Origin of the sequence: Clostridium sp. CF012 (genome assembly GCF_018861755.1) — a bacterium.
Taxonomy (GTDB): Bacteria; Bacillota; Clostridia; order Clostridiales; family Clostridiaceae; genus Clostridium_AD.
Genome location: NZ_JAHLEF010000024.1, coordinates 1 through 57,671 on the forward strand (window position 1 = coordinate 1; position 57,671 = coordinate 57,671).

The following is a 57,671-nucleotide window of genomic DNA, read 5'->3' on the forward strand; positions in this document are numbered from 1 at the left end:
ACAATCTGGCGCTCTACCAACTGAACTACGCCCACCATATGGTGTGTCTTAAGGGATTCGAACCCCCGGCCCACGCCTTAGAAGGGCGTTGCTCTATCCAACTGAGCTAAAAACACACGTATAATTTAATATGCACAAGCATACTTGGAGCGGGTAGAGGGAATCGAACCCTCGTAATTAGCTTGGAAGGCTAACACTCTACCATTGAGTTATACCCGCATATTATTGTTTCATTGTTTAAGGCTCTACCATTAAATCACAACCGAATATTATTGTTTAATTGTTAATGGTCGGGGTGACAGGGATTGAACCTGCGACCTCATGGTCCCAAACCACGCGCGCTCCCAGCTGCGCTACACCCCGACATTATTAAAAAAATGGTGCGACACCAGGGAATCGAACCCTGGACACCCTGATTAAGAGTCAGGTGCTCTACCAACTGAGCTAGTGACGCATATTTGGTGTGTCTTAAGGGATTCGAACCCCCGGCCCACGCCTTAGAAGGGCGTTGCTCTATCCAACTGAGCTAAAAACACATGTAAAATTATTAAATGCTTAGGCATATATTATATGCCTAAGCATATTTGGAGCGGGAGACGAGATTCGAACTCGCGACGTTCACCTTGGCAAGGTGACGCTCTACCACTGAGCCACCCCCGCATATGTTTTTCTACTAAAAATTCAATAGTAATGGTGCAGGTGAAGGGACTTGAACCCCCACGCCGTAAAGCGCTAGATCCTAAGTCTAGTGCGTCTGCCATTCCGCCACACCTGCTTATTATTACTATTTTGGTGGCTTACCGGGGAATCGAACCCCGGACACCATGATTAAAAGTCATGTGCTCTACCAACTGAGCTAGTAAACCATATTGGCTGGGAGGGCAGGATTTGAACCTACGAATGCCACAGTCAAAGTGTGGTGCCTTACCGCTTGGCGACATCCCAACAATAAATGGGGTGAACGATGGGACTCGAACCCACGACAACCAGAATCACAATCTGGCGCTCTACCAACTGAACTACGCCCACCATATGGTGTGTCTTAAGGGATTCGAACCCCCGGCCCACGCCTTAGAAGGGCGTTGCTCTATCCAACTGAGCTAAAGACACACGTATAATTTAATATGCATAAGCATACTTGGAGCGGGTAGAGGGAATCGAACCCTCGTAATTAGCTTGGAAGGCTAACACTCTACCATTGAGTTATACCCGCATATTATTGTTTAATACTTTACCATTAAATCACAGTCAAATATTATTGTTTAATTGTTAATGGTCGGGGTGACAGGGATTGAACCTGCGACCTCATGGTCCCAAACCACGCGCGCTCCCAGCTGCGCTACACCCCGATATACATCAATATCCTATAAAACTGTTAAATGTGCTAAATTCACTCATAAAACACAAATTTTCAAATCTAATGTTTTTTTCTGACGACATGGATTATTTTACACCATATACATTAATACGTCAATACCTTTTTAAACTTTTCCTCTTGAATGTTCTAATAAATTTTCCCAAAGCATTTTTTTTTATTTTAACACATAATTAAATACTAGCAAAAAACTAGAATCTTATCAAATTTGGTCCTATGGATTCTTCCATTATATCTATAATAGCGAAGCTTGGGGATCCATCTCTTGGCTCTGAGGCACTGCCAGGATTTATATACCATACTCCTTCTTCAAAATCTATTTTTGCAATGTGTGTATGCCCATATAAAACTATGTCAGCCCCTGTTTCTATGGCCTTATATCTTAATTTTAGCAAACCCTCTTTTACATTATATCTATGCCCATGAGTTAAAAAAATCCTTTTCCCGCAAATATCTTCCACCCTATCATAAGGTGTACTTGTAGAAAAATCGCAATTGCCTTTGACATTAATTATTCTCCCCTTAAAATACTTCTCAATAATTAATATATCATCTACATTATCACCTAAATGAATCATCATGTCCAATGCCTTTATTTTGCCTGCTAGCTGCTCTATGCAGCTAGCATTCCTATGTGTATCACTTATAACACCTATACGCATTTAAAATCACCCTCTTCATTAGTATTGCCTATATTAACTTTTCAAGCTCACTCTTTAATTTATCTAATGCCCTTCCCCTATGACTAATAGAATTTTTTTCCTCAGTGCTCATCTGTGCAAAAGTTTTGTTGAATTCCTTAACAAAAAATAGTGGGTCATATCCAAAACCTTCTTCCCCTCTAAATTCAGCTGTAACTATTCCCTCTACTTCCCCTTGCACTTTTATTATTTCATCCTCATTCACTATAAGCACCATTGCGCAAATGAATTTAGCTTTCCTTTGCTCCTCGCTTTCACCCTCTAAAAGATATAATAATTTTTCGTTATTTGCTTTACTATTTCCATGTTCACCCGCAAACCTAGCTGAAAAAACCCCTGGATCTCCATTTAATGATTGTACTGATAATCCTGAGTCATCCGCAAGCACCATTTCTCTATTTGATATTTTATAAATTTCGGTAGCCTTTATTTCTGCATTATCCATGAAGGTACTTCCTGTTTCCTCAACCTCAATATTAAGATTGGCTTCTTTAAGTGACAACACTTCAAAAGGAAATTGTGATAACATTTCCTTAATCTCTTTAATTTTATGTTCATTATTGCTAGCAACTATTAATTTTTTCATTCTTGTCCTCCTCATCTTTCTCTAATTAGTAATAATTATATACTAAATAATTCGTCTCTTGTAGGTGGCAAAACGTCCTTTTCAATTTCATCTATTACTAGTATACCTCTAGACTCAGTTATGTTTCCTATTACTGTAGCTGGTATTCCCTTACTAATTAGTTCCTCTGCTAGTTTTTCCCCACGAGTCGCAGTTATTAACATGCTTCCTGAAGATATAAATTTCAAAGGGTCAATATTTAATCTTTTGCAGATTTTAATTGTAATATCACTAATTGGCATTTTATGATTATATACCTTAAAGCCTAAATTACTAGCCTCAGCTACCTCCCACAAGGCTCCGAGCACTCCACCCTCTGTTATATCATGCATTGAATTAACGCCAAACCCTCCTGCTATACGGCCTTCCTTAACCACGCTAATACTATTAACATAATCTTTTGCTATTTGTATTTCCTTATGGGTTAAAACATCTGATACCCTATCTAAATAATCATTTACTATAATTGATGTTCCTTCCATACACAATAGTTTAGTGACAACAATTTCATCGCCTAGCTTTGCCCCTGAAGTTGCCACGGCGCCGCCTGCTTTTCCTTTTCCTATTGCGGTGCAGGATACTACTATTCTATTCACCGCTTCTGTAACCTCAGTGTGACCACCTAATATTTCCACGTTCATTTTTTTTGTTTCTTCATCAATTTCACTCATAATGTTTTTTATATCTTCTAGGGTGGATGTTGGAGGTACAAGAATTGTAACCAAAATACCTACGGGCTCAACTCCACAAGAAGCTATGTCGTTACAGTTTATATTAACTGCCAATTTACCTATATTTTTATCTGCTCCTGTTATTGGGTCTGTAGAAACGATGCACTCATATTCACCAAAATTTATGACACTGCAATCTTCTCCTATTCCACTTCTAATTCTTACATCATCCCGAACAACACTTTTATTGTTGTCTATTATTTGTTTTAAATCATCCCAATTTAGTTTTCCAACTTTCATATAAATTCTTCCTTTCTAATTTTATAAAAGTAGCACATTTTTACAACCTTAATCATATTATCTATATAAGGACTAATTTATGGTGGTGGTATTTTGAAATTTATAGGACCCTTTTTAAGAATCAATACATTAAACAAAAATAACATAAAAAATCAATTCTTCTACTTATCAAAAGAATCTTTAAAAGATATAGTTTTCGACTCCAAATGCGGGATATATATTCCCGCACGCGACTTAAAATCTAAATCTTTTTCTAAGATTGATATTAACACAATTAATTTAAATTCTCCACTTTTATGTATTTACAAAAAAGCAGATGCTAAATTAAAATCGCAAGATGGTACGTTAATTTGGAATGAAAACAAGGTAAAAAAAGAAATAACTATTAGTAGCAATGCGTTCATGACCTTATCTCTATTAGAACTTTCTGACTATTATAGTAGCTTTAAGAGCATTGATGATTCTAAATATGCTTTAAGCTCTCTGTACCTCAAGCTATGCAAGGAACAGTTAGAATTCTATGCTTCTTATCTTCGAAACAAGGATGGTCTCTTTGTTGATAAAGTGGATTTAACTGATCCTATGAATCAAGAATTTAATTTTGAAAATAAAAATGATAAATTCAAATTCTCTGATCAAGCACTCATGATGGCTGCTTACTACAAGTATTGTTCTTATGATACAGAAAAACATGAACATGAATATGAAAAATTCGCTCTGGATATCCTTGATATGTTTATTCAATATAAAGAGGAGATTTATAATGTTTCTTTTGAGGAGCTCAATAAGATATGCTTTGCTTTAAACGTATTTTACAAATACTCAGGCCTCCAAAAATGCGAAAATTTATTACTAGATTTTTCAGACTTGCTTATTGAACAATATAATAGTAAGCCATCGGCAATTATCAATGCTAAATTGGACTATTCCTGTATGCTTTTTATAAATTGTACCCTTTTATATAATAAAACTTTATTACACAAATTTAAAGCTACTAGTGATGATTTATATGAAAAGCTTACAAATTTATATGAAAGTGATAAAGGACTTTTATTAAAGGAAAATAATGATAAGGAGATAAGCTACAATTGCGATGAGCTCCTACTATATATGTATAGCCTAATCACATATTCTGATTTTAATAATATGGAAGATGATAATTCCCTGCTTCAAGATATTTTTAAACATCAAATAATAGACTCTGGTATAGTTTTAAGTTGGCCCGATGCTCCTTCCTTAGATAGTACGGAGCATTACAGAAATTTTTCATTGAAATCAGAAGATTTGCTCCAAGAAGAAGATTTTAGAATGTCTACTATAGGAACACCTGAAAGTAATGAGTTAGCTTCTATCTTCATTAAAAGCGTGGTATATAATAGGCGAAAAGATACCTTTAAACAATCTAAATCATCTTTTGATAGTAACAAAAATATGTTTATATTTTTCTTGACAATATTTTTCCGAAATCAATAATATTATGATATAGTAATTTTTTCTTATATTATGCTATAACAAAAAGTATATATTGCTGGAATGCTTTCACTTCGCAATATATACTTTTGTTAGCAAAATCTAAGAAAAATCCTAGTTCCTAATTAAAATAGAAATTTGTGAAAAATATAAAAACACAGCCTAAAATTATTATAATTTTAGGCTGTGTTTTTATATTAAAGTTGTTAATTCACTTTTTACTACTTTTACACCAGCATATAGCGCATGGCAAACAAATAATAATTCCAATTATTAAAAAGGAATAGTGATACGCATTTAACATCCAAAAAAATTCATCCATATTATATTGGCCATCCCCATTTGGAAGAAAATACATTGATGTTAACTTATGAGACATAATAGCGGAAAATAAAATTATTAAAATCCCAATAACAAACTGAAATATCTTTAAATCTTGCTTTTTATTAATTGTCTCGTCTTTAATTTCAGGTTGCTCAATTAGTTGATCTCCACAATCACTACAAACTGTATATCCTTCTCTGTATTCAATTTTACATTTGGGGCATATTAGCATATTTAATCTCCTTAAATTAATATTGAATAAAAGGATTTCTAATCATAACCTCCATTTGCTGGGTGTAACTTCTTATATTCTTCTTTGTTTATTATTATCTCTTCAATTTTCTTAAATAGTTCTCTCAATTGCATAGCCTCTTTAGTTTTAGACACATTTTCATCTTTCCAATAGATATTTTTTTCTTTGCCATATCTAAATATATGCTATTCATTTCTTCATTGGATAATATTAAATTTGTAGTTATTGATGGGTCTATTACCATATCTTTAGTATATTCTCTCTTAATAGTATTTAATCCATTTTTAGAATTTACCCCATAATTAAAAACAAAATTAAAATCCTTTGGTTTTACATCAGGCAATCCATTTTTAGTACTTGTTGAATTACATCCAAAAAATGAAAACAAGATTAAAAATAAGCATAGGAAGATTAGTTTCTTAAACAAATTTACTATAATTCCCTCCCCTTTTGGTATTACTTATATACGAAATAGAATTGCCAGAGTTATAAAATAAAGTAAATAACTATACTGTAGAACAAAGTTAAAGAGTTTTTCTCCCTAGTATAATCTTTTATTAATAGGTATATTTGTATGGAAAATCAAATTCAGAAAATCATTTGCAGTATTAATAAGTATAAGTTTTTCTTATATTATGCTAACAAAAATATAGGTTGTGTAGAATGCATTTGAACGTGCCTAAGTAATTCTTAATTTATTTTAATTGTAGATGCATAAAGAAAAATATGTGTTTGAGCGTCAGCGAGTTCATATTTTTTAGCAGATACATTTAAAATAAATTTTAGAATTACTTAGGCACGTGAAAGCATTCCAACAACCTATATTTTTGTTATAGAATAATATAAGAAAAACCTCTTAGACCCTAATTGAAATTATTTTGCCACAGTAATATCCTCTTTATAAGCATTATCAAATACTAAATTCCCACCTTTAGTAGTATAAATATCTTTAACATTTTCTTTTTTACAAATAACTGTATTAACTATGAATACAGGTATACAAGGCAAATCTTTTGCTAATATTTCTTGAGCTTGGTTATAAAGTTTTATTTTATTTGTATTATTCTTCTCAGAGACCGCACTTTCGATGATTTTATCATATTCTAAATTCTTGTAACCATAAATGTTATATCTTGAACTTGATGTCCATCTTGAAAAAAATTTATAGACATCACCATGTTCCTCATCAATTTTTGAGAATAATATATTATAATCCCGTTGCTTTAAGACTTTATTAAGATCATCTTTATCATAGCCTTTGCAAACTACCTTTACATCAAAATAATCCTTATCATCGAAATGGCCTTTAATATTTTTAGCTATTTCATCTAAGTTTTCTTTAATGTTTTTAGCTATTTCCCTTACTATCCTATCATCAAGATTTTTATTTTCATATACTATAATCAACTCTGGTTTCTTTTCATAGTTGTTGGTTTTTAAGTATTTCTTTAAATATTTTGTACCTTTATCCTTACTCGCAAACACATCGAAAATCAGTTTACTAGTATCCTCATTAACTGTGCTAGAAGTTGTATAATTTATTGCTGGAACCGCCAAATCTTTTGATATACTTTGTATAATAAACTCCTTAGATATTATTGAACTAATTGCATTTCTAAAATTGTTGTCTTGTACTAGACCATTAGTATTCGAATTAAAAGTTAAATAATACATACTCTTTGTAGGAACAGCTATAGTTTTCTTTTCCATGCTAAGAGTGTTTCCTTCGCTTATTGGTGGACTTACAAATACATCAATTTTTGAGGTATCACTAACCTCAGTAGTTTCAAAGTCTGCTAGTGTTTTTTCTTCATCCTTTATGGTTGTAAACAATATTTCCTTGCTAACAATTTCATTAGCCCTCCAATACTTTTCATTCTTTAATAGTGATATTTCTCCATCTTTATTTATCCCTTTTATAATAAATGGACCGCTATATTTGATATCATAGTAGCTATCTTGCCAGTTTCTCTTATTCATACTAGTTTCCCTTAAGGTGAAAACTGGATTACTAAGAATATTTTTAAAGTATTCATTTGGGCTATTTAGCCTTATCTCTAAAGTTAAATCATCCTTATCTACAATAGCGACTTTATCAAAGGTTACTTTTCCCATTCTAAAATCCTTGGCTCCATATATACAATATAATTGTTCTGCAAAAACATTTTTCTCTTCCAATAAAATATCGTGAAAAAGCCTTACAAAATCTCTAGCTTTTATCTCCTCTCCATCACTAAAATGCATATTATCTCTTAACTTAAATGTATACCCTATTTTATCCTTTGAAATTTCAAAACTTTCTGCCATAGCAGGTACTATTTGTCCATATTTATCTTCTCTTACTAACCCTTCAAACAAAGCTAGTAACAAATCCTTTTCTCTCACATTATCACTGTTTAGCATTAACAAATCTGAAGGCAATCCTCCCAAGTTATAAACTAAATATTTTCTAGAAGTTGTAGGCTTTACTTTCTTCTCAACACATCCACTAGTTAACATCATCATAAAAATCAATATTATACATAATATTTTTTTCATAATTCACCTCCAATAAGGTCTTCTTAGAAGTATTAACCTTTCATCTATGAAGTAATCAAATTTACAATAAAAATATTGACTACTCCCTAAATTCATAAGTTTCATACTTTCTTATTGTGTTAGCTTTTTGCACTATAATTATGATATAATATTTATATGTTTACATAATTTACTTATTTAAAAGGTATATAGGGGGAATTTTTATGCTAATCTTAACTATTCAAATAATTGCTATATGCGCCATGTTAACCTTTATGTTTATTGGAATATGGGGTTTTATTTTATTAATTAAAATATATGGCCAGTTAAGATATAAAAATTATTTAATGGAGAAACTTATACAAACCACCTCTAAATTATCTTTAACCTATGGAAACATAGCGCATCCTAAAGAGGATGTTAAAATTGAAGATACTATTAAATCCACTGAAAAAGAAACATTGGAATCCTAACATAAAAAAGACGTCATATGGCGTCTTTTTCTTTATCCGCAACTAAAGCTAATGCTTGTTTTGTGGGGATCATATCTAAACCGGCAAAACCGAGATAATATAACCACCGACAATTAAGCTTATAAGATTTGCGATAAAAACATAAATTAAGATACGGCTCTTTTTATGCTCCTCAATGAAAATGGGAAACGCAATCATTTCAGCCGCAAATACAAAAACCTCTCCTATAATTAAGCTGAAAATCAAATAGCTTGGCATTAGCGAAGCTCTGCTATTCAAAAAAATATTCAATACACCCTGCGTAACAAGGTTTATTGCAAGAAACACAACCCAACTTCTCTTTTGTCTAAATCTAAAGATCAAAAAAATAATACCTTCAAGCAAAAGCGTAAGCAGTAAACGTATTGACACCAAGAGCACCGAGCGAAATGGATATTTCCCGGGCGTAAACTTCCTATTGGATACGTCCAAGGTAAACACGTTATTATACCCCTGCAAGGGTTCACCAAGCGTACATTCAAAGCTCTCCCCCTTTGTGGTGACCTTGAATGTATACACACCACTGGCCTGCATATCTCTCGAATAAAAAGCATAATATCCTTCCCATGCAACCCGTCGAACCCTCGCTTTTGGTTGGTTTTCATTGGATACTAATACAATTGAAAGGTCATCTGGCGGATTGTTAATGAGTATAACCAATGATGGCGGTTCCGCAGAATTTGCCGAGGCTTTTGTAGGAATGATTGAAATCATCACCATACATAACACCATAACCAATAGCAAGCGTTTACCAGTCTTGTTCATATTATAACCCCCTACTAAATAATCTTTATTTATATTATTTTAGAATTGTGTACAGCATATAATATACTAATTATAACATAAATTTTAAATATTAGAATTTAAATACAGCTTATTTAATTATGTGCACATAAAAAATATCATGTGATTTTTTTACGAAATCACATGATATTTAATGTATTTTTTTCTATTTTAACATATTTACTAATTCCTCTTCAGATATAACTGCAATTCCGAGTTTTTGAGCTTTTGTAAGCTTACTTCCAGCATTCTCTCCTGCTAATACGTAACTGGTTTTACTTGAAACAGAACCCGATACTTTTCCTCCATGATTCTCTATCATCACTGTAGCTTCCTCTCGCCCCATAGAAGTCAGTGTTCCAGTTACAACGAAGGTTAATCCGTCAAACAGACTACCGACCTTACTCGCTCCCTCTACAGCCATATTAACGCCATACTCTTTTAATCTATCTATTATTTCTCGATTTTTATTATCTTCGAAAAATTTCAGTATACACAAGGCACTTATTTCACCTATATCCGAAACGTTTTGCAAATCTTCTAAAGACGTATTTTTCAAATCTTCAATAGATTTGTAATGCTTCATTATACTTTTTGCTGCTACCTTTCCAATATTAGGGATCCCGAGGCCTGTAAGCAGTCTTTGTGCTTCATTACTCTTTGACTTGTCTATAGCTTCTAGTAACTTATCTGTATTCTTTTCTTTTCCTATTATCCCTTGCTCAATTAGTTCCTCGCGATAGTTAAATAACGAATATATATCCGCAATATCTTTGATATACTCCATACGAATAAGTTCCTTAATATACGCCGTGCCAAACCCTTTTATATCCATAGCATTCCGACCAACAAAATTAATAATGTGTCTTTCTAATTGCGCCAAACAATTAGGATTTATACATTTGATGTCAGCAGTATCTTTTTCACGTACAGTAGGTGCTGCACATACCGGACAAATGCTAGGAAGCTTAAATCTATTTAATTCGCCAGTGCGTTTTTCTTTCACTACCGACTTAATCTTTGGGATAATCTCTCCTGATTTGTATACAACAATTACATCTCCGATCCTTATATCTAAATCATCGATAAAATCTTGGTTGTGCAGGATTGCTCTAGATACAGACGTTCCGCATAAACGAATGGGCTCAAATATTGCTGTAGGAGTAATTCTACCGGTTCTTCCTACTGATACTTCAATATCGATTAACTTTGTTTCTTTTTCTTCTGGAGGAAATTTATAAGCTATAGCCCATTTCGGAACCTTTGAAGTATTTCCAAGCTCTTTTCTAGCCTCCAAATTATTAATTTTAATAACAACTCCGTCTATATCGTATCCTAGGCTGCCTCTTCCTTCTCCGATAGCCTGGATAGCATTCCACACCTCATCGGCTGTCTTACATTTCACATAATTCTCAATGACTTTTATCCCTTGCTTTTTTAACCATTCATAGCTTTCCGTATGTGTTTCAAATTCAATTCCTTTGATATCTTGAACGTTAAAAACAAATAGAGATAATTCTCTTTCCTTTGTTATTTTACTATCTAACTGTCTGAGTGTTCCTGCAGCGCAGTTCCTTGGATTTGCAAATATCTTTTTTTCGAGTAGCTCTTGCTTCTCATTAACCTTGTCAAAGGCAGCACTTGACATATATACTTCACCACGAAGCTCTAGGTATGGAACTGAATCTTTAAGTTTCCGTACAACATCCTTAATTACTTTAGCATTTTCAGTGACATCCTCACCTTGAATGATTCCATCACCACGAGTCACAGCTACCGTTAATTCACCCTCTACATACCGCAGTGACATTGACAACCCATCTATTTTGAGTTCAACAACAAAGGTTGGGTCCTCCAGTTCTTCAATCATTTTATTTACATAAGCATAGACATCTTCTTTTGTAAACACGTCTTGCAAACTTAGCATTGGGACATTATGCTTTACTAATACTCCAGCTTTTCTTTTAGCATTTCCACCTACTGTTTGAGTTGGGGAATCTAATGTAATAAGTTCTGGATGCTTCTTCTCTATATCTTTAAGCGTAAGCATTAATTGATCATATTCATAATCTGATATTTCTGCATTATCTTCATTGTAATATCTATCACTATGGTATTTAATAATCTTTTTAATTCCGTTAATTCTATCTTCTAGATTCATCATATTATTATCCTTACTAATATCCATAAAATCTACACCCTTTCCCACAAAATATAAACCTTACTACTGCGTATCCCAAATAAAATAACTAGCATACTCACTAGTTATTTTATGGGACATGTTCTATAACATTTCTATAGGTGCTTTATCTAATACCAATTTTTTTATCCCCATATTATCAAAGGCTATTGAAATTAGGGTGTCACCGTTTGAATTTGAAATTGACACAATGGTTCCTATTCCAAATTTACCATGTTTAACTTTTCTACCTACTGTAGCTTCACTCTTTATACTTTGCTGTCTTATATTGCTACCTTGACCCGTAACTGATAGGTAATCTTGCGTGGTGGCAGAACTCTCTGCACCATTTGAACTCATGAGTCCATGAGGGTTAAACTTTTGTGGTGCTTTAGTGTTATTTCTTTTCAAGACTTGCACAGTCCTATTTTTATTTCCCCCAATAATTTCTTTTAAGTCTGGAGAGATTTCACTGATAAAATCAGAAGGTGCATAACCTACAGTTCTTCCAAACACCATTCTACTCTCTGCAGAAGTTATATAAAGCTTCTCTTCTGCCCTTGTTATAGCAACATAGCATAGACGTCTAGATTCTTCCATTTCAGTAAAATCATTAAAGGAAGACATACCTGGGAATATCCCATTTTCCATGCCAACCATGAATACCACTGGAAACTCTAGCCCCTTTGCACTATGTACCGTCATCATTGCTGCAGTATCTACAACTTCCTCTGGATTCTCAGAATTCTCTGAACTTGAACCTAAACTAACTCCTTCTAAGAAGGCTAATAGTGATTTGTCCTCTGAAGTTCTTTCAAATTCTACAGCATCTGATACTAATTCCTTTATATTTTCTACCCTGCTTTCATCCTCAGGTTCCTTAGATGTTTCTAATTGCTTTAAATAACCTGTTTCGCTCAAAATAGACTTAATTAAATCCGCTACAGTGACCTCTTCTTTTTTAGCCATAAAACTATTCATAAGGCTAACAAACTTATTTATAGATGATGTATTTCTAGTGGTAAGCGATGGTATAAACTCTACATCTAGAATAGCACTATACAAACATTGATCTATATCAGTTGCAAAGTCTTGAATCTTTTGAATAGTTGCATCACCTATATTTCTCTTAGGTACATTTATAATCCTTTTTAATGCAATATCGTCAAGAGGATTATTCATAAGCTTTAAATAGGCCATTATATCCTTTATTTCTTTTCTATCATAGAACTTTAATCCTCCTACTATTCTATAGGGAATTAAGGTTTTCCTGAAGCTTTCCTCAAAAATACGGGATTGGGAATTCATCCTATATAAAATTGCAAAATCCTTAAAGCTCTTATTTTCCTCTTGCATAATTGACTTAATCTGACTTGCTACAAAATTTGCCTCATCTCTATCTGAAAAGGCTCTATATAAATTGATTTTATCTCCACTTTCTTTTTCAGTTCTTAGTGCCTTATCTTTTCTTTGAGAATTATTTTTTATAACATCATTAGCTGCTGTAAGTATATTTCCATAAGACCTATAATTTTGTTCAAGCTTAACCACTTTTGCTCTTGGATAATCTTTTTCAAAATCTAAAATATTAGTGACATCAGCACCCCTCCATGCGTAGATGCATTGGTCATCATCTCCAACAACGCATATGTTCTCCCTCTCATCTACTAAAAGCTTTATAAGCATGTATTGTGCCTTATTTGTATCCTGATATTCATCTACCATAATATATCTAAACTTATTATGGTAAAAGTCTAAAACATCCTTATTATTTTTAAGTAGTTCCACAGCTTTAAAAATCAAATCATCGAAATCTAGAGCATTATTGCCCTTTAGTTTTTTTTGATAAAGAACATATATATCAGCAATTTTATTCAATCTAAAATCACTTTCATTTTCTCTTTTGTATTCTTTAGCAGAAATTAATTCGTTTTTAGCATTTGATATTTTATTTAGAATTTCTGAATCGGTTAAATCTTTTTCATTTATTTGAAGTTCCTTCATACACTGCTTTATCAAACTTTTTTGATCATAGCTATCATAAATAGTAAAGTTCTTATTATATCCTAGTTTATCTATTTCCCGTCTTAAGATTCTAACACAACTAGAGTGGAAGGTAGAAATCCACATATTATCTGCTATATTACCTACAAGTGTACGCACTCTATCCTTCATTTCACCAGCTGCTTTATTAGTGAAGGTTATGGCTAAAATTTGTGAGGGATATATATTTAAATCTTGAATCATATGGGCAATTCTATAAGTTAAAACTCTAGTTTTTCCAGAGCCTGCACCAGCCAATATGAGTAGTGGACCATCCACTGTTATTGCAGCCTCGCACTGCTCTTTGTTTAACAAACTTTTCAAATCCATAAAAACACTCCTTATATATTAGATTAATACTAGATATCATCTAGCATTACTTATATTTCGCTCAATGCACATTTATATAAATAACAAGTGAATATACTCTTTATTTAAATGTACCAAACACATCTATAATTATATCACACTGCGTGTAAACTTAAACAATTTTAAAAATAGAGACGGTTAATTTATGTTTACTCCAACCTTAGTTATACGAGTAAATATATGTTAACCGTCTCTTTTTATCAAAGTCTGTGTGGCTCATGAAGATAAATATACTTATTTTTTTAATTTCAGTCGTTCTAATATAAGTTTATATCCATCACTACCATAGTTTAATGCTCTATTGATTCTACTTATTGTGGCAGTGCTGGCCCCTGTAGTACTAGCTATATCCAAATAGGTCCTTTTTTCTGCTAACATTTTTGCTACTTGAAGTCTTTGCTCAAATGCTTGAATTTCATTTATAGTGCATATATCCTCAAAAAATCTATAGCACTCTTCCTTATTTTGCAGACCTAAAATACCATCAAAAAGAAAATCCATATCTTTACTTTCCAATTTAGAACTATATTCACTCATCATCCTTCACCTCTAATAATCATTGATTACTTTAGTCAATTTTAACATTTATATTATATTTATACTATTAAAATTTTAAAATTCACGAAAATTACGTACCATATAGTATTTTACCTTATCAAAGTAATTTTATAATTTCCATGAAATAAAAAAATGCAGTTTATCAAAAAATATTTAAATAAACTGCTACAAGACAAAATATTTATTTGAATGTTCCTAACTGTGATTTACATAATTATATTATTTAACTACATTTAACATAACAGTAATTACAATAAAAACAGCTGCTGAGACTGCTGTAATTCGTGCCAAAACTGATTCTGCAGTTTTTGTTTTATTTTTAGCAAAAAAAGTATCTGAACTCCCTGCTATAAGACCACTTAATCCATTTGATTTACTAGGTTGCATCATAACTGTAACAATTATAACTATTGAAGTTATAACCTGTAAAACTACTAGAAGACTATGCATGTGAACACCCCCCTATTCATTGAATACATGATTATATTAGTTTATTCTAACACAATTTCATTTAAATATCCACATAAATGTAAGAGCATAGCCTATATAGACTATACTCTTATTTAATGTTAATTATTTTTTAATGTTATAGAATGCTTTTAGTCCTCTGTACTCAGCCATTTCTTCTAGTTCTTCCTCTATTCTTAATAGCTGATTGTATTTAGCAACTCTTTCAGTTCTAGCTGGAGCACCAGTTTTAATTTGTCCTGCATTCACAGCTACAACAAGGTCAGCTATAAAGGAATCCTCAGTTTCTCCTGATCTATGAGAAACTACTGCAGTAAATCCTGCTCTTTCAGCCATTTCTATAGCATTTAATGTTTCAGTGAGTGTTCCTATTTGGTTTAATTTTATAAGAATTGAATTTGTAACTTTTCTTTCAATTCCCATTTTCAATCTATCAGTGTTAGTTACAAATAAGTCGTCTCCAACTAATTGAATTTTATCTCCTAATTTATCAGTTAAATATTTCCAACCTTCCCAATCTTCTTCTGCCATACCATCTTCGATAGAGATAATTGGATATTTATTAACGAGTTCTACATAGTAGTCAGCCATTTGCTCTGGAGTTAATATTCTTCCTTCTGAAGCTAAGTTGTATGTTCCATCTTCAAAGAATTCAGAAGCTGCTGGGTCAAGAGCTATATATATATCTTTTCCTGGAACAAATCCAGCTTTTTCTATAGCTTCAATTATAATCTTTATAGCTTCTTCATTTGATGATAAGTCTGGAGCAAATCCACCTTCATCACCAACAGCAGTAGCTAGTCCCTTAGATTTTAATAATGCTTTTAATGCATGATAAACTTCTGCGCTCATTCTTAGTGCTTCGCTGAAAGAAGTTGCTCCAACTGGCATAATCATAAACTCTTGTAAGTCTACATTATTATCAGCATGGCTTCCACCATTTATAATGTTCATCATTGGAACTGGTAAAACCTTAGCGTTTACTCCGCCAATATATTGATATAATCCAAGGCCTAATGATTCAGCCGCTGCTCTAGCACAAGCTAGTGATACTCCAAGAGTTGCATTAGCACCTAGTTTACTCTTATTGTGTGTTCCATCAAGAGCTATCATTGCTTTATCTATAGCTACTTGATCATATACATTCATTCCAACTATTTCCTCAGCTATTAGTTCATTTACATTTTCAACAGCTTTTAAAACGCCTTTTCCGTTATATATATTTTTGTCTCCATCTCTAAGTTCTACGGCTTCAAATATACCAGTAGATGCACCTGATGGCACTGCTGCTCTTGCTATTGTTCCATCTTCTAGTGTAACTTCAACCTCGATAGTCGGAAATGCTCTTGAATCCAAAATTTGTCTTGCGTAAACATCAATAATTTCAATATAGTTTTTCATTATTATTACCTCCAAATTTTTTTTCTATTTTATTATCTCCTAAGTTAAATTAAGATAATCCTATAAGTTAAAGAAACTTAAATCTACCTTAGGTAATATAATAATTCCATTTAGTTTTCTTTTAATTAAATAATCACCTTCAGTGCTTTAATCTTAAAGTGTGATTAAAGATTTTCCTGTCATTTCCTCAGGGGTTTCCAGACCCATAACTGAAAGCATAGTAGGGGCAATATCTGCCAATATTCCACTTTCTTTTAGCTCCACGCGATGATTTGAAACACAAGTAAACGGAACTAAATTTGTAGTATGTGCTGTCATAGGTTTTCCTGTAGAGAAGTCAATCATTTGCTCAGAGTTTCCATGATCTGCAGTTATAAATATAGTACCATTTTTATCTAGAACATTCTCAACAATTTTTCCAAGACATATATCCACTGCTTCTATGGCCTTTTTAGCAGCTTCAAAATCTCCTGTATGCCCTACCATATCTGGATTAGCAAAGTTAAGTATAATCATATCATACTCGTTTGTATCAAGTCTTTTTAATAATTCCTCAGTAACCTCATATGCACTCATTTCAGGCTTTAAATCATAGGTAGCTACTTTAGGCGATGGAATAAGTGCTCTATCTTCATTATCATTTGGAGCTTCCACCCCTCCATTAAAGAAGAATGTAACATGAGCATATTTTTCAGTTTCAGCTATTCGGAGCTGTTTTTTGCCCATTTTACTAACATATTCTCCAAGGGTATTTGTAAAACTTTCTGATGTGTATGCCACATCCACATTTTCTAGGGACATATCATATTGAGTAGTACATACATAGTTCAAATTTAATGCTTCTCTTTCAAAGCCAAGGAATACTTTGTCATTTATCGCTCTAGTAATTTCACGAGCTCTGTCTGGTCTAAAATTAAAGAATATCACACTATCATTATTTTTGATAGCAGATACTGGCTTATTATTCTCCATTATAACCGTTGGAAGAACAAATTCATCTGTCTTATTATCATGGAAAGCACGGTTAACTGCTTCTATTGCTGATGTATTTTCTTCGCCTTTAGACAAAACCATAGCATCATATGCAAGCTTTACTCTTTCCCATCTCATATCTCTATCCATAGCATAATATCTACCACTAACAGTAGCAATTTTTCCTAGACCAATTTCATTCATATATTGTTCTAAATCTGCTATGTATTCTAACGCTGAACCTGGTTGAACATCCCTACCGTCTAAGAAAGCATGCACATAAACCTTTTTAGCGCCTTTATCCTTCGCAAGTTTTAATAGTGCCTTTAAATGATTGATATGGGAGTGAACTCCTCCATCAGATAATAATCCTAAAAGATGTATTGAAGAATCTGCCTCAATAGCTTTATCTATGGCATTATTAAAAGCTGGATTTTTAAAGAAGTTCCCTTCCTTAATTTCTTTTGTTATTCTTGTAAGTTCTTGGTATATAATTCTACCAGAGCCTATATTTAGATGGCCTACCTCTGAGTTTCCCATTTGCCCCTCTGGTAGTCCTACCTCCAGGCCACTTGCCATAAGTTTTGTAGTTGGATATTTCTCGAATATTGCGTCATAGTTTGGTTTATTTGCAGATACTACTGCATTTCCATCTAAATTATCTGATAATCCAAACCCATCTAGAATCATTAACATTACTGGTTTCTTTGGCATTTTTGTTCCTCCCACCCGCTCTTTTTCTCTAACATATATATCTATTTATCTAAATTCTAATAGTTTACTATTCCTGCAAAGTCTTCTGCTTTAAGACTAGCTCCTCCAATTAACCCACCATCTATATCTGATTTACCCATCTGTTCACTTATAGTTGAAGGTTTAACTGAACCACCATATTGAATTCTAAGCTTATTTGAAACATCAGATCCAAACATGGCTCCAACAGTTTTTCTTATAAATCCAATTGTCTCATTAGCCTCATCCGCAGTTGCAGTTTTTCCTGTTCCTATTGCCCATATTGGTTCATAAGCTATAACCAATCTTTCCACTTGCTCTTTTGTAAGTCCTGCTAAATCTATTTTTATTTGATTATCTAAGACTTTTTCTGTAATATTTGATTCTCTTTGTGCAAGAGTTTCTCCCATGCAAAGTATAGGAGAAATACTATGATTATAAGCAGCTTTAAGCTTTTTGTTTACAGTTTCATCTGTCTCATTGAAATACTGTCTTCTCTCACTATGGCCAATTATAACATATTCAACACCCATATCTTTTAACATTCCTGGTGAAACTTCACCTGTAAAAGCACCATTTTCTTCAAAATGCATGTTTTGAGCTCCTACTTTTATATTTGATCCCTTAGCTGCTTTTATTACTGCATCTAAACATAAAAATGTAGGGCAAACTACAACTTCACATTGTGCATCTTTAACCAAAGGCTTTATTTTCTCAATTAAACTTACAGCTTCAGATACAGTTTTATTCATCTTCCAATTACCTGCAATTATACCTTTTCTCATTGTAAAACCCTCCTAATTGTTGTTTTGTGGTAGATGTGAACTATTAATTGTTATCTCCCTCATTTGTCTTTAGAGTGATTACTTTGAGGGGGACAACAGCTAATATTTATTACTTTAACATAACAAAATTTATTTAATTATTTATTTGTAAGCGCTTCGATCCCTGGTAACAATTTACCCTCTAAAAATTCAAGTGATGCTCCACCACCTGTAGATATGTGAGTCATTTTGTCTCCAAATCCTAATTGGTTAACTGCTGCTGCACTATCTCCACCACCTATTACAGTAGTTCCATCGACTTTTGACATAGCCTCAGCTACCGCTATAGTTCCCTTTGCAAAACTTGCAAATTCGAATACTCCCATTGGTCCGTTCCAAATAATAGTTTTTGCTATGCTTATAGCACCTTTGTAAATATCACAAGTCTTAGGTCCAATATCAAGTCCCATATATCCATCTGGAATATTTTGATTATCAGTAACTACCGGCTTTGCCTCAGCTGAAAATCTATCCGCAACAATGTGATCCACTGGTAATAAGAATTTAACTCCCTTCGACTCCGCTCTTTGCATCATATCTTTAGCATATTCTACTTTATCTTCCTCAACGAGTGAACTCCCTATAGAATAACCACCAGCTTTTAAGAAAGTGTAAGCCATTCCTCCACCAATTATTAAAGTATCTACCTTTTCAAGCAAATTAGCAATAACATCTATTTTATCCGAAACCTTAGCTCCACCTAAAATTGCTACAAAAGGTCTAACTGGTTGATCTACTGCTTCTCCTAAGAATTTCAATTCCTTTTGAATTAAGTATCCACATACTGAAGTTTCAATAAACTGCGTTACCCCAACTGTAGAGCAATGAGCTCTATGAGCTGTTCCAAAGGCATCATTTACAAATATATCTGCAAGGGATGCGAGTTCTTTTGAAAAGTTCTCACTGTTTTTAGTTTCTTCTTTTCTATATCTTGTATTTTCTAATAACAAAACATCTCCGTCTTTCATTTTTGCTACGGCGAATTTTACATTATCACTAACTACATTTGGATCTGCTGCAAAAACTACTTCTTTTCCTAACATTTCACTTAATCTCTTAGCAACTGGTGCTAGTGAAAGTTCCGGTCTTGGCTCTCCACTTGGTTTTCCAAGGTGTGAGCATAAAATAACCTTTGCTCCATTTTTAACTAAGTAATTTATTGTAGGCATTGCGCCGGAGAGCCTATTTATATCTGTAATTACGCCCTCACTTAATGGAACATTAAAATCACATCTAACTAAAACCTTTTTACCTTTAACCTCAATATCTTCTATGGTTTTTTTATTAAATTTCATACACATTCTCCTCTCATATTGTTTATTATTAAACTGTGGTAACCTACAATGATTATTGTTAGTCTAAATTTAACATCATATTCTTATATAATTAAAAAGGCCTGATTTTATAGATTAACTATAAAACCAAACCTTAATATTATACTTACTGTTTGCCTACAGTTAGATTATAGTTTGCTAACAGTTTTATAGTAAAATTAATTCTTATAGTCTGTCTGCAACATATTTAGTTAAGTCTGCAAGTCTATTTGAATAACCCCATTCATTATCATACCAAGCTACAACTTTAACCATGTTATCACCAATAACCATAGTTGATGGTGCATCGATTATAGAAGATCTTTCGTCTCCTCTAAAATCAATTGAAACTAATGGTTCTTCGCAGAATCCAAGAATTCCTTTCATTGTAGTTTCAGAAGCCACTTTAAATGCTGCATTTACTTGTTCTACAGTAACATTTTTTGAAAGTTCACATACTAAATCTGTACATGAAACTGTTGGAGTTGGAACTCTTAATGAGAATCCGTTTAATTTTCCTTTTAATTGTGGTAGCACGAGTGCTACAGCTTTTGCAGCTCCAGTAGTAGTTGGAATCATTGATTCACAAGCAGCTCTTGCACGTCTCATATCGCTATGTGGAGCATCTAGTAATCTTTGATCTCCAGTATATGAATGAATTGTAGTCATTAAACCTTTAACTATTCCAAATTCTTGATCTAAAACTTTAGCAAATGGTGCTAAACAGTTTGTTGTACATGAAGCATTTGATATTATATTATGTTTTGCTGCATCGTATTTTTCTTCGTTAACTCCCAGTACTATTGTTATATCTTCATTTTTTGCTGGTGCAGATATAAGAACTTTTTTAACACTTCCACCTAAATGTGCATTTGCTTTAGTAGCATCTGTAAAGAATCCTGTAGATTCTATTATTATTTCTGCTCCAAGTGAATTCCAATCTATGTTTTTTGGATCTCTTTCAGCAAATATTTTAATTTCACTTCCATTAACAACTATTGAACTTTCTTTAGCTTCTACAGTTCCGTTAAATTTTCCATAAAGTGAATCATATTTTAAAAGATGAGCAAGTGTTGCAGCATCTGTTAAGTCATTGATTCCTACTACCTGTAATTCTGTAGCATAGTTTGCCACTAGTGCTTTAAATACATTTCTTCCTATTCTACCAAATCCATTTATTCCTACTTTTATCATTTGACAAAACCTCCTAAATTTTTATAAAATAATTATATGTAAATATATAATTTTTTCTTTTACAGAATCATTATATAGTTTACTCTTTTTTCTCCAGAATATTTATAATTTCCTTTGCAGCCGCTTCATCAATTATTAAAACAGTGCTTGAACGATTGATTTCAGTTGCTATAATGGCTCTAGCTTTATTCTTTCCAGCTGCTACTGCAATTAGGGTTTTAATATTTAAGACATCTTCATTTTTCACCCCAATAGTAGGTGTAGAATGAACTATTTTTCCTAATTCATTATAATAATGACCAAACGTCTCTCCTACAGCGCCTAATTCTTCTAGGTCCCTTATATCCTCTTCGGATAGACCTCTTTTCCTAGCCATGTCTGTAGCGATTCCTATTCCATAAATAAGAACTTCGGCACTTCTGATTTTTTCAATTATGTTTTTTATTTCTTTTTCATTTAATATAGTTTCAAGTGCTGCATTGCTCAAATTATCAGGTGCATGAAGTAATTCATAATTACCACCAATTTTATCTGCAAGTCTTGCCACTAACGTATTAGCTTGAATTTCTACATTTCTTGCCATACCGCCTCTAGCTGGAAGCACTAAAATATTGCTGTGTTTATTGTTTTTAGTAAAACCCTCTACAACTTGTTTAACTGTTGATCCACCTGTTAATGCAATTATACTATTATCTTTAATAATATCCATGGCGAAACTCGCAGCTACCTTTCCAAGTTCTTTAAGTACACTTTTATCAATGTCTACATCTCCAGGAACAACTATAACTTGTTGAAGCTTTAAATACTTCTCAATAAACTTCTCAATTTTAGATAAGCCTTTAATTTCATGAATAAACCCTTTTAGCTTTTCTATAATTTCTTCTCCATCAGCTGTTATAAACATACCTGATGCATTAACCTCAATTAAATTCTGAGATTTCAAAAAGTTTATTTCATTTCTTACTATTCTTTCGCTTATATTCATGTCATTCGCCAAAATTCTTCGTCCTATAGGCCCATCATAATATATCACTCTTAGTATATCATACCTTTTTTGGAGAAGTTCTATAAGTTCTGGCACTACCTTTTGTTGTAATTTTAATATATTCTGCAATTGAACACCTCTCTGGACTATTTAAGTCCCAGCACATATTTTTTGTTCCCACTTACATTATAGATGAAATACTAACTTTTTTAAATTAGTATTTGAAAAAAAAATGTTAACATTGTGTTAACAAGACATTTAAAAATAATATATCACTTAAAACCTTTTACGTTTACTAGAACTCTTAATCCCAAGTTCTTCTCTATATTTTGCTACAGTTCTCCTTGAAATATTCATCCCTTCAATATTTAATCGATTACAAATAATTTGGTCTGATAATGGTTTCTTTTGCTCTTCCTTTTCCACCATTTCCTTAATAGCGCTCTTAATATTAATTGTAGATATATCCTCTCCACCCATAACTGCGGCAATTCCATTAGTGAATAAATCCTTTATTTTAATGACTTTACCAGTATTCACTGAAACATATTTTTCTCTAATCGCACGACTTATAGTGGATTCATGCATTTCTAAATTGTTAGCAATTTTCTTAAGTGTCATTGGTTTTAAGTATTGGCTGCCGTTATCGAAATATTCCCTTTGAACTACCAAAATCTCTTCCAAAACTCTATATACAGTGTTCTTCCTTTGTTCAATACTTTTAATAAGAAACATTGCGCTATTAATTTTTTCTTTTACGTATTCTACCGCGTCTAGGTCTTTCCCATTTTCAATAATTTCCTTATACAAGGGATTTATATTCAATTTAGGGAGCATATCTTCGTTCATAGAAATAAAATATTGATCATTAATTTTATTAATGTAGGCATCAGGTACAATATATTTTACTGTCTCACCAGTATAAAATCCTCTTGAGGGCTTAGGTTCTAAATCTTTTATTATGTCTACATATTTTTGAACATGCGGAATTGTAATTTTAAGTTCTTTAGCTATAAGATTATATTTATTTTCCGCCAATAATTCTAAATAATCTTCAATAATTTTATAGATATTTTCATCCTTATTGCCCAGGCTATATAATTGAATTTTTAAACATTCTTTTAGGTCCCTAGCTCCTATTCCTTGCGGGTCTAAGGATTGGAGAATTTTAAGTGCTGTTTCAGCTATTTCATCGGATATTGTAAGTTCCTTGCATATGTCAGATAATTTTACAGATAAATATCCTTTAGTGTCTAAGTTTTCCACCATGTATTTACATATGTCCAGGATTTCAGGTTTTTCAGTCACTACACCTATTTGCTCCATAAGATAATCCTTAAGAGATTTTTCCTGCGCAATATAATAAAAAGGTGAGACTTCTTCACTTTCAGACTTTGCACTGTGATTTTTTACTTTATAATCATCTTTTTCAAGGTATTTAATTATTTCTTTATACTCATTTGTTTCACTACTAGTATTTTTGGGGTTTTGTAAATCTTTTTCCTCAAGCACCGGATTTTCTTGCATCTCTTTATTTACATATTGGCCCAGCTCGTATGCGGACATTTGAAGAAGCTTAACAGACATCTGCATTTCTTGCGTCATTATTAATTTCTGTTCTTGGATCAAATTCAAACCAAAATTAATGTTCATTTATCCATCACCTCATCTAAGTCACATTATAAATATTATAGCATAGCATCGAATATAAATATAGATTATGTCTTAAGACACCTTCTAATAAAATAAAAAACCTCAGCAGGTGCTGAAGTTTTTTATTTTTAAAATATCACCTTGATCCTTTATCATAGGGCTTACCACTAGCCAAAGGTCCTGTGGTTTTTCCAACGAACCCTGCAAGTGCAAGCATAGTAAGTACATACGGAATAGCAGTGTATACTTCTGAAGGTAAATTCCAGCTAAGTCCTTGTGCAAAAATATTAAATGCAAGACCAAAAGCAAATAATAAACTAGCACCAAAGGCTCCAATAGGCTTCCAATTACCGAAAATAACAGCAGCCAAGGCAATAAATCCACGTCCTTCAACCATTCCTTCTCTGTAAAGTGGAGTTATTCCAAGGGATAAAGCTGCTCCGCCAAGTCCCGCAAGCATTCCGGATAAAATAACACATAAATATCTTATTTTATAAACATTTATTCCTAGTGTATCAGCAGCCTTTGGATGCTCCCCTACAGCTCTAATTCTTAATCCTAAAGGTGTTTTATATAATACAAAATGTGACACAAATACTAGAATAACTGCTAATATAACAAACCAGTTTAACTGGCTTACGAATTTACCTAATATTGGTATGTTATTAATCCAATCCGGTATATTATAGGAAAGCCCTGTTACTATATCTGTTTGACCACCTTTACCATCAAATAGCTTAAATATTAAGAAACTAGCAAGGGCCGTGGCAAAAAGATTTATCGCCGTACCTGAAATTACTTGATCGGCACGCAAATGTATACTAAGTACAGCATGTATCAACCCTAAAACTCCACCAGCTACTACGCCAAAGAGTATTCCCACTAGAGGGCTTCCAGTAAGATAGCTTCCATATACCGCAAAGAAAGCTCCTATTACCATCATACCTTCAAGGCCTATATTAACTACACCTGATTTTTCAGAAAATATACCGCCAAGTGCTGCAAAAATTAGAGGCGTTGCTATTCTTAAAGTTTGCGCGAGCAAATTAATTAAAATAACACTACTCAATTGTAATCGCCTCCTTCTTTTTCTTTTCCGAGAAGTATTTAACAATATAATCTGTAGCTACAAATATAATAATTATAGCTTGAATTAAATAAACTATGTCTTTTGGTATCCCGTTCAATTGAAGAGTTCTAGCACTGCTATTTAAAGTTCCGAATAATAGTGCTGATGCTATACACCCAATTGGATTACTCTTGGCAAGTAAGGCAACTGCTATACCATCAAAGCCAAAAGAGGGAAGTGCCATAAAATCTTTTACATTATGAAGAACACCCGCAACCTGGGTTGCCCCACCAACTCCTGCTATTGCACCAGAAATAACCATAGCTAGTACAGTATTTTTTGCTACATTGATTCCACCATATTCCGCAGCATGTGGATTTATACCAACTGCTCTTATTTCATAACCCACAGTGGTTTTCCATAATAACCAGAATATAAAAATTGCTACTGCTATGGCAAGGAATACACTAATATTAGCTCCACTACCGGTCACAAACCTAGGAAGCTTCGCACTCTCTTGTATAGTTGCAGTACTAGCTTTTCCTGGAACTCCAAAGCTAGTTCTTAATATAAGAAAATTAGCTAGTGCCATAGATATATAATTCATCATAATTGTATTAATAACTTCATGAGTACCTACTTTAGCCTTTAAATACCCCGGGATAGCTCCCCATAAGCCGCCGGCTACAAGCCCTGCAAAAATAATCAAAACTACATGAATTACTGGATTTAACCCTGGAATAGTTCCTACAAAAGCTGCTGCTAGCATTCCAAGTATAAATTGACCAGCAACCCCTATATTAAATAGTCCACATTTAAATGCCACTGCATTTGCAACTCCTGTAAATATTAATGGAGTAACTTCTGAAATAGTAACAAAGGTTACTCTCTCATTGCCAAATCCGCCTTTATATATTAGGCCGAATAAATCACCCAGAGCTGAAAAATATTGTAATATAGAATATCCTTTTGCCCACATTACAAAGAATACAGCAACAAATACGGAAACAATTATAGAAAACAGTGGAAACGCAAGTGATTTAAGGGCATTCTTTGCTGTAGTAACAATTTTACTATCTTTATTTTTAGCTTTATTTTTACCTTTATTCATTATTTTTAACTCCTTCCGGTGTTTCAGAAAGTGTACCACCAGCCATAAGTATACCAAGTTTTTTCTCTGTGGCATCTGCTCTATCAAGTATATCAACTATTCTACCATCATACATTACAGCTATTCTATCTGATAATGATAGTATTTCATCAAGCTCTAAGGATACGAGTAGAACTGCCTTACCCTTATCACGTTCTCCCACCAGTCTTTTGTGAATATATTCAATTGCTCCAACGTCAAGGCCTCTTGTAGGTTGTGCCGCTATTAATAACTCTGGATCTTTTGATATCTCTCTAGCTGCTATAAGTTTTTGCTGATTACCACCTGATAGTGACTCAGCGTTTACATCTGAATTAGGAGTTCTAACGTCAAATTCACGAATAAGTTCATCACAATGTTTTCTAATTTCAGTGTAATTCATAACTATACCCTTACTAAAAGGTGCATTCTTATGAATTCCAAGTATTGAATTTTCAAATAAAGAGTAATCTAATATTAGCCCTCTTTTATGTCTATCCTCTGGTATATGACCAACACCTGCTGACATAATCGTTCTTGGTGACTTGCCATATATACTTTTACCGTTTATTGTAATGCTTCCACTCTTAGGTTTACGAAGTCCAGTTAAAACCTCTAAAAATTCAGTTTGTCCATTGCCATCAACACCAGCAATACCTAAAATTTCTCCCCCATATACTACTAAGTTCAAATCATCTACAGCAGGTAATCCTCTTTGATCATTGGCACAAAGATTTTCAATTTTTAATATTTCTTCTTTAATCACAGCAGGCTGTTTGTCCACAGTTAGATTAACTTTTCTACCTACCATAAGTTCAGCTAGTTCATCTATACTTGTTTCTTTAGTTTTTACTATCCCAGTTACCTTACCACGCCTTATTATAGTAACTCTATCACTCATGCTCATAACTTCTTTTAATTTATGAGTTATAAGTATTACCGACTTTCCTTCTTTTTCAAGATTTCTGATTATATTTCCTAGTTCCACAATCTCTTGAGGTGTAAGTACTGCGGTAGGCTCGTCTAGTATTAAAACTTCCGCACCTCTATATAATGCCTTTAGTATCTCTACTCTCTGTTGTTGTCCTACTGAAATATCTTCTATAATTGAGTTTGGATTAATAGCAAAACCATATTTCTCCGAAATTTCTTTAACATCACGTATTGCTTTATTCATATCAATTTTAAAACCTTTTTTAGGTTCAATCCCTAAAACTATATTTTGTGCCACAGTGAAATTATGTACAAGCATAAAATGTTGATGAACCATTCCAATACCAAGTTTTATAGCATCATTAGGAGTAGATATATTCACTAGGTTACCGTTTACATAAATTTCTCCTTTTTCTTGTTTGTATAGACCATAAAGAATATTCATAAGAGTTGTTTTTCCTGCACCATTTTCACCAAGAAGAACATGTGTTTCTCCTCTTAATAGTTCGAAATCTATATTATCATTGGCTATAGTTCCTGGAAAAACTTTGGTTATGCCTTTCATTTCGATTACCTTTTCCATTTACTTTCCTCCTTAAAACGCATCTAAAATACCATTATTCTTAGAAAGAGCTAGATGTAATACATCTAGCTCTATTGTATACTAAAAATCATAAATCAGTAAATAACAAATTTAAAAATATATTATTTTATTTAAAATCCATTGCGCCTTTTCTATCTGCTGGTACAACTATTTCTCCAGCTATAACTTTATCTTGATATGTTTTAACTAGTGTTAAAATGCCTGCTGGTACGTTTTTACTAGATGTTTCAGCTATGCCCACGCCTTCCTCTTTTAATCCAAGGTTAATAACCCCAGCTTTGAATGCGCCTTTAGCTTCTGCTTTAGATTGACTGTATGTTGCAGTATCAACTCTTTTTATCATACTTGAAAGTATAACGCTAGCATATTGTGGAACTGTTACTGCTTGATCCATATCTACTCCGATAGCCCAAACTTCTTTTCCACCTTTTTTAATTTCATCTGCTGCTTTAAATAAGCCAATACCAACTCCGCCTGCTGCATGATAAACTACGTCGCAACCGCCTTGATATAATGATTTAGCTAATTCATATCCTTTTGCTGTATCCGCGAAACTATCTGCATATTTTACAGTCGTTCCTGGAGTTTTTCCATCTGAACTTATTAAACCTTTTGCAGCTTCAGGATTAACTGCTTTAACACCAGCAGCAAAACCAACTTCAAATCTATTTATTAAATCAAAATCTTTTCCACCGATAAATCCAATTTTGTTAGTCTTAGTCATTTTTCCTGCAATGATTCCCATTAAGAAAGAACCTTCTTGCTCTTTAAATGTAATAGATGATACGTTTGGAAGATCAACAACTGAGTCTATAATTGCAAAATGTTTGTCAGTATGGTTTTTAGCAACTTCTGTCATTGCATCTGCCATTTGGAATCCAATAGCAAAGGTTAAAGCTGAACCAGCTTCAACTAGTGATTCTAAATTAGCTGTATAGTCCTCTTTCTTTTTAGATTCGATAGCATTGTAAGTAAAACCGTCTTCACCCTTAGCTTTATTAACTCCTTCGTTTGCTGATTGATTAAAGGATTTGTCATTCAATCCACCTTCATCAGTAGAAAGTCCTATAGTTATTTTTGCTACTTCTGTTTTTGATGCTTCTGTTTTTGGTGCTTCTACTACCTTCTTAGTTCCACAACCCACAAATAATGTTGCAACTACAGCTACTGCTGCAAGTACCGCAACTACCTTTTTCTTGTTCATAATAATTCCCTCCCCATAAGTAATTAATTGATCAAACATTTTTTTGCATTGCATTGCATTGCATGTTAGTATTCTATAAAAATTAAAAAAATCCTTTTAATATAAAAAATTTTTTTAGATTTCTATACATGTTAACGGTTACTTAATTGTCAAATAACATTACACTACATAATATATGCTACATACTTTTATATAGGATATAAATTGATTATATATGTATTTTTTATTAATAGCAACTAATAATTAAGGTTATATATCTATTTATATTTTTTTCGTATTTTTTTGTAAGATAATAGAAAAACTCTCACCAATAATTTAGTGAGAGCTTTGTTTCTAATTTAAGTATTCATAAATTCAGCTTTTTTAAGAATTTCAATAGCTTTATCTGATTCATCTTCTGGAACTAAAACTACTGGTCCTGTACATCCCATACCACTTTCTGAATAGATCCCTTCTTTCCATAATGCTTTACATGCATCTTCGAGTTCAAGGATATCTATTCCAAGGATAGGAAATATAACAACTCTTTTCTTTGGCATTTTGATTTCTTCTGTATCTATTTTTTCTACTTTTTTAATAACCTTGCTTATAGCTTCTTTGAGCCCCGCTGTATTAGCCTTCGCAAATTCATCTCTTGCTATGTCCAAAACAGAGTTTTCTGCACAAACAGCGCAATATTTTAGAGCCTGCGCTATTAAAGGTGCTCCGGAAGACCTTGAAACTATATTTACAAGCTTATCGTAATTTTCTCCAATACCAGGTCCATATCCAGCACCTACTGTTTCGTAGTTGCCACCAGTCGTGAAAGAAGCGAAAGTTTTAACTAAAAGGTTGCCAGTTAATGAATCACATACCATAACATCTGGTGTTCCTGCGAGAAGATCATTTCCTCTCATAACTGCGCCACCTTCAGCTCTTAGTGAGTCTGCAAATCTAAAATCATATCCCTTACTTTGTACTTCCTTTAATATTCTTTCAACTTGTCTTGCTCCATCTAAATTAAGTATTCCAACAGTTGGATTTTTAATACCTGTAGCCAAGGCTACAGCAATACCTGATATTGCATTAAGCACCATACCTTCTACCCTATTGGTAGAAGTAGTTCCTGTAGTGGTAGCTATTATCATATCAGTGCCCCTGCCTGGTGTTACTATCTTTCCAACTGTAGATACTCCTATTGGAAAATCAAAATGTTGAGTAACACATCCGCTTAAATTGCCACTTTCCAATAACTCTGTCATTTTTTTATGACCTTCTTCGGCAGTCTTTACTTCTATAATTTCAAAATCTGCCGCAACCTTTGGTCCTATTAAAACAATCTCAAAATCATCATATTTATTTTTAGCTATTTCTGCAGCTTTTACCATTTCTTCTACTCCGTGTTCTGATCCGAAGGTAGTCAATCCTATTCTAACACTTTTTTTAAATTTTCCGCTTTTTATGCCACTCGCTATATCGTTAAATACTTCAGCAATCATTTGTTTAACTACGTTTTCACTCATATCTACACCCCTTTTCTAAGCGACAAATTAAATCGTTATTTATTTATTATTTTTATTCATTATTTATTCATTAAATATTCAGCAAAATCTTTCATTGCATCGGAAACCATAGCTTTAACTTCTTCCTTGCTAATTCCTGATTGCTGCTCTACTTTACCTGGGTTTTTCTCAACTAAAATTGAGATTCCATCAAATAAGTTAGTCATTCTTCCCAGGAACAAACTTCCTTTACCAATTACCATGAAGTTTTTCAAAACTCCTGATTTTATATGCTCTATTCCATGTCCAACAATAGGCGCTCCTGAAGGTATATGTCCTTGTGTTGGTGCGTAGCCAGGGTATCCATGTTGTTTTATAAAGTTAGGTAATTCTTTTCTATCCAATTGTCCCTTTTTAACTGCTAGAGCTCCAATCATTTTATAGTTTTGAGTAGGTACATCCCCAGCTCCTGCAGACTCAGTTATATCTGGAGTTTGCATTTCTGGTGCATATTTATCCACATCTGTTATTTTCATTCCAGCCGCAGTTAATGGGTCAAGTACTAATGCTTCAAGCACTGCTTGAGGTGCTGAACCGTGTCCTATAGTATGTTTTCCTATTATGTCTGTTCGAAGTATCGGACTAACTCCATCATTTTCTGATACAAGTATAGCAAAACCACCTAAGCAATCTTCAAGTATAGATAATCCCTTTTTAACATGATCTTTACCATTCATACCGAGTTTTGCGGTAGCTCCTCCAGCAATAACAACTACATTTTTAAATATACCTGATTTAACTAGGGAAGCAGCATTTACTAAAGCATGAGTTGGCGCAGCACAGAATCCTCTAATATCTGACCCTGTTGCTCCAGTAAGTCCAACAACTTCGCCTATAGCTTTAGCTATATTTCCGCCGCCTCTTTGATTCATATCCCCTATAGCCTCTTCTGAACATTCAAATATATATCCAATTTCTTCTATTGGTATGTCTAAGTTGTTTACTAAGTGTAGTCCGGCTAGAATTCCTGAAGCTTTAACAGCTATGTTTTCTAGCATATAATGAGCTGCAAGGTTTGGATCAAATTCGTGAGCACGTCTTACGCAACCTACTAGTTCTGTTCCCTCGTATAACCCTTCTGCGCCACTGTCTTCAACAAGATTGTTGATTTTTTCTATTTCCTCACCAACTATTTTTTCCACTTTACTAGCTATTAGTGGGTGCTTTGATAATTTTTCTTTTACACACTCTGCAAAAGAATTCTCGAGTAATACAAGGTCAAATACGTCTGAAATTTTCATTAAACCATAGAACTCATCCTGTGGCATAATTTCACCAAATTTACCAAATCTATCTGCATTTTCTACATTTTTGCCATACCAAGGTCTTGGCATTTCAGCGAGTTCCTCTGGAGTCATGTTTCCTATATATGTTTGGTTTGGGGCATATGCCACAACCTCATGAAATCCTCTTAAATGACTCTTCATATCTCTTAAATATTCAGAATCTGGATTTGTCTCTCTTTCTAACGTTTGTGTAGTTCCATTGTGAATTACCATATCTGGAGTATTGACTAAAATATAAGCTGCTTTTTTTATAACTGGGAAATTCATAATCACTCATCCTCCTTATTTGCTTTTACAAGTACAAAACTTGGTTATTTATGTACATTAATTTAACTTAGAAAATTTTAATGCACAATCCACAATATAAACTTTTCTAACCAAAATTCAATTGGTTATTTTTATAAAATTAAACTAAATTGTACATTGTGCATTGTGCAAGCACATTGTGCATTGTGCATTGTGCAAGCACATTGTGCATAGTATTTTGTATAAATGTATCTTGTACACTATAAATCTCATAAATAATTAGGGAACTTAAAAGTCCCCTAATTCATTTATTAATTACAAGGTAAAATTAGACTTCAAATACCTTTTGACCGTCTACAGGAGTCTGTAGAGCCTCTAATGCTTTTTCTACTAAGTGTCTTCTTAATTTAAACTCATCTTCCATGCTTAATGCAGGGTTTCCAAGTGGGTGTGGAATAGCAATTGTAGGTATAATTCTATTAGCACCAACAGTTACTGAAACTGGAGTAATAGTACACATATGAACTACTGGGAGTCCAGCTCTTTCTATTTCTTTAACTAACGTTGCACCGCAACGTGTACAAGTTCCTCATGTAGAGGTTAATATAACTGCATCTACGCCGTCCGCAATTAATTCTCTAGCAGTATCTTCACCAAATTTCTTAGATGATGCAACTGCGGTACCATTACCTACTGTTGAATAGAAATATCTGTGTAATGATCCTATTTTTCCTTCTTTTTCTAAAACTCTTAATACATCTACTGGAATAACTCTATCTGGATCTTCATTAGCATATACTGGATCATGTCCACCATGTGCTGTTTCATGAGTAACAGACGTTAAATCACTTATTCCTTCTATATCATATTTACAGATCTTAGAAGCACTTGATGATTCTATATGATCAGGGTTTCCTTTTGGAACTATACCACCAGAAGTAACTATTGCTATTTTAGCTTTAGTTATATCAAGCACAGGAGCAACTGGTTCAACTCTATCAAAAGTAGGCATTTTGAATTCTGTTACAAATTCTTCTCCCTTTAACTTCTTAACAAGCATATCAACTGCTCTTTTAGAACCTCTCTCTTTGGCGAAGTAGTTCTTTCTTATACCTCTTTCGATATAATTATCTTCAGCCGGAGTTCCTATTTCTTCACCTTTAGCGAGCTTTAACGCAAGTGATACCATTTTAGGTAATGCATCTCTCATACCAACTGCACTGTTTCTAGTTGAAACTAGGTACAATTGTTTTTTATACATATCAGCACCTGGATTTTCTACATACATTCCAGACATAACTGGTATATTTAATTTTTCTTTTACTTCTGTGGCTACTGCACCACAAGCAATACCATATCTTCCTGCATTAAAAGCTGGACCTGCTATAAATAGATCTGGATTGTATTTTTTCACCATCTCGATTATTTCAGCTTGAGCTTCTTCTATGTTTTCAGCAAAATATGAGTCACCACAGATTATAGTAGCAACTATTTCTGCGCCACCTTTAACTAATAAACCATTTAGTCCCATACCTGGTCCTACAAAGCCTTCTCTAACCTCTGGTTTAATATTTGCTTTTTCTTCTCCGCCTATTCCAGCGTAAAATTGGTTTAAATAATGTACAATTTTTAACAAGTATTTCTCCCCCTTTCTAACGGGAATTGACAATTTTATCTTAGCTATATTAACTAAAGCTATTCCACAATTGACAATCATATAGTACTTATACTAGTGTATATAATTTAGTTTAACTTTATATTTTTAAACACTATATTTAGAGAATTCATCTCTAATTGCTTTTACTTCTCCAATTATTTCATCTACTTCTAAAACCATTTCCATCATTCCACATTGCTCTTCATAAATTGCCTCATCACATAGGTCCTTAATTTCTGGTTCAACTACGTGGTATACTGCAAGACCTAATGCAATTCCAGCTAGTGGACCTGCGTATGTTGGGTCTCCTGCTGCTACTGTTTCTGCTGAAAGTCCTGATGCTTCTGCTTCAGCTCCTCCAATAATTACTACCATATTTTCAGCGCCATACTTTTCAGTAAGGTCTTTTACTCTTTGTTGGATCTCCAGATCCATAGCTCCTGCGGCTGTTCAGACAAAGCATTCTGTTGATGCAAATACTACTTCAGCTCCGGCAGATTTAACACAAGCTTCTATTGCTGGTCCAGGTATTCCGTCTCTATCGCCAATAGCGATAACTTTTTTCCCTTTTAACATTTTCATCTTCCTTTCTTGTTTATATTTTTCATTATTTCATAGTAGTTATAATTTAATTCTATATCTACCTATTTAAATTAAGATTTATCTATATAATATTAATATCCTTTAGCTGTTAAATAATTGAATCCTACTTCACTAGTCGCACCAGTTATAACTTGAATTTCAGCAAAGATAGAACCATCTTCTCCCAAACTTCCCATATGTCCACCAGCTATTATATCAGCATATTCAAGATGTCCAATGATTTTTTTCATTGGAGGTAGAGTGATTACTTCATTAGCATTTCCACCAGTTACAACTGCATCACCATGAGGTGTTGAGTCAGCAAGAGATTGAGAACTTCCATCTTGGCCTGCATATTCATCAGTTAAAAGTACAGTTTTGACTCCTTTTGCAGTTATCTTATTACAGTTCATAACAAGGTCAGCATCTGGATTACCAAAACCTTCTTCTGAAATTATAGCAGCATCTGCTCCCATAAATTCAACTAATTTTGCAACCATACTTGAAGATCTTTCTTTATCTGCTAAGTAAACATTTTCATTTGTTATTATACATCCCATAAAGTTAATATCCTTGCCATGTCTCTCATATAAATCCTCAATTATTGGATGATTCATATGTACATAACTTGGATTTTTGTCGCAAGCAGAAACACAGTTACCACTTACTATTGCTCCATCAAATATTTCTGTTGGGTATATAAAAGTAGGTATTATCTTTTTAGCATCCACTCCATAAACATAAGTATCATGTAATAATCCTTGTGTTTGAAGCATGTATACATATACTACTTTTGGTAGATCAGGGTATTGTTTAACCTGCTGAAGTAGTGGTAATGTTTCAAATGTTTTTATCTCATCTGGTTCAATATTCTTTCCAGCCAGGCCAAGATAAATAGCAGCTTTAAACCCTACCATCCTTACAGCTTCTTCATGATCGTGTTGAAGTATTCCCTCTTTTGGCTCACAAGTAATTACTAAGTTGTTTGTTTTTGAGAAAGGTGTATATTTAGCTCCTTCTCCACACATATCAACTATTCCTTCTTGGAATCCAACAATTTTACCAGTAGTTATAACAGCTGCTCCCTTAAGAACGTGAGTTCTTCCTGAACCTACTGTATCAACTTTGCTAATAAAACCTGGGAATATTCCACCACCCCCACTAACTTTAACCCTTGGTTCTATTACGTCTTTTACAGGAATTATTCTAACTTCTTCACCTGGTCTTGCTATGTCGAAACTAATAGATTTCAATCTATCGTCTCCACCAACTTCTTTTAATAATTCCTCTTGATGTACATAAAGAACTCCACCCTGAACCTTTGTTTCTGGTCCAAACTGAATGTCTTTAATAAATATGTTTCCAATTTCTAGACGCAAAACATTCACCTCCTATGATATATGAGAATATATCTAATAGCTTATAGCTTTTTACTATAAGCTTTAGTACCAAATTATAATGTATTATAGTAATCTTTTATAAAGTTTTCTACATCGTCTAATGAAGAAATTTTATCTGGTGTTATTGTAGCTACTTTTTCTCCACCCTTATATAAAATCATTGTTGGAAGTCCTAAAACTCTTTGAGCTATAGCTGTTCTTCTTGCTCCACCAATGTTTAAAGAAGCGAATTTAATTTTATCTGAAAATTTTTCTTCTAGGGCATGAACTCCTGGCATAAGTTCTATACAGATTTCACATTTATCTCCCCAAAAATCTACAAATACTGGTTTTTCTGATTGTAATACTTCTGCTTCAAAATTTTCTTTGTTTAATTCTACCATTGTTAATTGCCTCCTAAAATTTTAATTATTGCTATTTAATTCACAATATACTGAAATAGATTATTATATATATTTAAAAGGTTCACCTTTTAATATAAGCTAGTTAAATTTATCTTCAATGTAATGTTCAGCATGAGTAGCTGCTATTGCACCATCTGCTGCCGCTGTAATTACCTGTCTTAGTAATTTTTCTCTTATGTCTCCAGCTGCATATACTCCTGGTATATTAGTTCTCATTTCTTCATCAGTAATAACGTCGCCTCTATCATTCATATTAATCATACCTTTAAACAATTCAGAAATTGGAAGATATCCTACAAATACAAAGCATCCATCTACTTTTAAATCACTTAATTCGTTAGTTTTAACATTTTTTAAAACTAAACCCTCTAAAATTTCTTCACCCTTAGCCTCAACTGCTACTGTGTCCCATATAAATTTAATTTTAGGATTTTTAAAAGCTTTCTCTTGAAGTGACTTAGCACCACGAAGCTCATCTCTTCTGTGTATTACTGTAACACTTTCACCAAATTTAGCTAAGTATATAGCTTCAGACAAAGCTGAATCTCCGCCTCCAAGTACTGCAATGTCTAAATCTGTAAAGAAATCAGCATCACAAGTTGCGCAATAAGAAACACCTTTTCCTCTTAGTTCAATTTCATTTTTAAATCCACCAAGTCTTGGATATGCTCCTGTTGCAATTATAATTGTCTTAGCTTTGTACGTTTCTTTCTTACATTTAATTTCTTTAATGTCTCCTTGAAGTTGAACTTCAACAACTTCATCCTTAACAAATTTTGTTCCAAATTCTTCTGCTTGCTGTTTCATTCTTTTACTTAAGGATGTTCCTGTACATTCTTCAACGGAACCTGGGTAGTTGTCTAATTCATCCGTTGTAGTTGCTTGTCCACCATACTTCGCTCTTTCTATTATTAACGTATCCATTCTTGATCTTGATGCATAAAGCCCAGCAGATAATCCCGCAGGACCTCCACCAATAATTATAGTATCGTAAATATGTTCCATAGCTTGCGCCTCCTAATTTTTAATATGTCTAATTTATTGCATGGTATATTAAATCAGAATCTATAAGTTGAAAATCCAACAATATTTTTTCATTCCACAGGGGTGTTTCAAAATCATTCAAGAATTTTTCTGTGGTCATAATGCTTTCTTCTATTATAGATAACGATTGCAAGTCAACTTTACTTAATTTCTCTTTTGATATACAAATGGTTCTATAAGGTGTTTCGTTAGGCTTTATGCTACTCATTAGTGGGTGAGTTAATAATTTATGGCCCACATGAATATTATCTCTAACCTTTTTTAAAATATCCATCATAGTTCCTTCAATAAGAATCACCTTATATTTACTTTCGAATTGTTCTTTAGACATTGGATTATTTGTTACAATAATTAATGGTTCTATCAATTAATCCCCTCCTTGCATTTCTCTAAGGTAAAATAACTATTAATTGTTATTCAATCTACTTAAAACACATTCTAGTACAACAAAAAAGACAGATATAAAAGCCCCTTGTGCCTTTATACTCTGTCTTTTAACCTGAGAGGTTTACTCCGTCGGTGCTATTCGCTTTCCAGAGGTATGTCCATTTTTGGTACTTTTGCCTGAGAGATTCACGTTGCATAGGCTGCAAAACTTACTCCTTCGGCTATCTTAAATAGGTTAAATCTTTTCTATTACATTTACAACGATTTACCCTTGGATAATTTAAGATCATCTCCCTAAAATATCATCCATTCCAATATTAAATTTTATTTGTATTTTATTTATCAGTTATCAGCTATTAATCTATCATATAGTTACAGTATACACTATTTTTTTTGCAGTAACCATAATGTTTTGAATATTAACTATTTTAATTATCTATAGCTGTGATTTAAATATCAAATAGTTTGTTATTTTTTTATCATTTACGAATCATATTAAATATCTTTATAAAAAATAGAATTAAAAAACTATAATTACATTTTATACAATATATACTTTTTTTAGACTACTGACTATTTATTTACTCAATGGACTTTAATACTCTTCAATATAAAAAACACCACAAGCACCTTCACCAGCATGTGTTCCCACAACACACCCCACCTCACACTCTATAAAGTCCATTTCTCTTAGATCCATATGCTCTCTTAAACTCTCTAAAATGTTTTTATCACTTGACTGTAATAATATACTTGTTTCTCCATTTCTAATCCCAGTTTTGTCTACAATTTTTAAAATAGTCTTTATTGCTTTTTTTCGACCACGAGCTTTATCTATTACAGCCATTTCACCATCTTTTATAGTTAAAATCAATTTTATATCCAATAAGCCGCCTATAGCTCCAACAGTTTTAGACAATCTGCCACCTTTCACTAAATTATCCAAGCAGTCAAAGGCAATTGCACTTTTTATATGGGGTATTGTTTCTTTAATTTTTTCTTCTATTTCAAATACGTCATATCCATCTTCTTTTAGCGTGCAGGCTTTCAAAACTAATAGTCCAAGACCTGAGGTAACATTATAACTATCAATCACTATAATGTCTTCTGTTTCTAACATGCTTTTAGCCATACATGCAGATTGATAAGTTCCACTCATTTTTGAAGATAGATGAATAGAAACTATCTTATATCCCTCATCTAAATATTTTTTATAGCATTCATAAAATCTGTGTGGATTTACCTGAGTGGTGCTAGGAAACTCTTTAGAATTCTTCATTTTATGTAAATATTCTTTCAATGTAATATCTACGCCATCCATATAAGTTTTATTTTCTATGTTCACCAGTAGCGGTAAAACCTCTATATTGTATTTATCAATAACAGCTTTATTTAAATCGCAGGTGCTATCTGTTATTATTTTGATCTTTTCCATTTTGCTCCTCCTTGCTTACCTCTGGGGGATATAACAATTATTAATTACTATGCACTATACTCATCTTCAAAAATAACTAGTTATTATAGTAGTCTATTCTTTAAGTTTTCTTATTTCATCTCTGGAAACCCCATTTGCCTAAGAGCTTCATATGTTGTAATCGCAACAGTATTGGAGAGGTTAAGGGACCTAGTTGTACTATTTATCATTGGTACTCTTATACATCTTTCAGGGTCACTATCTCGAACATTATCCGGAAGTCCCGAGGATTCACGTCCAAATATTATAAAATCACCCTTTTTATATTCTACTTCTGAATATAATTTTGATGCCTTTGTTGTAGAATAGTAGAATGTATCATCTTTATATTTTTCTCTAAGTGCCTCATATGAATCATGTATCTCCAGTTCTAGAAAAGGCCAGTAATCGAGCCCCGCCCTCTTCAGTTGTTTCTCCTCTAAACTAAATCCAAAGGGTTTTATAAGATGAAGTTTGCAGTCAGTAAGCACGCAAGTTCTCCCAATATTCCCTGTGTTCTGTGGGATTTCCGGTTGAAATAAAACTATATTTAAATTAATATCCTTTTTCATAAATTCTTCCTCCCTGACATCATTATAAGACCTTCAAAGTATTCTAATTATTATTCCAATTGAATAAACATATAAACTATATTACCCTAAATATAGATAATAGTAAAGATTTAAGCCACCATTAGACACCCCTATCCACAGAACTACAATAGTTTTTCAATAATCTCAGCTCTTTTATATGCTCTATCTGTTATTTCTTTTGGATAACACATGTACTCTAAAAGTTTTATGGCATTTCTTGTTTGAGAAATTCCTTTTTTTATCTTATAATCAAAGCTTAACCCTTTACTAGTATCAACAGTTTCACTAAAGTAGTAAAACGCATAATTTTCTTTTAAAATGTCCACTAGTTCTCTATCATGTGTGGCTACAATAGAAATACTTTTTCCACGGTTTATATATGTTAATATTTCAGCTGACATAGAAATTCGCTCTATGGGGTTTGTGCCCCTAAATATCTCATCTATAGGACAGAATACAGGCACATTTTTTTCTAGTGCTTTAATTATTCTGTGAATTGACTCTACTTCTGCCATAAAGAAACTTTTTCCCTTTGTTAAATCGTCATTCGGGCTAATTGATGAAACTATGTTAAAAAAAGGAGCCCTATACTCTTTAGCTAAAACAAAATAAAAGCTCTGAGCCAAAATCATATTTACGCCCAGCATCCTTAAAAAAGTAGACTTTCCCGCCATATTTGTACCTGTAAGTACAATACCACCCTTCTCTATATTAATTGAATTCCCAACAGCATTCTCTATAAGAGGATGTATTCCTTCTACTATATTTAAAGTAACATCTTTTGTAAACTCAGGTTTTACATAGGCTTCGCTTAATTCACGCTCATACCCTGAAATAGAAATTAGTGCTTCTAATTCCCCAACTATGTAGTAAAGGTCCATTAAAACTTCTTTTTCTTCTTTTATTTTGTCGGATATAGAATAATAGGCAGTTTCTTCCAGAAGAAAGATTACGGAAATAGATTCAAATAATCCTGCCCACATATTTATAATTCCAATTAATCTTGTACTTCTATCTATACCTTTTATAGATTTAAGTAAACAGGTTATTTTATCCTTATAATAAATAATGTCTTTATTATCGAAACTTGCAATTTTTTTAGCTGCCACAATATTTTTTCTTAAATAGAATATACCATTAGACTTAATAGCCCTTACCTCTTTAGTGTTTATTGCCATATTTATAGAGCTTAGTCCAACCATTACTATCATAAATTTAGCATTAACAAAAATCGAAATAAGAATCGTTATTAGTGGTAATATTTTTCCAAGAACAGTATAAATATAATATTTTGTTTTATTTATGGTAAGATCATTCTCTATCATATCTAAAAAACCATTTTTAAAATCATTATTTAAATTAAAGAAAATGCATTGAAGATTCTCTCTTAATTTATTATCCTCTTTAAATATCTGAATTAATTTCCCTCTTTCTTTTAACCCCTCTTCAGCCATTAGTGGGTTTCTTAACATTGAGTATAATGCTGCTTCTCCCGAACTGCTATAGGCCCTATCCAATTTTTCATACACCTTATTCATATCTAAATCCGACCATGTTTGATTATCTAAGGTATAGTCAGTTTTTTCACTCATATCAAAGAATTTTCTAATCTTTTCAAAATTTCTTGCCTTATCCATCTCTTTATTATTATCATTTCTTATTAATCTTAAAACTCTTGTGTTCCAAAACTCCTTTAAAGTATTTAAAATCGTTTTCCCTATATTCAAGTCTTTTTCCCCCTTTTGCCCTCTCAGTGCATTTCACATTATAATTGTATCATAATATGGAGTTTTATCATAAAAAAATCACCCCATTATCTCTTAATAATGGGGCTTACTTTAATATTTATCATACTAAGTGCTTCTTTGTTTTCTAGAATAATTAAATCCATCATATTTTCTACTAAACTCATTAACTTCACCCCATACCTAAAACTGCTCTTATTCCCACTGCGGCCTCCAAAGTTGCAATAAGATTCCCATCCTTCGCTCTTTTATCTTTAGTAATAAATTCCTCTATAGCTTGCTTATTAGCATCAATAAAAATTAAGGATCTTATTTCTTGCATTTCCATTTTTAATGCTAAATCTTCATTATGCTTATTTAACAGCACCTTAAGCTCATCTTCATCAATTAATAATTCCAATTTAAAAATAGCTGATAAAAAGTTACTTTGCCCCCCACTTTTTAAATAGCAAGGCTTCAAGCTTTTCACAGTACTTTTATTTTCAACCTCAATGCCTAGCTCTTCTAAAATTTCTTTTTTTATATTATGCTCTAAGTCTAAAATTTCTCCTTTAATATCACCCTTATCTATGCCTCCACCAATAAACTGAAGCTTAAAAGGAAATGCTGTCCCCTCATTCATTTCACCAATAGCAAATTTATTATCATTAGTTTCAATCAAAACGGAGGTATGAATAATTCTGCAATCATTATCTTCATAATTATTTTTATTTATGGTATACAAAAAATGCGCATAGTCGGTTAAGCCAACAAAGATATTTACACCATCTTCATTAGACTCTATATTATTAATTGTAAATACATCTCCATTAAAAAACTTTTTGCCACTGATTAATAAGTTTTCCCAATGCTTATTAACAGCTTCACTATAAGCCACGGGCAAAGTTTTTTTTTGATTTGTATAGTATACTTTTATATTATTGTTAAATTCAGAAATAATAGTCTCGCTCATATTATTTGCTTCCTTTCTCATGCTAATATGCCAGGACGATCCCAACTAATGATAGTCATTTTGAAACTTAGGTGTTTTTTCTTAGATTATGCTAACAAAAGTATATATTGTGCAGAATGCATTTGAATAAGCCTTAGTAATTCAAAATTTATTTTATTTGTAGGTGCGTGAAGAAAAATATATGTTTGAGCGTCAGCGAGTTTATGCTTTTTAGCAACTGCAAATAAAATAAATTTTAGAATTACTTGGCGATATGAAAGCATTCCAACAATATATACTTTTCGTTATAGCATAATCTAAGAAAAAATTGTTATACTTCTAAAACAAATTTTTCAATAACCTTTGCTACTCCATCACAATTATTACTATCAGTAATATATTGTGCAGCCTCCTTCACCACCTGGCTTCCATTCCCCATAGCAACCCCTAGCCCAGCAAATTTAATCATAGATAAATCATTTTCACTATCCCCTATACAAATAATCTGATCACTACTTATTCCATAAAAACCCCCTAAAATTTTAACCGCATTCCCCTTTGATACTCCCTTATTCATCACTTCAAAATTATCAAAACGAGAACTTACCACCTCAAAATCTTCCATCCCTTTTAGCTGAGTTTTTGCACTCTGTAATTTCTCCAAATCCTCATCTATTGCTATACCCTTGAAAATTTCACCCTCATACTTCTCAAATATCTCGTCCCAATCCTCAACTAGCACTATTTCAACCTGCTTATCCTTAGGCAGTGTTTTATTAACTTCTTGATAAAAACATGAGGAATATATTAATTTCTCTGTAAAAACTATATTACTGGTATAATAGTGTGGATATAGATTGTACTGCCTAAACACCGCAAGAAGTTTCCTGCATTTTTCAGCCCCTAAGGTTGACTTGTAAACTACTTCATCTCTATCCTTCTCTATAATATAAGCTCCATTTGAGGCTATTACTGGAGACTTAACGCTCAGAAGCTCCGAAAAAAAATCTGCGGAAGTAAAAATTCTTCCTGTACATACTGCGATTCTTACACCCTTTTCACTTGCTAATTTTATAGCACGATGATTGTTTTCACTAATAGTTTTTTCATCATTTAACAAGGTGCCATCCATATCAATGCATATTAATTTATAGTCCATATTTTTGCCTTCCTTCTTATGTGTTTTGTTTAATTTTTCTTAAGTTATAGGAAATAAACTAGGCCAGCTAGAAGTGCCTAGCCTAGTTTAAGCTTTAATACTAGCTCGTTAATTATTTAAATACCTAGGTACTTATTCAATAGATATTGGAACCTGCCTTCATATTCTTTTAAATATCCCTCCAAAAACTTATAGTATTCACTATTACTGAGTGTCACAGCTGAATGTTTGCCATAGTTCTCTTCATATGACCCTCTAACTAAAATTTTCATTTTTTCTTTAAGCTCTGAATCCGTCATTTCCTCTGTAAACTCCAAGTCGCCTTGATATTCCGGTTTAGCTATTCCTACTTCCGCTAATCTATAGCTATAATAATTGTATAGCGGTGCCACTTTTTTAGATTTTAATAGCTTACTTCGCCTTATAAGCACCTTTATAATTCGAATTAGAATAAACAATATGACTGCCGACAATATATTTATCGTCCTAAGTTGCACATCTGAAAGCACACCTACCTTATTTACTGCTGCTCCTTGTGCGGGGTCAATATCCTCTATAATATTTTTAGGTTTACGAATAGAATTTATATCCACATCACCGCTATTATCAGTATTCTTCTGCTGATGTTCAAGTTCCTTTAATTTTCTTTGCATTTCTTCAGAAGCTGTAGGTGATGCATCTGCTATTGTCCACATATTAGAATATTCAAAAGCCCCAAGTACTACTTCACACCAGGCATGAGCGTCAGCATTAGAAACAATGTATTCTCCACTATCATCTTTTTTATCAGGAGTTTTAAATCCCTCTACATATCTTGCAGGCACTCCTGCTATCCTGCACATTACAGTCAATGCTGTATTAAAATAAGTACAGTATCCCTTTTTCTCCACGAACAAAAAATAATCAATAAATTCACTATCCTTGGGTATTGTTGAAACCTGCAAATCATAGGTATAATTTTTTGTTAAATAATTTTTAATTTGTAATACCTTATCTACACTGGAAGTAGAATCTTTTGTAATGTCCTGGACTAAATCGTAAGTCCTTTTAGAAATATTTTCTGGAACCTGAAGATATTCATCATAATCTTCTATTAATTTAATATTTTCCCCACTGGTATTATATGAAAATTGGTCTTCAATAGGAGATCCTCTATTAATAACTGCTTTAGGTTTAGGCTGTAAATAGTAACTCATTGGAAGATTAGATGAATCCATTAAACCATTGTTCTCTAAGAATTTTTTATTAGAGTCTCTCACATCTTCAATAGTATAAATGGCTTCCCTATATTCATGAAAGTTTACATTATAGGGTTTTATAACTGCCTTTTCACTTAAAACTACGGAAGTCATATCATAATACAATGCATCCTGCACGTCATTCACTTTAAATGCATAGTTAGGTACAAATATTGTATTTGTTTTAAATTTTTTATCGGGAGATATTGTTAAGGATTTTTCTCCCGTTGTTGTGTTTAAGTTAAACTTTGCATAATACATAGGCTTACCACTTAGTATTTTAAAGTAATTTTCATTAGATTTAGTCCATTTATTCCCATCATAAAAATCTTTAACATTTCCCTTTAAATAATAAGGCTTATCACTTTTAACCTTAAAAACTTCTTGATAATTAATTGTAATAGCTCCCCCTAATCTTTGATCATTACTGCTGTAACCAGAGCTAGACAAACTATATTTATCTTTATTGGCTGAGGAAGCCCCAGCTGCATCAGATGCAAATTTATTTTCAAAATAATTACCAAAATAAGTGAAGTCGCGACCATTATACTCCTGTGGTAACATAAGGGTTATTTTAGAAATTAACAATGATAATATAACTCCATAAACTAAGACGTAACTAAACTTTAAAGATACATTTACTCCTTCATCCTTATACCTGCGAATTCTTTTAATGTGGCTTATAATAATAAAAGTCAATGAGGAGATAAAAATATATATAAACAAATGCTCTTTAACTACACCATAGCTATTAGAAAACCATAATGAAATAACTGCCCCAAGAGTTACTATTAATATAAAATCCACCATAAATCTAAAAGTTACCCATAAAATTAGTATAGTAACAAGTGGAATTAGCACCATAAGTATAATTTTATATTGATAAAAATAAGTAGTAGAGCCCTCATATATAAGATCATTTAAAACTATAATATTTTCCGAAAAATAATCAATTAATATGTCCTTTACGGGATAAGCTCTATTAAAAAAATAAACACTGCCACCGCCAATACTAAATATAAACAAGGTAAATAAAATTTTGTAAATTGATTTTTTAAGTACACACTGATAAAACCAATAAATTAAAAACCCTATTATGAATAGTAAGGTCGTAAATCCATAATTAAAATTTTTAATACATATACCTTTTTCTAAAAGTCTTAAAATAAAGTTAAAATTTATAAATATTAGAACTATGTATATGAGTTTTTCCTTTATCCACTTCATTGATTCACCTTCTCTACGGCTTTCTTAAAATTAATACAATCTATTCCCACATTTTTAAGAAGATTAATATTTTTGTGAACATTTGTGTTTTTAAAATTATTTGTGATATTTCCATAGTAAAACACACTAATTCTATATCCCATTCCATTTAAATTCATAACCAGATCTCTTAAGCTATCATCAACAGCTATACTTATAATTCCTATCCAATTTCCTTTAGGAATATGCCGTATATTCGATTTTATAAAGCTAGTAAATTCTAAAGTAGCATCACTTTTAGATTTTAAGAAGTATTCCATTAGCCCTAGAAAATCTTCATTAGACTCCACTTCTATGTTTTTTTGCTGCTTTGCATGTATAAACAACTTAGTTTTGATTCTATTAATCACCATATATCTTGCAAGGGATACCGAGAAATCTACCATATCTTCCTCAATGATTTCAAATAGTTCATTAGCCAAATTATCAATATGCATATTCATAAACAAATTACATTCCGTGCCTGAAATCGAATCAAAATTCTTCACATACAATTCTCCATACTTAGCACTTAATTTCCAATGCACTTTTTTAAGATTATCTCCTGTATTATACTTTCTTATATCTTTAATTAACGTAAAATCATCGATTCCACTCTTGCTATTAATACGATTTTCAAAACTATACCGTCCTCCTAAATTTATACTGCTTAAATCATATACCTTAGGATATACCTGAATATTAAGCTTATTGTGGATATTTATTACTAATTTAAAGATATAAAATAAATCATTTACCTTAAGAGATATATCTGAAAAATCATATATTCCCCTTTTTGTAAAAGTGATTTTATTATTAACCCATCTACTCTTGTCCCCACTTATAAAAATCACATCCCCACCATATCCTTCTATTAGCGAACATAACATTTTGCTTTCAACGTGAACATAGGGCGTGGGTATTATCCCTAAATTCTCCACTATTATAGTAATATTGGCACTGTCTCCTACATTATAAATTTTACCATCATATTTAAATTTAGCATTCAAGCCTTTCTTAGCCATAAGCATATAAATTATTCCTAGTACTATGCTAATTAAAAATACATAAAATATTGAATATGGTAAATTACCTCCTGATATAAATGCGAAAACAAAAGCCACTATACCCAGAGATATTGTTTTTTTATTTATCCTAATCATGTTATTTCACCTTAGGAACTTGAATAGTCTTTAATATATCTGAAATTACCTGCTTCGTAGTATAATTATTTGCCCTGGCGGATGAGGTCAATGTTATTCTATGACTTAAGACAATCATTACATTCCCCCTTATATCCTCAGGTATAATGTAATCTCGACCATTTATAAGCGCAGTTGCTTGCGCCACTCGTTGCAGCGCGAGTGATGCTCTTATGCTTCCTCCTAGAACTATAAAACTATTATGCCTGGTGGCATTAACTATTTTAACTATGTATTCATTTAACTGTTTTTCCACATGAATCTCTCTAACCTTTTTCTGCAAATATATAATATCATCATCCGTTGCTACGGGCTCTAATTCTTCAATAGGATTATTTTCCCTATATAGATCTAATATATTCACTTCATCATTTGATTGAGGATAACCTATACTTACTTTAATCATAAATCTATCTAGTTGCGCCTCTGGCAATGAAAAAGTACCCTCGTACTCTATAGGATTTTCAGTTGCTAAAACTAGAAAGGGTTCTTTTAACTTATATGTAATTCCCGCTTCTGAAATTTGTTTTTCTTCCATTGCCTCAAGTAGTGCAGACTGTGTTTTAGGTGATGTTCGATTTATCTCATCCGCCAATACTATATTGGAAAAAACAGGCCCTTTTTTATATTCAAACTCCATTGTTTTTTGATTATATATAGAGACTCCAATAATATCTGAAGGTAAAAGATCCGGGGTAAATTGAATTCTACTATATGATAAATTTACTGACTTTGCTAATGCTTTTATAAGTGTGGTTTTGCCTACCCCTGGAACATCTTCAATTAAAATATGACCATTAGCTAATATTCCTTTTAATATATTGTATACTTCAAGCCTCTTTCCCAAAATAACTTTTTCTATATTATCTGCAATCCTATGAACTAATTCCACTTCATTTGTCATAATATACCCCCCTCGCCATACTAAGAAATAAACACTACAATAATCATAATATTTAGATAATATCATAGTATTTATATAATATCATGTTCTTCATTATTTATCCATTAATTCAATTATTAAACTTGATTTTTTTACTATAATTTGTAGATAATAATCTTGAAGTTTTATCATGTAGGAATTTGTGATCAAGAGCAGATGCAGATAAAATAAATTTTAGAATTACTTGTCGAAGGTGAAAGCATGTAGGATGTTCTACTATCAGAACATCCTACATGCCGAACCTTCATGGGATTCTTAAAATACTGTCATAATATAAGAAAAAACATAACGTTAATTAAAACGTTATGTTTTCATATATATCTATTATTGAGGGGCTGTAACTGGTGGTACTACTGGCGGTACTGCTGGAGGTACTACTGGAGCTATTGTATTCTTCTTCTTAGTACCGACTTTTACAATGCCATTGATAACGTTAAAAGTATCCTTATTTATAACCTCAGTATTAATTAGTTTACCATTTTCATAAGTTTTCCTAGACACTTTGACTTTATATCCATTATAACCTGTTTTAACAATGTCTTTTGCGCCTTCATACATAGTTGCATCATTTATAATTTCTGTTTTCGGCTGAGTAACTTCCAATATTTCACTTATAATTTGATAAGTTCTGTTAGATAATGTAGAACTAGAATAAACATTGAAATAAACGTTTCTGTTTGATATTACTCCTTCAATATACATTGGGTATTTATTGGTATTTTTAAACTTATAATCAAGATTTCCATAATCTACTGTTGCATCCTGTCCTTTTGGAATATATCCTGAAGAAATTGTATGGTGAGTTCTTTCTACAGAAACAAGACCAGTACCCAGTATTGCATTATATAGAGTAGATGAAACCTGGCATATTCCACCACCTAGACCTTGTTCTATTTTATCTCCAATAATTACTCCTGCGCTTTGATAGCCTCTTGCTGACGTTCTCTCTCCTACCGTCCCATTAAAGCTAAACACATCTCCAGGCATTAATAGAGTCCCATTAATACTGTTAGTTGATAGCCCTATATTGGTTGCTCTGCCTTGTGCTGAGCTTGCATAGTTCGTAGAATAAGTAGCTATCCTTGTATTTATTGTCTTTAATGCTGTTGTTGAAATTTTAGGTTTTACTTGGGTTACTGGGGCAACAATACTTATAACATCTTCAGAAAGAGCACCATTGATTTTGCTTTTGATGTCTTTTTTTAATGCATCCTCTTGTAACTGCATTCCAACAATATCATTAGTAACATTAAATTGACCACTACTACCCATCGCTATAGTTGCATCTACAGCCTTTTTATTTGTATTTTTAGCTATTTCCGTAAGCATTTGATCAACAATCTTATCATTATAGTTAAAGGTTAGCTTTATTTGCTTTACAACAGGACTTTTTATAGCTTTATATTTTTGAAACATATTCATTTCTCTTCCATAGCTATACGCCTCTTCTATTGCTTCATTGATATTGTACTTTGCATCTAGCTTTGAGTAGTCTAAGGTATATTTTTTCTCCTCAGTTACTATATCAATCTTTTTCTTAACCACCTGGCTTGAATACTTGTCCATCATTAATTTTTGGGCTTCTTCCTTTGTTTTCCCTGTTAAATCTTCATTTTCTATTTTAACTGTAGGTAAAATCAAAGTATCCCAATGTTTTACTTTAACATAAGAATAGCTAGTAAACATAACCGTCCCTACTAAAATCAAAATTCCTGCTATTATAATTGCTTTTTTCTTCATATAAATTCTCCTTTTCTACTCGTAAATATTATACTACAAAGAAACTAATATTCCTATACACTTTTACTTTTTTATGCTCGTTTTTTATGCCTGTTTTTCATTTTTATTTATTATTTAAGTTAAATTTTTTAGTTTAAATTCAACATATTTTATGGTAAAATTATGCCTATACTAATTTCATCTATAAGGAGTGATAATATGAATTATAATGAAGATAAAATTAAATACTATTTAAAGAATGTTCTATCAATACCTAGTCCTTCTGGTTATACTGAAAAAATCATGAATTACATAAAAAAAGAGCTTCAAATTTTAAACGTACAATACTTCGAAACCAATAAAGGTGCTATTGTAGCTACCATAAAAGGCAAAAATGACGAACATCAAAGAACACTATCTGCTCATGTGGATACACTTGGTGCAATGGTTAAACAAATTAATTCCAGTGGAACCCTTGCAATAGATCCTATTGGTGGATTCATGATGAATTCTATAGAAGGTGAAAACTGCACTATAGAAACTATCGATGGTAAAATTTTCACAGGAACTATTCAGAGCACGAAACCTTCAGTACATATTAGTGGAAACGATGCTCGCGAGCTTAAAAGAACCCCAGAAAATATGGAGGTAATTCTTGATGAGAGAATTTCTTCAAAAAAAGAAGTTGAAGAACTGGGCCTGGGCGTTGGTGATTTTATTTGCTTTAACGCGAGAACACTATTTACTGAAAAAGGCTTTATAAAATCTAGGCATCTAGATGATAAAGCTTCAGTTGCTATTCTACTTTATGCTATAAAACACATAGTAGAAAGTAACATTGAACTTCCATATACAACTAATATATTTATTAGTAATTATGAAGAAGTTGGACATGGCGCTTCTGCTTCAATGCCAGAAAAAACTAAAGAGTTTGTATCTGTAGATATGGGTTGTCCAGGTCTTGATCAAAACTCTTCTGAATATAGTGTTTGTATCTGTGCTAAAGACTCATCAGGCCCTTATGATTTAGGACTTCGAAAAAAATTAACAGATATCTGTAAAAAAGAAAATATAGATTATAAAATAGATATTTACCCACACTATGGTTCTGATGCTTCAGCTGCTCTAAGAGCTGGCTATGATATAAAAACGGCTTTAATTGGGGCTGGAATTTTCGCCTCACATGGTTATGAAAGAACTCATATGGATTCTATATTATCTACTTTAGATTTAGTTGTTAAATACTGCTTAGAATCATAATGAATATAAAATTGGTAGTAGAAATTTTCTACTACCAATTTTATATTCTAAACACTTATTTATCTATTTTAATCTTAATAAGCTCAAATATTTGTTCATCATTGTTTTTTCTAATAACATATATTTCTTTATTATTAGAAGACCAAATACTCTCAAAGTAGCTATATTTACTGCTTACCTTAAGGTCACTAGTAACACTTCCACTTTTTACAGCCTCTGCCCAAGATTGAATACTCTCACTATTTATATTAACTTCTTTATTTGTTAAACTATGGGTGTTTTCAGTTGCTAAATCAAAAACCCATAGGCTTGAAAATGTCTTTTGAATATAAACATCTTTTTTACCAGTATTTTCATCATAGTTCTGAGTTTCTTTATCTTCTTTTACATAACTTATTGTTTTACCATCATCAGAAAAAGCAGGATTTTTTCCGTTATCTATAAACTTTTTATTTTTTGTTTCTAAATCTAAAATATATATTTTACCTTCAGTTTCATAAACTAACTTATTACCATCTTTTGATATCATGGGATTTTTTCCATCTACAAGTTTACTAGGTTCCTTCCCATTTTTATCAGTTAAATAAATAGCGCCATTTTTTTCGCCAATAATTCCATTTTTCAGGTCTACCTTTTCTGCTTTATAATAAATTATTTCATTATTTGGTGTAAAATTAGGCTTTTCAACTATTTGAGTCTTCTCGTTATAAGCTATTAATTTTTTTTCTATGGAAGATTCAATATCCTTCACATATATAGCGCCCTCTTTAACATTAAGTAGGCTCTTTTCACCAGATGAAAAACTTGAGTCGTATAATTTCAAACTAAAACTTACATTCTCTTTTACGTTCTCCATTTTTGGTACATTGGTTGCATTAGGTACACTAGGCGTAATAGGAATATTAGGTACATTAGGTGAATTTATTGAGGCTATAACTGTTGAAACACTAGTATTTCCTTGGTTCTTATTTACACCTTCACTTATGCCAGCACCCTTGCCTATAGAATTTACCTTGCCAGTGCCCTTATTTATTATACCATTATTTTCTTTACTGTATTTGCCCAGCGAATTGTCAACAGTACTACCTTGACCATCTTTTTCTATGCTTGGTATCTTATTCACATCATCGCTAATTGCTACTTGATCATTAGCTTTTGGCACATTTACTTTTCCACTATCCATCGTGGAATTCTTCACACTACTTATAGCCTTATTATCATTAGAATTTCCTTCGCCTTTTGCAAACATATTTATACTTGGAACATCAATAGCATTGAATATTGTCCCACTTACAAATGCGCAAATTACAAAGCCTGAAGCGATTTTAAAGTATTTACTTTGTTTTAAGTTATTCTTACTTTTAGAAAGTTCTGTAATATTGTTGTATTTGTCTCCGAACTTTATCCTATTTTTCAAATCACGTTTAAATTCATTATCAATAACAATCTTTGCTGCATCCTTGTACAATAATTTTTCTATATAAAGTTCATCGCTAACCAATTACATCACCTCCTAAACTATGTTCATAATTTTTCTTGATTTTCTTTATAGCTCTTGAAATAGTTGATTTAACAGTATTTTCTGCTATATTTACTGTTTCTGAAATTTCTCTGAATTTGAGTCCACCATAAAATCTCAAATAAAGCATTTTCTTTGTCTCTTCTGGCAATCCGTCAATTATTTTTTTTATTCCATTAAACTCATCTCTGATAACAATATCTTCATATCCAGTATCTTCATCCCCTCTATCCAAAAAACTTTCAATAGGAATTACTTTACTGTTTTTTCTATAAAAATCTATAATAGTATTATGAGCTATACGAAAAATCCAATTTTTGCTTGCTTCGACTTCAGTAATTTTATCTTCATTTTCAAATATTTTAGTAAATACAGTAGCGATTATATCTTCCGCATTCCATTTGTTTTTTACAGAAACAAATATATATCTGTATACACAGTCATAGTACATATCATATAGCTGTTCGAACTTGCTTTGCATTAAGAAGTACCCCCATCACAATTTGTTAATTTTAATACTACTTGTTATTAAAAAAACATTTCGATTAATATACGTGGCTTTTTGTGTTTAGTTGCATATTTTACTAATTTTTATATAAAATAATTAGAAAATTTTAGAAATATCTACAATATTGTAACATAATTTTAATAAGGCTAATGCTATTTTCGAAATAAATTTTCGTATTAAATAAACTGGAATAAAAGCCCACAGTGTATATAAATTTTGTAATTTTATATACACTGTGGGCTTTACACAAGAAAAATTTAATTAGCTACAAAATCTATGCTTACCAATGACTTTTATAAGTGTCCGTGACCAAATCCACTTATTAGTACTTGTTGCAGGATTAAAATAAAATACTGCTCCCCCAGAGGGGTCCCAACCATTTATTGCATCTCTTGCAGCCCTTATAGAGCTTTCTTCAATTTTCGCATTTATTTGTCCGTCTACTATAGCTGTGAATGCCCCTGGTTGATAAATCACTCCTGCTATGGTAGATGGAAATCTTGCATCTCTTGTTCTGTTTAAAATTGTTGCTCCAACAGCCACTTGCCCTTCATAAGGTTCACCTCTAGCCTCACCATTTATGAGTCTAGCCATTAAATCCACATCCTTATTGTTTGTTACATTTTGGCTGGAAGCTGTTCCACTAGAGTCTGCTGTAGTAGGCATTATACCCATGGCTGCAAGTGTTTGGCTTCCTGCTATTCCATCTACATTAAGTCCATTGCTTGTTTGAAATGACTTAACAGAAAGATACGTATTATAGCCATATATTCCATCAACACTATCATTATGGTATCCCCATTGTTTTAGTTTAGTTTGAATTTCTTTAACTTTGTCACCTCGCGCCCCATATTTATAAACCGTTCCTATTGCTGCCTTACTAGAAATATTAAAATAAGCTTCACTTGCAAAATATGCAATTAGAATAATCATAAGCACAGCGCTGCATCTTTTGAGTAAATGTTTATTAATCTTCAATATATTCCTCCTTAGCTCGTGTACATGAAAATAATTAGGTCGTTAGTATATTATTTTCATGTGCCTAATATATACTCTTTATTATCAACATTAGTTTGTGCTAAATTTCAAAAAAAATACACTATGCTAATTAAAGCATAGTGTATTTTTATATAATTTTTTTAAGTTTTCTTTTCCATCTGGGAGATAATAGTTCTTCAATTATATCGTTCATAATTACTATTCCACATAATTTTTCCTCTAAGTCTACTACAGGCAGCGAAATTAAGTCATATTTCAATGCCACTTCAATTGCATCCTCAATATCCTGACAATCTTTTATTTTAATAACCTTATCATCCATAATGTCTTTCAATTTCTGCCCTGGAACTGAAAGAACCAAATTTCTGAGTGAAATAAATCCTTGAAGTTTTACATCTTCATCTACAATATAAATGTAATGTATTACTTCATCTTCTGGCTTAAGTTCCCTTAGAATCTCTATAGTTTCACTTGCTGTAATATTTACATTAAAAGATATGAAATCCTTATTCATTATGCTCCCAACAACTTCATCCGGATACTCCATAAGGTCTCTAATTTCTTTTTCATCATCACTGTTAAAGTTTAGAAGAATTTTTTCTACATCTATTTCCTTCATTTCATCTAAAATATCAGCAATTTCATCATTAGGCATTTCATCTAAAATCTCTTGCGCGCGTATGTTGTTTATGGTACTTAAAATATCTGCTTGAATCTCTGGTTGTAGTTCCTCTAGGGTATCTGCTGCTAAATCTTTATCAAGGCTCTCAAAGATTTTGTTTCGTGCCTCAGTATCTAGCCCCTCTAAGATATCCGCAAGGTCTGCAGGATGGAGCTTAGTCAATTTCCCGTAGGGCTGCGTTAGTTTTAAGCTATCAGCTACCATTTCTAAAGATTGAACACTTTCCCAGGTTATACTATTCTCCTGAGGTTTTCTCCCCAATATATCATATAAAAATCTAATTATCCCATCTAATTTATATTTTCTTGTAGCTGCAATAATACCTGATTCCACGGCTACAACTCTTATTTCTCCACCTATCTTATTCATGGTTAAATCATTAACTTTAACCACTTTCTTGCCATTGACATCAACTATTTGTTTGTTCAATAAATGTTTAGACAAAAGGTATGAGAATTTCCTAGGAATTATATCTTTAACTCCCCTTACTCTCAGCACTATTCCTTTTTCCTCTTTACACATATCTATATTTCTAAATTCATAATTAAAAATTTCTCTTCCTTTTTTGATTTTATATCCTATAACTCTTGGATATCCCTGCTGCGTGGTAACGTAAATGTCATATAACTTCCCAATATTATCCTCAAATTCATCATACACATTTTGATTGAGTACTTTGCTTAAAAAAAATTCTGAAACTTTTTCCATGAATATTCCTCCTCTTTTGCAGAGAAAAAATATAATTAATAACCCATTGATTTTTAATCACAATTAAAACTATATTAATTTCTAATACAACAATTTCTCTGCATATCAATATTAAATTTTAGAATTAATTTTGACCTTCTAATCCGAGGGCCATTTTCCATCTAGTTTCACCACCTATAAAATTTATGCTAATATATTAATACATTTTTTTACTTTTATTTAAAGTCAAAAAAATAATCTCTCTATAATATTATATTATAAATACTCCAAAATGCAACTAAAAAAAGAGAAATTCAATTAAATTTGTCCTCTAAACCCTTTTAAATAGTTCTAGTAACTTGTATATCATTATTTCTCATTATTACTTCATAATACATATAATATTTTCGTTTTTTTCCTTTTGCAAAAACACTTAAATATTTATAAGCTTTTATAGTTCATATTTTTCTATTGTTATGTTAATATTATTATGTGCATAAAAATAAATAACAAATCAAAAATGCGCTTATTTATTGCAGTGTGCTTAACTAGTTAACAGAAAAAAAAGAACTTTAGTTCAACGAACTTTAGTTCGACCAATCTGTTTGGAGGATTATATGGAAGTAAACAAACAATTTTTGCCTATTAGTATGGCTGATTTAAAAGAAAGAAATATATCTCAATTGGATTTTATAATAATTACAGGGGATGCATATATTGATCACCCATCCTTTGGAACTGCTATAATCGGAAGAACCTTAGAACATCAAGGCTTTACTGTAGGTATTATAGCGCAACCTAATTGGGAAAACGTTGATGATTTTAGAAAACTTGGAAAGCCTAAATATGGTTTTCTCATAAATTCTGGTAATATAGATTCTATGGTTAATCATTATACTACTTCAAAGAAAAAAAGACGTACAGACCTTTACTCTCCAGGTGGCGAAATGGGCCATAGACCTGATAGAGCGGTAATTGTGTATTGTAATAGAGCTCGCGAAGCCTTTAAAAATGTTCCAATTATAATTGGCGGTATAGAAGCAAGTCTTAGACGATTTGCCCATTATGATTATTGGGATAATAAAGTAAGGCGTAGCTTATTAATTGATGCTAAAGCAGATTTACTAATCTATGGTATGGGAGAAAAAACTATAGTTGAAATTGCTAATCTTTTTAAGTATGGCATGACCGTAGATAAAATGACTTCTATAAGAGGGACTGTTTATGCTTCAAAAGAAATTGGCGAACTTAAAGATTTCATTGAAGTACCATCTTTTGAATCTGTAAGTGTTGATAAAATCGCTTATTCAGAAAGCTACAAATTACAATCCTTAGAACAAGATGATATAAGAGGAAAGATTGTAGTACAAAAACATAATGATAGATTTGTCGTACAAAACCCTCCTCAAATATCGCTAACTCAAAATGAAATGGATATAACTTATGATTTGCCATATACGAGGACCTATCACCCCTTATATGAAGCTAAAGGTGGTATCCCTGCAATAACTGAAGTTGAGTTTTCTATAACAAGTCATAGAGGTTGTTTTGGTAGTTGTTCATTTTGTGCACTAACTTTTCATCAAGGTAGGGTTATTCAAAATAGAAGCCAAAAATCCATTATAGAGGAAGCGAAGCTTTTAACAACCTTAAGGAATTTCAAAGGCTACATTCACGATATTGGTGGTCCAACAGCAAATTTTAGACATAGAGCTTGCAAAATCCAGGAAAAAGTAGGTGTGTGCAGAGATAAGCAGTGCATGCATCCAGCTCCTTGTAAAAATCTTATTATTGATCACACTGAGTATTTAGATTTATTAAGAAAGGTTAGAATACTTCCAAACATTAAAAAAGTTTTTATTCGTTCTGGAATAAGATACGATTATTTGATTTTCGATAAAAACACTACCTTTTTTGAAGAGTTATGCCAGCATCATATTAGCGGACAATTAAAAGTAGCTCCTGAGCACATTAGTGACAAGGTGCTCGATCAAATGGGCAAATCCAAAAAGGAAGTCTACGATCGTTTTGTAAAAAAATATTTCGAAATAGATAAGAAATTAGAAAAAAATCAGTTTCT

48 protein-coding genes, 13 tRNA genes, 1 pseudogene and 1 riboswitch (1 of these 63 running past the window's edge) are annotated in these 57,671 nt (G+C 32.3%); of the genes and pseudogenes, 5 read left to right on the forward strand and 57 right to left on the reverse strand.

The genetic code is table 11. From position 1 onward, the window contains the following. Positions 1–39: 39 nt before the first annotated feature. From KPL50_RS17915 to KPL50_RS17990, 16 genes are all read right to left on the reverse strand, one after another. Positions 40–116 (reverse strand) — tRNA-Arg (locus KPL50_RS17915). A gap of 29 nt (positions 117–145) precedes the next feature. After that, a tRNA-Gly gene (locus KPL50_RS17920) sits at positions 146–219 on the reverse strand. 68 nt (positions 220–287) lie between these two features. Beyond that, positions 288–363, reverse strand: a tRNA-Pro gene (locus tag KPL50_RS17925). A 15-nt stretch (positions 364–378) separates the two neighbouring features. After that, positions 379–454: transfer RNA gene (locus KPL50_RS17930), tRNA-Lys, on the reverse strand. A 5-nt stretch (positions 455–459) separates the two neighbouring features. Then, positions 460–536: transfer RNA gene (locus tag KPL50_RS17935), tRNA-Arg, on the reverse strand. A 49-nt stretch (positions 537–585) separates the two neighbouring features. Then, a tRNA-Gly gene (locus KPL50_RS17940) sits at positions 586–660 on the reverse strand. Between the two features lie 31 nt (positions 661–691). Then, a tRNA-Leu gene (locus KPL50_RS17945) sits at positions 692–775 on the reverse strand. 15 nt (positions 776–790) lie between these two features. Next, a tRNA-Lys gene (locus KPL50_RS17950) sits at positions 791–866 on the reverse strand. Between the two features lie 4 nt (positions 867–870). Beyond that, a tRNA-Gln gene (locus KPL50_RS17955) sits at positions 871–945 on the reverse strand. Between the two features lie 8 nt (positions 946–953). Continuing rightward, positions 954–1,029: transfer RNA gene (locus tag KPL50_RS17960), tRNA-His, on the reverse strand. Positions 1,030–1,033: 4 nt separating this feature from the next. Beyond that, positions 1,034–1,110, reverse strand: a tRNA-Arg gene (locus KPL50_RS17965). A gap of 29 nt (positions 1,111–1,139) precedes the next feature. Then, positions 1,140–1,213 (reverse strand) — tRNA-Gly (locus tag KPL50_RS17970). Between the two features lie 60 nt (positions 1,214–1,273). Then, positions 1,274–1,349, reverse strand: a tRNA-Pro gene (locus tag KPL50_RS17975). Positions 1,350–1,566: 217 nt separating this feature from the next. Continuing rightward, on the reverse strand, positions 1,567–2,037 hold the full coding sequence (locus KPL50_RS17980; protein ID WP_216299920.1) for a metallophosphoesterase: 471 nt from the start codon (positions 2,035–2,037) through the stop codon (positions 1,567–1,569). Positions 2,038–2,065: 28 nt separating this feature from the next. Beyond that, positions 2,066–2,662 (reverse strand): XTP/dITP diphosphatase, encoded by a 597-nt coding sequence (locus KPL50_RS17985; protein WP_216299922.1) that lies wholly within the window; start codon positions 2,660–2,662, stop codon positions 2,066–2,068. A 35-nt stretch (positions 2,663–2,697) separates the two neighbouring features. Beyond that, positions 2,698–3,534 carry an AIR synthase family protein gene (locus KPL50_RS17990; RefSeq protein WP_375372943.1) on the reverse strand — a complete coding sequence of 279 codons (837 nt, stop codon included), beginning with the start codon at positions 3,532–3,534 and terminating at the stop codon, positions 2,698–2,700. Here KPL50_RS17990 and KPL50_RS27980 point away from each other — a divergent pair. Both KPL50_RS27980 and KPL50_RS17995 read left to right on the forward strand, forming a co-directional pair. Continuing rightward, positions 3,466–3,642: pseudogene (locus KPL50_RS27980) on the forward strand (hypothetical protein); the annotation flags it as partial. The gene KPL50_RS17990 and the pseudogene KPL50_RS27980 overlap by 69 nt on opposite strands. Positions 3,643–3,765: 123 nt before the next feature. Then, positions 3,766–5,145, forward strand: coding sequence for a hypothetical protein (locus KPL50_RS17995; RefSeq protein WP_216299924.1), 1,380 nt, complete (start codon positions 3,766–3,768; stop codon positions 5,143–5,145). A 208-nt stretch (positions 5,146–5,353) separates the two neighbouring features. Here KPL50_RS17995 and KPL50_RS18000 read toward each other — a convergent pair whose 3' ends face one another. From KPL50_RS18000 to KPL50_RS18010, 3 genes are all read right to left on the reverse strand, one after another. Further along, positions 5,354–5,698: a hypothetical protein gene (locus KPL50_RS18000; RefSeq protein WP_216299925.1), complete on the reverse strand. Its 345-nt coding sequence runs from the start codon at positions 5,696–5,698 to the stop codon at positions 5,354–5,356. 124 nt (positions 5,699–5,822) lie between these two features. Further along, complete coding sequence (locus KPL50_RS18005; protein WP_253200693.1) at positions 5,823–6,146, reverse strand: hypothetical protein; 324 nt, start codon at positions 6,144–6,146, stop codon at positions 5,823–5,825. Between the two features lie 446 nt (positions 6,147–6,592). Further along, positions 6,593–8,257, reverse strand: coding sequence for a peptide ABC transporter substrate-binding protein (locus KPL50_RS18010; RefSeq protein ID WP_216299926.1), 1,665 nt, complete (start codon positions 8,255–8,257; stop codon positions 6,593–6,595). Between the two features lie 203 nt (positions 8,258–8,460). Here KPL50_RS18010 and KPL50_RS18015 point away from each other — a divergent pair, with 203 nt between their 5' ends. Further along, positions 8,461–8,709 carry a hypothetical protein gene (locus tag KPL50_RS18015; RefSeq protein WP_216299928.1) on the forward strand — a complete coding sequence of 83 codons (249 nt, stop codon included), beginning with the start codon at positions 8,461–8,463 and terminating at the stop codon, positions 8,707–8,709. A 75-nt stretch (positions 8,710–8,784) separates the two neighbouring features. Here KPL50_RS18015 and KPL50_RS18020 read toward each other — a convergent pair whose 3' ends face one another. The 34 genes from KPL50_RS18020 to KPL50_RS18180 all read right to left on the reverse strand — a co-directional run bounded on the left by KPL50_RS18020 (position 8,785) and on the right by KPL50_RS18180 (position 49,957). Further along, a complete protein-coding gene (locus tag KPL50_RS18020) occupies positions 8,785–9,513 on the reverse strand; it encodes a hypothetical protein (RefSeq protein ID WP_216299930.1) in 729 nt (242 codons plus the stop codon). 184 nt (positions 9,514–9,697) lie between these two features. After that, positions 9,698–11,692: an NAD-dependent DNA ligase LigA gene (ligA, locus tag KPL50_RS18025; RefSeq protein ID WP_216299977.1), complete on the reverse strand. Its 1,995-nt coding sequence runs from the start codon at positions 11,690–11,692 to the stop codon at positions 9,698–9,700. A 123-nt stretch (positions 11,693–11,815) separates the two neighbouring features. Next, complete coding sequence (pcrA, locus tag KPL50_RS18030; protein WP_216299931.1) at positions 11,816–14,083, reverse strand: DNA helicase PcrA; 2,268 nt, start codon at positions 14,081–14,083, stop codon at positions 11,816–11,818. Between the two features lie 273 nt (positions 14,084–14,356). Continuing rightward, the gene (locus KPL50_RS18035; RefSeq protein WP_216299932.1) at positions 14,357–14,659 is read right to left on the reverse strand and encodes a YerC/YecD family TrpR-related protein; all 303 of its coding nucleotides are present in this window, start codon (positions 14,657–14,659) and stop codon (positions 14,357–14,359) included. A gap of 240 nt (positions 14,660–14,899) precedes the next feature. Further along, entirely contained in the window at positions 14,900–15,130 is a 231-nt protein-coding gene (gene secG / locus KPL50_RS18040; RefSeq protein WP_216299933.1) for a preprotein translocase subunit SecG, read from the reverse strand. Between the two features lie 123 nt (positions 15,131–15,253). Beyond that, positions 15,254–16,549 carry a phosphopyruvate hydratase gene (eno, locus tag KPL50_RS18045; protein WP_216299934.1) on the reverse strand — a complete coding sequence of 432 codons (1,296 nt, stop codon included), beginning with the start codon at positions 16,547–16,549 and terminating at the stop codon, positions 15,254–15,256. A 153-nt stretch (positions 16,550–16,702) separates the two neighbouring features. Continuing rightward, positions 16,703–18,235, reverse strand: coding sequence for a 2,3-bisphosphoglycerate-independent phosphoglycerate mutase (gene gpmI / locus KPL50_RS18050; protein WP_216299936.1), 1,533 nt, complete (start codon positions 18,233–18,235; stop codon positions 16,703–16,705). A gap of 56 nt (positions 18,236–18,291) precedes the next feature. Continuing rightward, on the reverse strand, positions 18,292–19,038 hold the full coding sequence (tpiA, locus tag KPL50_RS18055) for a triose-phosphate isomerase (protein WP_216299937.1): 747 nt from the start codon (positions 19,036–19,038) through the stop codon (positions 18,292–18,294). Between the two features lie 137 nt (positions 19,039–19,175). Next, entirely contained in the window at positions 19,176–20,372 is a 1,197-nt protein-coding gene (locus KPL50_RS18060; protein ID WP_216299938.1) for a phosphoglycerate kinase, read from the reverse strand. A 204-nt stretch (positions 20,373–20,576) separates the two neighbouring features. Further along, complete coding sequence (gap, locus tag KPL50_RS18065) at positions 20,577–21,584, reverse strand: type I glyceraldehyde-3-phosphate dehydrogenase (RefSeq protein WP_216299939.1); 1,008 nt, start codon at positions 21,582–21,584, stop codon at positions 20,577–20,579. Positions 21,585–21,663: 79 nt separating this feature from the next. Then, on the reverse strand, positions 21,664–22,698 hold the full coding sequence (locus KPL50_RS18070) for a sugar-binding transcriptional regulator (RefSeq protein ID WP_216299940.1): 1,035 nt from the start codon (positions 22,696–22,698) through the stop codon (positions 21,664–21,666). Between the two features lie 147 nt (positions 22,699–22,845). Then, the gene (rpoN, locus tag KPL50_RS18075; protein WP_216299978.1) at positions 22,846–24,216 is read right to left on the reverse strand and encodes an RNA polymerase factor sigma-54; all 1,371 of its coding nucleotides are present in this window, start codon (positions 24,214–24,216) and stop codon (positions 22,846–22,848) included. A gap of 142 nt (positions 24,217–24,358) precedes the next feature. Further along, a complete protein-coding gene (locus tag KPL50_RS18080) occupies positions 24,359–25,291 on the reverse strand; it encodes an ABC transporter permease (protein WP_216299941.1) in 933 nt (310 codons plus the stop codon). Next, a complete protein-coding gene (locus KPL50_RS18085; RefSeq protein ID WP_216299942.1) occupies positions 25,284–26,402 on the reverse strand; it encodes an ABC transporter permease in 1,119 nt (372 codons plus the stop codon). Before KPL50_RS18085 ends, KPL50_RS18080 begins: the two co-directional genes overlap by 8 nt. Further along, the gene (locus KPL50_RS18090; RefSeq protein WP_216299943.1) at positions 26,395–27,936 is read right to left on the reverse strand and encodes an ABC transporter ATP-binding protein; all 1,542 of its coding nucleotides are present in this window, start codon (positions 27,934–27,936) and stop codon (positions 26,395–26,397) included. The genes KPL50_RS18085 and KPL50_RS18090 overlap by 8 nt, the downstream gene beginning before the upstream one ends. A gap of 127 nt (positions 27,937–28,063) precedes the next feature. Beyond that, positions 28,064–29,161: a BMP family protein gene (locus KPL50_RS18095; RefSeq protein ID WP_216299944.1), complete on the reverse strand. Its 1,098-nt coding sequence runs from the start codon at positions 29,159–29,161 to the stop codon at positions 28,064–28,066. A gap of 338 nt (positions 29,162–29,499) precedes the next feature. Beyond that, positions 29,500–30,663 (reverse strand): glycine/sarcosine/betaine reductase complex component C subunit alpha, encoded by a 1,164-nt coding sequence (grdD, locus tag KPL50_RS18100; protein ID WP_216299945.1) that lies wholly within the window; start codon positions 30,661–30,663, stop codon positions 29,500–29,502. A gap of 59 nt (positions 30,664–30,722) precedes the next feature. Continuing rightward, the gene (gene grdC / locus KPL50_RS18105; protein WP_216299946.1) at positions 30,723–32,255 is read right to left on the reverse strand and encodes a glycine/sarcosine/betaine reductase complex component C subunit beta; all 1,533 of its coding nucleotides are present in this window, start codon (positions 32,253–32,255) and stop codon (positions 30,723–30,725) included. A 307-nt stretch (positions 32,256–32,562) separates the two neighbouring features. Further along, positions 32,563–33,870, reverse strand: a complete 1,308-nt coding sequence (grdB, locus tag KPL50_RS18110) for a glycine reductase complex selenoprotein B (protein ID WP_216299947.1) — start codon at positions 33,868–33,870, stop codon at positions 32,563–32,565. 126 nt (positions 33,871–33,996) lie between these two features. Continuing rightward, on the reverse strand, positions 33,997–34,473 hold the full coding sequence (gene grdA, locus KPL50_RS18115) for a glycine/sarcosine/betaine reductase complex selenoprotein A (RefSeq protein ID WP_216299948.1): 477 nt from the start codon (positions 34,471–34,473) through the stop codon (positions 33,997–33,999). Between the two features lie 92 nt (positions 34,474–34,565). Next, the gene (locus KPL50_RS18120) at positions 34,566–35,852 is read right to left on the reverse strand and encodes a glycine/sarcosine/betaine reductase component B subunit (RefSeq protein ID WP_216299949.1); all 1,287 of its coding nucleotides are present in this window, start codon (positions 35,850–35,852) and stop codon (positions 34,566–34,568) included. A gap of 74 nt (positions 35,853–35,926) precedes the next feature. Continuing rightward, a complete protein-coding gene (locus KPL50_RS18125; RefSeq protein WP_124999661.1) occupies positions 35,927–36,256 on the reverse strand; it encodes a co-chaperone YbbN in 330 nt (109 codons plus the stop codon). A 99-nt stretch (positions 36,257–36,355) separates the two neighbouring features. After that, a complete protein-coding gene (gene trxB, locus KPL50_RS18130; protein WP_216299950.1) occupies positions 36,356–37,282 on the reverse strand; it encodes a thioredoxin-disulfide reductase in 927 nt (308 codons plus the stop codon). Positions 37,283–37,310: 28 nt separating this feature from the next. Continuing rightward, positions 37,311–37,688 carry a GrdX family protein gene (locus KPL50_RS18135; protein ID WP_216299951.1) on the reverse strand — a complete coding sequence of 126 codons (378 nt, stop codon included), beginning with the start codon at positions 37,686–37,688 and terminating at the stop codon, positions 37,311–37,313. 141 nt (positions 37,689–37,829) lie between these two features. Continuing rightward, positions 37,830–37,898, reverse strand: coding sequence for a hypothetical protein (locus KPL50_RS27985; protein ID WP_375372944.1), 69 nt, complete (start codon positions 37,896–37,898; stop codon positions 37,830–37,832). Beyond that, positions 37,864–38,014, reverse strand: a riboswitch (glycine riboswitch). It overlaps the preceding gene by 35 nt. A gap of 289 nt (positions 38,015–38,303) precedes the next feature. After that, positions 38,304–39,143, reverse strand: a complete 840-nt coding sequence (locus KPL50_RS18140; protein ID WP_216299952.1) for a DegV family protein — start codon at positions 39,141–39,143, stop codon at positions 38,304–38,306. Between the two features lie 110 nt (positions 39,144–39,253). After that, positions 39,254–39,721 (reverse strand): tRNA (cytidine(34)-2'-O)-methyltransferase, encoded by a 468-nt coding sequence (locus KPL50_RS18145; protein ID WP_216299979.1) that lies wholly within the window; start codon positions 39,719–39,721, stop codon positions 39,254–39,256. Positions 39,722–39,876: 155 nt separating this feature from the next. Then, positions 39,877–41,391 carry a DNA mismatch repair protein MutS gene (locus KPL50_RS18150; protein WP_216299980.1) on the reverse strand — a complete coding sequence of 505 codons (1,515 nt, stop codon included), beginning with the start codon at positions 41,389–41,391 and terminating at the stop codon, positions 39,877–39,879. 280 nt (positions 41,392–41,671) lie between these two features. Further along, positions 41,672–42,451 carry an NUDIX hydrolase gene (locus tag KPL50_RS18155; RefSeq protein WP_216299953.1) on the reverse strand — a complete coding sequence of 260 codons (780 nt, stop codon included), beginning with the start codon at positions 42,449–42,451 and terminating at the stop codon, positions 41,672–41,674. 310 nt (positions 42,452–42,761) lie between these two features. Continuing rightward, positions 42,762–43,589 carry a Cof-type HAD-IIB family hydrolase gene (locus KPL50_RS18160; protein WP_216299954.1) on the reverse strand — a complete coding sequence of 276 codons (828 nt, stop codon included), beginning with the start codon at positions 43,587–43,589 and terminating at the stop codon, positions 42,762–42,764. 116 nt (positions 43,590–43,705) lie between these two features. Further along, positions 43,706–46,054, reverse strand: a complete 2,349-nt coding sequence (locus tag KPL50_RS18165) for a transglutaminase-like domain-containing protein (protein ID WP_216299955.1) — start codon at positions 46,052–46,054, stop codon at positions 43,706–43,708. After that, entirely contained in the window at positions 46,051–47,235 is a 1,185-nt protein-coding gene (locus KPL50_RS18170) for a DUF58 domain-containing protein (protein WP_216299956.1), read from the reverse strand. The genes KPL50_RS18165 and KPL50_RS18170 overlap by 4 nt, the downstream gene beginning before the upstream one ends. A gap of 1 nt (position 47,236) precedes the next feature. Further along, positions 47,237–48,178 carry a MoxR family ATPase gene (locus KPL50_RS18175; RefSeq protein WP_216299957.1) on the reverse strand — a complete coding sequence of 314 codons (942 nt, stop codon included), beginning with the start codon at positions 48,176–48,178 and terminating at the stop codon, positions 47,237–47,239. Between the two features lie 363 nt (positions 48,179–48,541). Continuing rightward, positions 48,542–49,957: a VanW family protein gene (locus KPL50_RS18180; protein ID WP_216299958.1), complete on the reverse strand. Its 1,416-nt coding sequence runs from the start codon at positions 49,955–49,957 to the stop codon at positions 48,542–48,544. A gap of 198 nt (positions 49,958–50,155) precedes the next feature. Here KPL50_RS18180 and KPL50_RS18185 point away from each other — a divergent pair, with 198 nt between their 5' ends. Further along, positions 50,156–51,196 carry a M42 family metallopeptidase gene (locus KPL50_RS18185; protein ID WP_216299959.1) on the forward strand — a complete coding sequence of 347 codons (1,041 nt, stop codon included), beginning with the start codon at positions 50,156–50,158 and terminating at the stop codon, positions 51,194–51,196. 55 nt (positions 51,197–51,251) lie between these two features. On the opposite strand, the gene KPL50_RS18190 is transcribed toward KPL50_RS18185, so the two are convergent. The 4 genes from KPL50_RS18190 to KPL50_RS18205 form a co-directional block, all read right to left on the reverse strand. Further along, positions 51,252–52,697 (reverse strand): hypothetical protein, encoded by a 1,446-nt coding sequence (locus KPL50_RS18190; protein ID WP_216299960.1) that lies wholly within the window; start codon positions 52,695–52,697, stop codon positions 51,252–51,254. After that, positions 52,690–53,196 (reverse strand): RNA polymerase sigma factor, encoded by a 507-nt coding sequence (locus KPL50_RS18195; protein WP_216299961.1) that lies wholly within the window; start codon positions 53,194–53,196, stop codon positions 52,690–52,692. The genes KPL50_RS18190 and KPL50_RS18195 overlap by 8 nt, the downstream gene beginning before the upstream one ends. 288 nt (positions 53,197–53,484) lie before the next feature. Further along, entirely contained in the window at positions 53,485–54,156 is a 672-nt protein-coding gene (gene sleB / locus KPL50_RS18200) for a spore cortex-lytic enzyme (RefSeq protein WP_216299981.1), read from the reverse strand. A gap of 193 nt (positions 54,157–54,349) precedes the next feature. Next, positions 54,350–55,612: a magnesium transporter gene (locus tag KPL50_RS18205; protein WP_216299962.1), complete on the reverse strand. Its 1,263-nt coding sequence runs from the start codon at positions 55,610–55,612 to the stop codon at positions 54,350–54,352. 596 nt (positions 55,613–56,208) lie between these two features. On the opposite strand from KPL50_RS18205, the gene KPL50_RS18210 reads away from it, so the two are divergent. Then, a protein-coding gene (locus KPL50_RS18210) for a YgiQ family radical SAM protein (RefSeq protein WP_216299963.1) crosses the window boundary here: on the forward strand, positions 56,209–57,671 show its 5' portion. It continues 391 nt past the right edge of the window; 1,463 of the gene's 1,854 nt are visible here — the first part of the coding sequence; it begins with the start codon at positions 56,209–56,211; its stop codon lies off the right edge, out of view.

Coding starts and splice junctions, on each gene's coding strand:
- KPL50_RS18185 (WP_216299959.1), top strand. CDS start 50,156: ATGAATTATAATGAAGATAAAATTAAATACTATTTAAAGAATGTTCTA.
- KPL50_RS18015 (WP_216299928.1), top strand. CDS start 8,461: ATGCTAATCTTAACTATTCAAATAATTGCTATATGCGCCATGTTAACC.
- KPL50_RS18060 (WP_216299938.1), bottom strand. CDS start 20,372: ATGAAATTTAATAAAAAAACCATAGAAGATATTGAGGTTAAAGGTAAA.
- KPL50_RS18095 (WP_216299944.1), bottom strand. CDS start 29,161: ATGAACAAGAAAAAGGTAGTTGCGGTACTTGCAGCAGTAGCTGTAGTT.
- KPL50_RS18175 (WP_216299957.1), bottom strand. CDS start 48,178: ATGACAAATGAAGTGGAATTAGTTCATAGGATTGCAGATAATATAGAA.
- KPL50_RS18155 (WP_216299953.1), bottom strand. CDS start 42,451: ATGAGCGAGACTATTATTTCTGAATTTAACAATAATATAAAAGTATAC.
- grdC (WP_216299946.1), bottom strand. CDS start 32,255: ATGAATTTCCCAGTTATAAAAAAAGCAGCTTATATTTTAGTCAATACT.
- KPL50_RS17980 (WP_216299920.1), bottom strand. CDS start 2,037: ATGCGTATAGGTGTTATAAGTGATACACATAGGAATGCTAGCTGCATA.
- KPL50_RS18010 (WP_216299926.1), bottom strand. CDS start 8,257: ATGAAAAAAATATTATGTATAATATTGATTTTTATGATGATGTTAACT.
- grdD (WP_216299945.1), bottom strand. CDS start 30,663: ATGAGTGAAAACGTAGTTAAACAAATGATTGCTGAAGTATTTAACGAT.
- KPL50_RS18150 (WP_216299980.1), bottom strand. CDS start 41,391: ATGGATAAGGCAAGAAATTTTGAAAAGATTAGAAAATTCTTTGATATG.
- KPL50_RS18035 (WP_216299932.1), bottom strand. CDS start 14,659: ATGAGTGAATATAGTTCTAAATTGGAAAGTAAAGATATGGATTTTCTT.
- KPL50_RS18165 (WP_216299955.1), bottom strand. CDS start 46,054: ATGAAGTGGATAAAGGAAAAACTCATATACATAGTTCTAATATTTATA.
- KPL50_RS18140 (WP_216299952.1), bottom strand. CDS start 39,143: ATGGAAAAGATCAAAATAATAACAGATAGCACCTGCGATTTAAATAAA.
- KPL50_RS18180 (WP_216299958.1), bottom strand. CDS start 49,957: ATGAAGAAAAAAGCAATTATAATAGCAGGAATTTTGATTTTAGTAGGG.
- trxB (WP_216299950.1), bottom strand. CDS start 37,282: ATGGAACATATTTACGATACTATAATTATTGGTGGAGGTCCTGCGGGA.
- eno (WP_216299934.1), bottom strand. CDS start 16,549: ATGAAAAACTATATTGAAATTATTGATGTTTACGCAAGACAAATTTTG.
- KPL50_RS18125 (WP_124999661.1), bottom strand. CDS start 36,256: ATGGTAGAATTAAACAAAGAAAATTTTGAAGCAGAAGTATTACAATCA.
- sleB (WP_216299981.1), bottom strand. CDS start 54,156: ATGATTATTCTAATTGCATATTTTGCAAGTGAAGCTTATTTTAATATT.
- gap (WP_216299939.1), bottom strand. CDS start 21,584: ATGATAAAAGTAGGAATAAATGGATTTGGTAGAATAGGAAGAAATGTA.
- KPL50_RS18170 (WP_216299956.1), bottom strand. CDS start 47,235: ATGATTAGGATAAATAAAAAAACAATATCTCTGGGTATAGTGGCTTTT.
- secG (WP_216299933.1), bottom strand. CDS start 15,130: ATGCATAGTCTTCTAGTAGTTTTACAGGTTATAACTTCAATAGTTATA.
- KPL50_RS18195 (WP_216299961.1), bottom strand. CDS start 53,196: ATGCAAAGCAAGTTCGAACAGCTATATGATATGTACTATGACTGTGTA.
- KPL50_RS18205 (WP_216299962.1), bottom strand. CDS start 55,612: ATGGAAAAAGTTTCAGAATTTTTTTTAAGCAAAGTACTCAATCAAAAT.
- pcrA (WP_216299931.1), bottom strand. CDS start 14,083: ATGGATTTGAAAAGTTTGTTAAACAAAGAGCAGTGCGAGGCTGCAATA.
- KPL50_RS18160 (WP_216299954.1), bottom strand. CDS start 43,589: ATGGACTATAAATTAATATGCATTGATATGGATGGCACCTTGTTAAAT.
- KPL50_RS18085 (WP_216299942.1), bottom strand. CDS start 26,402: ATGAATAAAGGTAAAAATAAAGCTAAAAATAAAGATAGTAAAATTGTT.
- tpiA (WP_216299937.1), bottom strand. CDS start 19,038: ATGAGAAAAGGTATAATTGCAGGTAATTGGAAGATGAATAAAACTGTA.
- KPL50_RS18000 (WP_216299925.1), bottom strand. CDS start 5,698: ATGCTAATATGCCCCAAATGTAAAATTGAATACAGAGAAGGATATACA.
- KPL50_RS18020 (WP_216299930.1), bottom strand. CDS start 9,513: ATGAACAAGACTGGTAAACGCTTGCTATTGGTTATGGTGTTATGTATG.
- KPL50_RS17985 (WP_216299922.1), bottom strand. CDS start 2,662: ATGAAAAAATTAATAGTTGCTAGCAATAATGAACATAAAATTAAAGAG.
- gpmI (WP_216299936.1), bottom strand. CDS start 18,235: ATGCCAAAGAAACCAGTAATGTTAATGATTCTAGATGGGTTTGGATTA.
- KPL50_RS18090 (WP_216299943.1), bottom strand. CDS start 27,936: ATGGAAAAGGTAATCGAAATGAAAGGCATAACCAAAGTTTTTCCAGGA.
- ligA (WP_216299977.1), bottom strand. CDS start 11,692: ATGAATCTAGAAGATAGAATTAACGGAATTAAAAAGATTATTAAATAC.